The following is a 44,617-nucleotide window of genomic DNA, read 5'->3' as shown; positions in this document are numbered from 1 at the left end:
ACAAAAGATTCTAAAGAGAGATTTACCCAAACTCTCCAAATATTCCTAAATAACAGCACCCTTACAATATTAAACTACTCTCTTTTAGATTCTAGTCTTAATATCAAACTAGAATCTAAAAGCACAGAATCTAAAGAAATATTAGAGAGAGAAAAAGCACAAAAGCAAAAAGATTCTTCGCCTATGGCTCAGAATGACAATGTAATCGCTACCGCATTCTTGCACCCAATTCTAGAAGATAATGAGCTTAAATCTCCTCATAATGGAGTAGTCCAGCTAAAAAGCAATAAAGGCAAAAGCTTTAAATCTAAAGATATTCCTATGATTCTAGAATCTGATTTGCTTTACTCTCAAATTATAGGCTGCACAAACAATATAGCAGGTGTGCCTACACCTTGCACTATGGTAGCTACTATACTTCCAAATGCAAGAGGATTAAAAAAGTTTAATGATGATTATCCTATTATGCAAGATTTAGTCTCTAGTGGTGTAATGAGTGATAAAGGATTTCCTCTTATATGCACACCTAAAGAAAATACTTTTAAAGGTAAGTAAATGATTGCGTTGTATATATTTGTCGTTGTGCCTTTATGGGCATTCTTGCATATATTTATCGTATGTGTCCTTATTGTTTTTATCTTTAACTTCTTGCGTAAGAGGAAAAACAAAAAGACACTTCCTTATCTACTTTTTGCTTTTTTGCCTGCATTCTTTGGAGCTATTATCTATGTGGCTTTATGGTTTGCTGGAGGTATGGGCATTTCTGAAAGACAATCAAACTTTAATTTCTTTTCAATATTTAGCCCAGAATACCATAAATTTCGAGATTTATGTAAAGAAATAAGTGGCACTTATAAATACGCAACCCCCTTAATTGAATCATTCTCTAATGAGCAGTTAGATAATAATGAGAAATGGGAGTCGTATGAAACGAATGAATACATATTAAACAAACAAGGCAATATAGCACAAGTTGTTACAATGTATGGCAATCAGCTAAAAAACAAAGATGGCTATGTGATAAAAACAAGCACCAATGCAATTACAATAGACTTTATTTATGAAAAAAGCTATTTTTTAGCACCTATTAGCAGTAACTCACGATGTCTTGTTGCTAATGAGTTTATCTTAGAAAAGGGCGAACGATGGCTATATGGTGCATTTTTAGGACAACTACCATTAAGTTATCAAGTTGGCTACACACAGGGAAACAAAAATGTTTTATGGTTTCAAAAAGGCGTTAAAACAAGATTTACTGAAAAATTGACTAAGGATACACAATGAGTAAAAACATACAAACACATAATGCAAACATAAACTTGATTAAGAAATTCTTAGATTATGCTAATTGTGTGTTTATTGACAGGTTGTGAGATGAGCCGATTCATCTATCCAGATTCAAAGGAATTTGCAAGAATATGTGATGAAGCAAGAGAAAAAGGTTGGATTGGGCAATGGCTATATGATGAAAAACTTCAACCTGATAGCGACGGCGACTTTTTTTATTTATATCGCTTACGCGATAAGAATTACGATAAAAAAGACTATATCTTTGGTGAAGATAGAACAGAATCAAATGTATATAGAGCAATCATTCATGCAGATAAAGAACAAATCAATAAGATGAAAGAATATGTAAAAGAACTAAAAGGTAAAAAAGAAGAAATAATTACTAAAATATACTCTCCTGAATATACTGAAAAAATAAATAGAAAAACATTGATTAAGGATTTAGAGACAGAACTATTTCTTTTAGAAAATTACTATGGAGAAGTAATAGAGCAAAGGATAGATAAAACATCATTGATAACAAAAAAGGAATTTCTCATAAGAAATAAAAAAACAAAGGCAATAGCCTTTAAAACCATATCCTGTAATCTCTATGCGGATAGAGAAATGGCTATTTCAAGAAGGAAAGATCCAGCAAAGGTAGAATATAAACCAAAACCTGGCTATGATTCTTCTATTAAATATGAACAGCATGCAGTGGGGAGTTGCTATAAATCCTCAGTATTATTAGGACAATAAAATGAAACAAAATAATCAAAATACAAACACTCCTATAATGCTAGATTCTAAAAATCCTAGTAATTTGATTCGCTATGAAGCACATATCAAGCTTATGTATCAATATGCTATTGCAACTCTTATGCTTATGCTTATTGTGTGTTTATTGACAGGTTGTGAGATGCGCCAATTCATCTATCCAGATTCAAAGGAATTTGCAAGAATATGTAATGAAACAAGAGAAAAGGGGTTTGCAGGGATTTTGTATGATGAAAAACTTCAACCTAATAGTGAGCAAAATTTTGACTATTTGTATCGCTTATATGGTAATGTAGAAATGGGTAGGAAAGATTATATGCTTGGCAGAGATAGGGAAAGATTATCAAATATTTATGGGGCACTCATCGACATGGACCAAGCAGCAAAGAGCATTAAAAAAGACTATATTTTTGGTGAAGATAGAACAGAATCAAATATTATTAAAACAATCACCTATGCAGATAAAGAGAGAATTGATAATATCAAAAAAGAAATAAAGGACATAAAGAACAAAAAAGAAGATATGGTTTTTTCAATAAATCGTTATGTGTTGCCTGCAAAAATAGACAAAAAATTGTTGATAGGAGATTTAGAGAAAGAATTACTCCTTTTAGAAAACTACTATGGAGAAACGATAGAACAAAGGATAGATAAAACATCATTGATAACAAAAAAAGAATATTTTATAAGAAATAAAAAAACACAGGCAATAGCCTTTAAAGGTATATCCTATAATCTCTATGCGGATAGAGAAATGTCTATTTCAAGAAGGAAAGATCCAGCAAAAGTGGATTATAAGCCAAAACCAGGCTATGATTCTTCTATTGAATATGAACAGGAGCCAATATATTATTGTGTTGAAATGTCAATACTCAAGGAACCAAATGAAGCAAAATAACCACAACACCAACACTCCCATAATGTTAGATTATATGGATTCTAAGAATCTAAAGGGATTGTTGCAGTATGAAGCACATATAAGGCTTATGTATAAATATGCTATTGCAAGTTTTATGTTTATAGTTATGGTGTGTTTTTTGCCAGGTTGCGTAGGCATACAAACAATATATCCAGATTCAAGAGAATTTGCCAGAGTATGTAAAGAAGCTAGAGAAAAAGGAGATCTTGTAGGGATTCTCTATGATGAAGGACTTCAGCCTAATAGTGATCAAAATTTTGCTTATTTGTATCGCTTATATGGTAATATAGAAATGGGTAGAAAAGATTATATGTTTGGTAGGGATAGGAAAAGATTATCAAATATTTATGCAACACTCATAGAGGAAGAACAAAGATTCAAAGTTAGAAAAGACTATATTTTTGGCAAAGATAGAACAGAATCAAATATATTTAAAAAAATCATTAATGCAGATAAAAAAACAATACATAATATCAAAGAAGAGATAAAGACTATACACAATAAGAAAGAATATGTCGCTACTAAAGTAAATCATTATGGCGAGATTATAAAAAAGGATAAAAAAACATTGCTAAAAGATTTAGAACAAGAACTATTTCTTTTAGAAAACTACTATGGAGAAACAATAGAGCAAAGGATAGATAAGGAATCTTTGATAACACAAAAGGAATTTCTCATAAGAAATAAAAAAACACAGGCAATAGCATTTAAAAGCATATCCTATAATCTCTATGCAGATAGGGGTATGTATATTTCAAGCAATAAAGATCCAGCAAAGGTGGAATATAATGCAAAACCCGGCTATAATGAATTTATTGAAGTGCTACAATATCCATTATATTATTGTTTTGAAATGTCAATAATAAAGGAATTAAATGAAACAAAATAACCAAAGCATAAACACTCCCATAATGCTAGACTATATAGATTCTAGCAATCAAAGCAACTTATTGCAGTATGAAACACATATAAGGCTTGTGTATAAATATTCCATTGCGGCTTTTGCAGGAAATGTAAAACTTAAAGATTTTATGCAAGCTAGGAGGCATTTTTATAATACATATAGCACAGATATACCTAAAGATACATTAAAAAAATTTTTAGAAACAGAAAGATTATTATTGCAAGAAGCCCTTTTGCGCCCTACAAATGAGATTGGCGATAAAATTCCTGTGGGTGGATTTATAGGGCGAGAAAGTCTTGCCCTCAATTTTGCTAAAGACTATGAAGTGATTGATCATATCAATGAAAAAGATAGAGAATCTAGAGGTGGTTTTCGGGCTACACTCTTTAGACATATAAACAATAAGGAATATGTTTTAGCACTAGCAGGAACTGATTTTGTTTTGAATAGAGATTTTGGATTTACTGATATAGCCACAGATGGCTCCCTTTTATTCCGCAAGCTACCAAAATTTCAATATGATTCTATGATAAATTTTTATTTTAGACTAAAGCAAAATAGTTGCATCACAAAAGACACGCCATTGGTTGTAGTGGGGCATTCACTAGGGGGCTATTTAGCACAGCTTTTCGCACTTACCTATCCGCATATCATAAAAGGGCTTTATACCTATCAAGCACCAGGAAGCAAAAGATTATGGCGAGGTTTATTTACTTTGCTGCAAAGTCTGCACATTAAAGCAAAAGAGACAGAAACAAATAGCAAACAACATAGAAAACAAGCCTATATCAATCTATCAAAATCACACAGACAAGAAGCGATGAATATTTTAAAAGACAAAACCTTTCATATACATACTGATAATGATTCTAACCTCAATAATAACCAATGGATACTAGCAAATTTTGTCCAAGAGCTAGGCACAAAAACACCAGGCTATTTATATTATATCAATGACAAAAACAATGACTTTCATTACCCAGCTCATTGTGTGCGTGCATTAGAAAGGCTAGATAGATTGCTAGATAGAATCCATAATAATGCAAAAAAGCAAATGAATCTGCAAGATATGAATGTCTTTTTACGCAATCTTTATCATTATGCTTTGTTGCATAGGAGGGGTGAAACTCTAAGTGAGGCGATAGATTGTGTATTGAGTGATGTAGCATATTATCACAACCTCATAGAATCAAAGAGTATTGATTTTTTGCAAGATATGGGCTTGGAGGCTTTTATGGAAAATAAGCAAATATACATCATGCCACTTTCTACCAATGATTTCATAAATATCCCGCTAGATTCTCTCAATAAGCTTGATTTGGGCTACTTGCGTCCATTGGTAAAATCACAGGCTTATAGACTTATCGCAGAGAATCAAAATAGCCTTTTGAACTCAAAAAATATTGCATATTTCTTAGGTTACAATACAAGCACATATAAGATTTATCAAAATGGGCTAGATGATTTTAGTTTTAATGCTTATAGAGATAGATTTCATTTCTGCATAGAGCAAGGAGAGATACAGAAAGTCATATTTAAAGAAGATATGTATTTATAACACAAAAGGAATGTAATGAAACAAATAGTGAAGCCACAATATTCTAGTAATGAATTTTTTGTTTTGGAGAATAAGGCAATTTATTTCGCTAAGGAAAATGAAGTCCTTGATTGTATAAAAATAATAAAATATAGCAATGCAAGAGAGATTTATATTTCTTGGTTTGGTATTTTACTCACAGGCGGCAGTGAATCTACTAAACCCTATAACGAATGCTTCTTTGGCATATTAGATTCTAAAGATAGTAATCTAGGCTTAGATGAATCTAAACCCATCTATCACTTAATCGGTGAAACAGATTCTAACTCTATAGAATCTACAAGCAATAATAGAGATTCTAACAATTCCCTAAGCACCCTCCAAGTATTTTTAGGTAGCAATACCCTAACCCTCTTACATTACTCCCTCCTAGATTCTAGCCTTAATATCAAATTAGAATGTAACTCCAAAGAATCTAAAGAAATATTAGAAAAAGAACAAGCACAAAGGGAAAAACAAAAAGAGCAAGACTCTCAAACAAAAGATTCTACTACAAGCACAGCTATGCTTCACCCAATACTAGAAGATAATGAACTTAAATGTCCTCATAATGGAGTAGTAAAGCTAAAGAGTAATAAAGGCAAACCTTTTAAGTCTAAAGGCATACCTATGGTTTTAGAATCTGATTTATTACATAGCTCTATTGTAGGTTGTCCTAATCCTCCTACCAAAAGGCAAGTGGCTTGAAAATTCCTCTCTATTCAACACTCAAAGCAAAGCTAGAATCTAAAGGGCTAGATTCTATCACAAGCGGACAGATTGCGTGGCTAGGATTTAGTGGTGCAATAAGTGTAATATGTAGCTTTATTATTGCGTTATTATCTGCTATGGATTTTATTAGTATATTTCTTTTTATATTTTTGAGTTTCCTATTTTGGACTATACTTGCATTTTTACACAAACAATTTATATCTTTAGGTTTTTTATTTTTTATTTCATTCTTTGTTGCTGTCTTAACAGATAATAACATTTTGTTTATCATTGGAGCATTTGTAGGTTTATTGTTTTGGTTTTTAACCAATAAGTTACCTATAAGGATAAAGTTGTTACTCTCTTTCTTATTTCTAATTTTTGGATTAATTTGGTTTATCTTATTTTTTGTTTTTACAAATAAAATCATATTAGCGTAGTGTAAAAGGAGATTTTATGCAATATTATGTAACGATTTATATCGACATTCTTTTTGAGAAAGATTTATTAAAATTAGATGTTACTCATGCCTTTTTGGGACTTACCCATATTCACCCTGATGAGTTAGATTCACTCAAAGATATTGATATATACAAATACCAAGTAGGATATTATTCTGATAAGCCCACGCTTATACATGTAAAAGATAAGTGGTATAATAATATCTATCCTAGCATATTAGATTCTAACTTTAGGAAAATTGTGTGAAAAAAGAAAAGTTTAAGTGCTCTAAATTTATCCTAGATTGTTTTATTTGTTTGGGATTGATGATAGTGTCTGTTCCTGTATTTTTTTATCCTATGAGTTGGTTTTTGAATCTATCTTATCATTTTGTTAAAATTAGTATTTTTTTGGGAATTATTATGCCAAGTATTTTTTCAATCTTATTTTTCAATATTTTCTACAAATTTTGCAAAATAAGCTTAATTGCATCTTGTATAATTGTATTTGTTGTAGCGGTATATATCCAATATGTTGCTAATTATGCTTTTTATAAATAGATAAGGATTCCCTATGCAATACTTCGTAACAATCTATATCGATACTATGAAACCAAAACTAGATTTTATACCCTTTACCATTCCTCACGCATTTTTAGGTTTGACACATACTCATCCTGATGAGCTAGATTCACTCAAAGATATTGATATATACAAATATCAAGTAGGATATGATTCTGACAAGCCTACGCTTATACATGTAAAAGATATGTGGCATAATAATATTTATCCTAGCATATTAGATTCTAACTTCAAGGAAATCGTATGAAAAAAGAAAAGTTTGATTTTTCTAAATTTATCCTAGATTGCTTTGTGTGCGTGGCATTGATGATAGTCTCCATTGCTATATTTATAAAACCACTTTATTATCTTTATGGTTTTTTTATTAGAAATGGTCTTAACATTATTGGTTATGATGGTTTTTATTTCATAGCTTTGCAATTTAATATTCTCTCGCTTGTTCCTTTTGCCATTATATATTTTCTCTATAAGAAAAATAAGTTACAATACAGAATCTACAAGTCAAGCTTTTGGTTTGTTTTTATAAGCATAAATAGCTTTTGGTGGTTTGTGGCGTATTTATTAAGCATTAGTAGTAAATAAAGGATTCCCTATGCAATACTTCGTAACAATCTATATCCACCCAATGAGTCTTAATGCGACAACAAACTTTAGTGAGGTTCTAGGTATCCCTCACGCCTTTTTGGGACTTACCCATACACACCCTGATGAATTAGATTCACAAAGTAATATTGAGATAGAGAAATATTCTAATCCACGATATGATTCACTGATAGGCTATTATTTTAATACTATCAAAAAAGACAAAGGCAAATGGTATGAGAGAGTGTATCCTAGTATATTAAGCGATGAATTTGAAGGCGAAGGATTCTTTGGCTTTGGTCCCGTTACACACGATACAAATCATTGGGGCAAAGTGTATGAAAATAATCAATATGCACCAGAAGGCAATAATGTAGTCAATGAATATGTAGAGCCATATTATTATAAAACACGCTCACTCTCTACCTTTTGGCAACAAAACCGCTGTGTGTTTGAAGTCTCAAAGGAGCAGTATGAAAAACTCTTAGATTCTATTAAAACAGAGGTAGAGCAGACAAAGAAAAGGACACCGAATTTAGAGCAAGATAATACACAACTTGATAATCCTATCAAAAACTTATACTATAACTCAAATCCGATGAGTTCTAATCCTATCCACAACTGCGTTACTTGGGTTCTCAACAAACTCGATTCCATAGGTATAGAGATTATTGACAATGAGGAGTGGCTGCCTGATAATATTTCTACTAGAGATTCTCTGCTTAGAAAATTTCATTATTTACAATATCTTTATGCAGTATTCTTATCAAGTTCGTTATGGAGGATATAGTTATAAAAAAAGCACAAAATACCTTTTGCAACTTTTAGAAGATGATGAATATTTCTATATAGATTCTCAAGAAAAAGAATATATAATTAGCCATAACAAAGGATATAGGTATTACTATATAGGTTTAAATATTAGACTTCCATCGGATGCAGGACCCGGACACATAAAAACCATTTTTACAAAAACTTGTTATGGAGCTAAAAATACATTTGTAAGGGGTGTGAATGACAAATAGAGAAATGATTAATAAATTCAAAGACTATGCAGAGGTAGCTGATGCAAGCTATGCGATGCTAGACTTTGTGTATGAAAGTAGGAAATGATAATGCTAAAAGTTAAGCAAATATTTACACTAAAGAGAATCCTTATCTCCCTAATATCTTTGTGTGTGATGTTATTCTTTGTGGGCGGATGTTCATTTAGACTTATGGATTGGCAGTGGTATCAAGTTAAGAATTTGTGTAAAAATGAGAGTGGGATTTATATAGTCAATAAGGAATTATATGAAGATATGATTACACATAATCTACAAGATAACAAATACACACGCAAGATGGAGGAATTTAGTAAAACGGTGTATGAGCGTTATCAATCAATAAATAGTCGTATTTATAAACTTGATGACAGAAAATATTATTATTACGATATGACCAAAAATAAGAGTTATGTAGTTTCTTTTGAAAGAAACTTTGCATATAAGAATTATGGTATATTTTTGACAGGAGATGAAGGCAGAGGTTTTGAAATGAAAAGCTCTGAGATATTGGAATGCTTTAATAGAAACAATACATTCTTGGTGAAGGAGTAAAAATGGCAACAAATAGAGAACTAATAAAGAAATTTAGAGATATGGCTGATTGTGCTGATGCTTCATACGCGATGCTAGATTATGTGTTGGAGAATAAGAAATGATAATGCTAAAACTTAAACAAATATTTATACTAAAAAGAATCCTTATCTACCTAGTATCTCTATTTTTTATCTTATTCTTTGTAGGTGGGTGTTCGTTTAGGTATATGGATTGGCAGTGGTATAAGTTTAAAAAATTACTAGAAAATGAAAGTGGGTTATATATTTTTGAGCAGGAATTACATAAAGAGGCAATGCAAAGAGATATGCTTTCTAATGGGTATGGTTTGATACGAGAAAATGATGAACATAATTTTAGCAGTATTGATAGTAGAATACAAGAATACAGAGCTTTTGGCAAATACTTTATTGATAAAAATGGTGATAAGCATATTATATCTTATGCTAGAGGTTTTATATATACAGATTATGGCTTGTGGCTACATGGTGATGAGGGGGGAGGATTCCATTGGGACATTGAAAGAGAACTTGGTGGATTTTTGACAAAAAATAACTCATATATAAATACATTTTATTTAAAGGATAATGAATGGGTAAAAATAGGGAATTGATAAAAAAATTTAGAGACTATGCAGATATAGCTGATGCTAGTTATGCAATGTTGCATTGGGTATTTGAGAACGAAGAAAATGAGATATATGACAATTTGCTTGGTATGAATAGATGGCATTTTGCTGATAATATAGCACTAAGTGATAAGACTACAGAAAACGATAGGTATCTTTTAAATAATGAAAAAATAGGGGCTAATAAAAACACCGCCTACGCCCGCTGTATAGAAGCACGCTTTATGCAAGATGTCGTTTTTAAAAAAGGAACATTTTTTGATGACAAAATAGATAATGACCCTAAGAATATTCCACTTAATGCTACATTGTCTCTACGCACTATCACCTTTACCAATCGCTATGAGCTTCTCGCTCATCAGCCAAATACAAAGTATGGATTCTCTGCTACACTCTTTGAGGACAAAGGAGAGCTTATCGATAAAGCTACAAATACAAGAAAGGTAGTCCTTAAAGATTCTAAATATATCCTAGTCTTTCGTGGCACAGAAATAGGAGCAGATGATATATCTATCGATATAGTCTTGGCTACTAATGGTATCCCTATGCAATGCTATGAAGTAGCAAGATTCTATGAAAAGCAAGTAAAACCTAAGATAAAAAATTCTAAGCTCATTGTAGTAGGACATTCTTTGGGAGGGTATCTTGCTCAAAGCTTTTGCTTTATGTATCCAGAGAGGGTGGCAGAACTTTATACTTATAATGCACCGGGATTACTTGGTGCTTGGAATAAGACACTTGCACAAATCTTACGAGATGGTGCAGAGACAGCACTTATGGTGGGTGGAGTTAGTGCCATAATAAAAAATATTGCTAAGATAACAATCACAAAGTATGTAGGATATAGTTTTCTTATTTCTATCGGGGTAATATCATTAAAGGTTAAGATTACTTATGAAGACCTTATACCAAAAGAACTACAAGAATATAAAGGGATTATAAACTATCTTATTAAAAATATAAAAGATGCAGAGGATAGAGATGGTGTGTATATGCCATATCCATTAAACAAAAACAATCACTACCATATAGAAGCAACTGATAGACTTGACTTTAAAAGTCATATGAGTAATACCTCATATTATGTTAATCTCATTCAACACTTAGGCACAGATATAGCAGGGAATTATTATCCTATATATCTTGGATTTAATGGGCTAGATTCTCATTTTCTAGCTCCTATGCTCAAGACTCTCTACTTCTACTCCTATCTTTTAGAATTAGATTCTAATCTTACATTCTTTGAATCTAATCTTGACAAAACAATTCAATCACTTAACAGCGTTGTAACATCTATTGTAAAGATACTCTATCATACAGATAGTTATAATAAGAAAAGAGATGAGGCTATACGAACAGCTAATGATAATAGCTTTGATTTAGACCCACCTTCAAACCACATCTACGCCACCATTGATAAAACACTCTTTGAGGCTACACTTAAGACAACAAACAAAGATAAATTCTCTATCGATGAAAAGACATTAAGTAATATGATAGATGGTATATTATATCTCCAAGATAATAATATATTTCTCAAATTGCTATCTAAAGACAATATGCAACAAGCAGACAAAAATACAAATCTAGCAATTTTATTAGCCATACATGAAAATTTATTTTTTATAAGCGTTGATACAGCAAACAATAAAGAAGCAATACTTATAAAAGATAAAGATTCTATTGTCCAGCTCCTCAAACACAATGCGACAAGGACACAGATATTTTGTTACAATTTAGAGCATATAGATGATGGGGTGATAAAAGGGTATGCGAATGAAGCATTAAAATATTATCCACAATTTAAGGAAGCACAATGAAAAATAAATTTAAGATTCATAATTTTAGGATTTTAGAATCAAGTAACGACATAATAATCAGTATAGAAAAATCAAATCTTACCATTGACACACAAGAACTTCTCCCAATCATCAATAATCATACAAAGCAAGATAAGCAAAGCCTAGATGAATATAATATCTTTGTGGCATTTTATGGCATAATCCTCACAGGCTTTAAAGAAATGGAATCTAATCCTTTATTCTTTGGTGAGTTAGACAAAGAGGGCGTGTTGATAGAATCTAAACCCATCTATCACTTAATCAATGAAACAGATTCTAACTCTATAGAATCTACAAGCAATAATAGAGATTCTAATAATTCCCTAAGCACCCTCCAAGTATTTTTAGGTAGCAATACCCTAACCCTCTTAAACTACTCCCTCCTAGATTCTAGCCTTAATATCAAATTAGAATGCACTTCTAGCGAATCTAAAGAGATATTAGAAAAAGAACAAACACAAAGAGAGCAGACACAAAAAGAATCCACCCCCATAGATTCTATAACAAGCACAGCAATGCTTCACCCAATATTAGAAGATAATGAACTTAAATGTCCTCATAATGGAGTAGTAAAACTAAAGAGTAATAAAGGTAAACCTTTTAAGTCTAAAGGCATACCTATGATTCTAGAATCTGATTTAATCAACTCTAGCATAGTAGGCTGCACAAACAATATAGCAGGTGTGCCTACACCTTGCACTATGGTAGCTACTATACTTCCAACTGCAAGAGCTTTTAAAAAGTATAATGATGATTATCCTATAATGCAAGATTTAGTTAATGGCAATGTCTTTAATGATAAAGGATTCCCTATCACTTGCACACCTAAGAGCAATACTTTTAGGATTAACATTAATTTGGAGAATTTACAATGTGGTTTTTATTATTTTTTATTTTCATACCTTTTATTCTTTTCATTGGTTTTTTACTATTTGGTATTTTTATAATCTTTCTTATTAACAGAATCTTTCATAAAAAATACTCTCAATACTTTTCTTTGATTCTACCTTGCTTTTCTCTTATCTTTTATTTTATACTTATTATGGGTGGAATCTCTTTTAAGTATGTTGACCCGCAGTATTATGAGTTTAAGGGGTTGTGTAAAGAGGCTAAAGATACAATCTATGATGAGGAACTATATAGAATCTATAAGGCTTTGGATAGCCAAAGGACTTTTCAGCCGAGCTATTATGATGAGAAAACGCAAAAGAAGTATTTAATGAGCGATTTTGAGAAAAAAAGAGATAGCCAACAGCAAAAAATTTCTGGCAAAATAACTGAATATCAAAATATGTTATATTACAAGAAGAATGAGAATCCATTTTTACATGATAAAAATTATTATTATAGGCATTTTGGTATCTTTTTAAAAGGTGATGAAGGTGGGGGATTTTACATAGATTCTGGTGATATAATATTAGAATGTAAAGACTTAATGATACCAAAGGATTTTTAAATGGCTAAAAATATACAAACTCATAATGCTAAAGCAGAGTTAGTTAAGAAATTCTTAGATTATGCAAACATAGCTGATTCTTCCTATGCTTTATTGCACTACATTAAACAAAATGCAAAAGATGAAAAAGAGGTGAAAGCTGATAGTCTAACTTTCGGGGATAAATTAGAACACGATATTGAAGTGTTGGGTTTAGATAATAAGCCAACAATCAAACCCAAAGGCACAAACACAGCTTATGCCTGTGCTATCGAAGCACGATTTAATGCAGATAAAGTCATAAGACAAGAGAAAGATCGGTGCATTCCAGCTATAAATACTTGCTTTGGTAAAAAAGATATAACTTTGCATAATGATATTACTAAAGTAGGCTTACATGATACATTAAGCAAAAGAACCATAGCTTTTACTAATCGCTTTAGAATCTTAGCTCACCAAGAAAACACTTCAAGTGGCTTTTCTGCTACACTCTTTGAAGATACAGAGGATAATAATCAAAAGATATTTGCCATAAGAGGCACAGAGTTTCCCTCTGGATTCTTTGATGATGTGCTAGATTCTGATGCTAATCTAGTCCTTAGCTCACTCCCAAGTAATCAATACATAGATATGCTAAAGTTTTATTGTGCTTGTATAGACGAAAAGCATGTTACAGAATCTACTCCCTTAATCATCGTAGGGCATTCACTAGGTGGATGTCTAGCTCAACTCTTTACATTATCCCTTGCTACTGCAGAAAATGCAAACAATGTCAAAGAAGTCTATACATTTAATTCTCCGGGCGCTAAGAATCTAAGGATTGATAATGATAAATTAGGCAAGGTTTATAAAATAGTTTCTGCAATCCTTACTGCTAAGGATAAAGAAATGGCATTGTTTAAAAAGATACGAGGATATGAGTATGGAGAGAAAAGTGGTTTTTTAAGAGATACCACACTCATTGGATATGATAATGGTTTGCTTAATGAAATCCACAAATATTTTACTAATAACGAAAATCTTAAAGAGCATTCTATTCTTGTAAGGACATTCTCCATGCCAAACATGAGCTACATGGGAAATGGTGTCGCAATATCTAGTGTTACATATACCTATAAAATCTTTAGTGTTAATGAGATTTTTATCAAATGTCTAAATACCTTAAAAGCCAATAATCTCTTAAAACAGCCTTTAGCTTGTCAAGATTCTATCCACCACATAGAATCTGATGATGATTCTAATCCAGATAATAATCAATGGCAAGATGAGCTTATACAAAATCTAGGCACAGATATAGATGGGAAGCATTACTATATCAATCTGGGGGCTTTTAGTGGCTCCCACTTTATACTGCCAACCATTCACTCTTTACAAAAAGCCTTAATGCATATGAATAGCGGCAATGTAGATAATCTTTTAGAATACAACAAAATCAAAGATTTAAAAGATGAGAGTATGTTTTTAAGAATGAATCGAAATAGAAAAGATGAGCAAATATCTCAAATGCAAGCTAATGTCTTCAATAGTCTTCAGAATCTTCGCTATTAAGGATAAATAAATGCTAAAAAACACTAATCATTTTATTGAAAATTACCATAAGGACACACAAAGTATTTCTAAATACATACTCTTACAGCTACCAGATGATTACAAAGGGCAACTCTCAAGTTTTTATGAAATGATAGAAACTCTATACAATAATGATGCCTACTACACATATTTAAACCCTAGCGACTTAGAAAATCTAACATTCCAAGATTTACAAGATGAGACTCAACTAGGATATTTTTATTGCCTTTATCATTGTAATCCTTTGATTGTGCTGGATAGTAAAAATACAACAACACTAAACAATAAAGTAGCTATTGATAATTTTGGCTATAAAGATGAATTTTATCTTACCTTTATATCAAACAAAGATTCTATAACCGCTGAATACCTAGAAGCTCGAAAAGCTCTCTATCACTCTATATCTCAAATCAAACAAGAAAGCCAAGAACAAGAATCACAAGAACTGAAAAAGCAACAAGAAATATTAGAACAATCCTTACAAAACTTAGATTCTAAACAAAGAGAATTTACATTAAAAGATTCACAAAAACAACAAGAAAAACAAAGACAAGAGCAAAAACAAGCAAGTTTCAATACAAGTGATACCAGCAAATATTCCCATCTCATCTTAGATACTCAAGATAAAAACATTAAACTCATATTCTTAGATAAACTAGATTCTAAGGCTTTAAATAGAAACATTTCAATGTCTAATCTCATTCATATCCACAACAATAAAATAGATATATTCTTAAAAGATAAAAGCATACTAGATATACAAGAGCTAGAATCTCTTATAAAAGCATATAGCGATAGCTTAAGAGAATCTAATAATATAGAATCTCAACCTACTTTAGATTCCTTGCATTCTGCTAATACACAAGTCTTTTTCTACTCTACCTTACTCACAGGTGGCACTGAATCTAGCCTGCCTCATAAAGAATGCTATTTTGGTGAGTTAGATGCTAGTAATACTCAATCTACATTAGGATTAAATGAATCTAAGCCTATCTATCAACTCATTAACAAAGTAGATTCTAACTACATAGAATCTAAAATAGATAGCACAGATTCTAACAACACTCTAAGCACATTACATATCTTTTTAAACAACTCTATCCTTACAATCCTAAATTATTCTCTTTTAGATTCTAGCCTTAATATCAAGCTAGAATCTAAAAGCACAGAATCTAAAGAAATATTAGAGAGAGAAAAAGCACAAAAGCAAAAAGATTCTTCGCTTACAGCTCAGCATGACAATGTAATCGCTACCGCATTCTTGCACCCAATATTAGAAGATAATGAGATTAAATGTCCTCATAATGGTGTAGTAAAACTAAAGAGCAATAAAGGCAAACCTTTTAAGTCTAAAGGCATACCTATGATTCTAGAATCTGATTTAATCAACTCTAGCATAGTAGGTTGCACTAATAATATCGCAGGTATTCCTACTCCATGCACTCTTATTTCTGTAATACTCCCTAGTGCTAGAGCATTAAAGAAATATAATGATGATTATCCCATAATGCAGGATTTAGTTAGTGGCAATGTCTTTAGTGATAAAGGATTCCCTCTTATTGCTACACCTAAGCCTAATACATTTAGAATAAACTCCCCTAAGCCAATAGACTCTAACACTCAAAATAAACAAAAGCTAGAATCACAAATAAATCTTTACAGACCAACACTAAGGCTACATTATAAAATCACTCCATTACAAAAAGACAATCTCCCTATATATAGACTAAAGCTTAATGATAGTATTATAGAATCAAATAATGACACTCCACTAGATTCTATCACTATTGATATAGCTAAAGATACTAAAGATTTACATGATATACATAACTTAGATAAAGCATTGCAAGATATACTCTCTATATTGCATTCCAATCTTAAACAATCTTTTATGAAAGAATATATGTATAAATATGTATCTTTACAGCTAGATTCTAATATGCTTTTACTTATACTCCTTATCCCACAAAAGATTCCAAAAATCTATAAAGAAGCCTATAAAGAATACCATGATAAAGAATATGGAGTTGGTAGATATACATATGTATATGAGTATTGCTATCATAAAGATTTAGACATAAAAGACTATGCAAAAATAGGATTAGATTCTAATCCTAGCAATGCTACTATCCTTACGCTACACACAGCTTATAAAGCACAAAAGCTAGAAGTAACACTTGCTAATGGATTAGATTCTATACTAGAATCTAAAGATAAAGAACACAATACAGATACAATTCTCACACTTCAAGTTATCAATGGAGGGTATGAAGAGAAGCATTGGGGATTTAGAGAGGAGACAGAAAACAAAGATACACAAGCAAATCTCTTACATATAACAAATAAAGAAAGCAAAGATTCCAAAGCAACACAAGAAAACAAAGACAAACAAATACTAGAGGTGTATTTTAGTTATGGGGAGGAGTGTGAGAGATTACAAGAGGATTCAAGACATTCTAGTGATGTGAATCTGCATATAAAAACACAAGGTTATGACAATGGGGAGGAAGTGGAGGTAAGGCTAGAATCTTCTAATAATCAAGTCCTTATTGTGCGTGGCATAATACAAGATAATCAAGCAGTGATTACAAATATATTCAAGGATACATAATGGCAGTTGAATGGAAAGCGACTTGTGGCACTGTAAGTGCAAGTATAAAGTGTAAAAGACCAAATTTTGATGATGTGAAAAAAGCATACGACACAATCAATATGGCAAATCCGAATGATATGAATCTACAAGAAACCTTTAGACAAGCTATCATAGATAATGGCGTATGGCGTGGTATATCATCTAAAGCAGCAGAGCAGAAAGCCCAAGAGATACTCACACAAATTCAAAATGATAGCTATGATGATTCTGTATGGCAGAGATATGCCCTAGTGGGTGGCACACCTTTGAGCGAATACATTAATCATAAAAATTTCTTTGGCAGAAGTCCTGATTATGCAGATTATAGCAATACTTGTGCTTTGCAAGTGAGCTATGCACTAAATTATGGGGGTATGCCACTACATACTGAAATCAAGCCAAAAGAATATAAATCTATGTATGGTAAAGGCAAGCAATATCTTTATATCTTAGGTGCAGATTATATGGGGAGATTCTTAAATGATAAATGGGGTAAGGCAGAGATATCTATAACAGCAACAGATGAAGGTAAATATGCGGTATTAGAGCAAATTAAAAATAAGAAGGGCATTGTGGTAATGAAAGGATTTTATTCGCACACAACTTTATGGAATGAAAGTAATTTTGTTGATGTAGTAAATGGTGTGGCTAATAATTATTATTTAACTAATATAGGGACAGCTAAACTTGAATTTTGGGAGCTTATATAAAAAATGAAAAAAGTGATATGGTTTTGTTGTGTGTTTTTTATGTATCTAAATGCCGATGATATAGAATTTAACAGAGAGCTTGTAGGGAAAGTGGATAAAGTAGCCTATTCTTATGATAAAAAAATAAAAATTATAAAAAGAATAGGTATGGAGTATTGTATTAAGGGCAATAATTTTGATAAGACACAGCCTAATATTATGATTATGGGTTGGTATAGATATAAATTGGGCGTTCCGTATGGAGAGGATATAATAGCAGACCTTAAGCCATACATAGACAATAAGGCTACAATCACCGATAAAACATTATTGCATCATTATCAAAAATCAAACTTTAGTAGATTTTATACCTGCCTAAATCTCTATGACTCTAAAGAATACCAAGACGAAGTAGAACGCATAGTCAAAAAATACTGCAAGGATTGCAAGTGATTCTATGCAAAAAGTATTGTAGCAATGAGATTGCAAGGTAATAGAGTAAGACATACAACCCTTTGGAATGGAGGTAATTTTGTAGATGTGGAAATGAATAAGGAGGTTGATATATCTTTATACCTTTTTGGCTATGATTATCTCAATGACTCAAACAAATCTTATCCACATATAGCACAATTTTATTTTTGGGAGATTGCAAGATGAAATATATAGTTATATGTTTTTTGGGCATATCATTTGGTTTGGCTTTTTGCCTTGATGAAACAAAGGCGTATGCGGGAAAACAAATGTCAGCAGAAAATGAGTTTAGTAAAGAGCCTACTACATATTATGTAAGATGGGCATTGATGTATTGCTTAGGTTATGTTTCTAATGAAAATAAAATGTATCAAATGCCCAAATGCAAAGCAAGAAAAGAAACAAAAAACCCACACCATATAGACAATATGGTGCAACTTTTTGGTAATCAAGCTTTTAAAGAAATAAAAGCCTATATTGACAAAAATCTAGAATATGAAACTTTTGATAAGGGGAGAGTTAATACGTGCTTTGAAAAAATCTATTACAACAACGAGATTCAAGAGAAATTTAAAGCAATAGTAGAGAAACACCGAAATGAAAAGAAATAATGGTTTTTATGAGTTACCAATTTCATATGACACTTATAGAATCTCATAATGACACTCCACTAGATTCTATCACTATTGATATAGCTAAAGATACTAAAGATTTACATGATATACATAACTTAGATAAAGCATTGCAAGATATACTCTCTATATTGCATTCCAATCTTAAACAATCTTTTATGAAAGAATATATGTATAAATATGTATCTTTACAGCTGGATTCTAATATGCTTTTAGTTATACTTCTTATCCCACAAAAGATTCCAAAAATCTATAAAGAAGCCTATAAAGAATACCAAGATAAAGAATATGGAGTTGGTAGATATACATATGTATATGAATATTGCTATCATAAAGATTTAGACATAAAAGACTATGCAAAAATAGGATTAGATTCTAATCCTAGTAATGCTACTATCCTCACACTCCACACACCTTATAAAGCACAAAGACTAGAGATTGCATTAGCCAATGGATTAGATTCTCTCATAGAATCCAAAGATAGACAAAGACAAACTAGAGAATCTAAAGAATCTAGCACACAATCTAAGCAAAAAGATTCTCAAAATAATACAAAGCAACAAATCATAGATTCTCTACTCACACTTAAGATTATCAATGGAGGATATAAAGAGAAGTATTGGAGCTATGGGGAGGAAGTGGAGGAAAAGGAAATAGAGGAAAAAATAGATATATCACAAGGCATTCTTATAGCGAGTAATGATGATACTTTGGCTTATGAATTGGCGTTTGGGGAAAGAAATGATACAATCCAAATATTCAATAAAAAAGGAATCTATCTCTTTAGTATAGAGAGAAAAGGAATAACAGAAACTAGGCTTACTGTAAGACAGCTTTATAACAAAGGGATTCAATGGTTTGAAAGCAGTGCAGAGAATTATCATAAACTTTTAGATGTGAATCCTGATTTACAAGATAAAACAAAATGTAAGGGGCTAGGTGTATTATACTTCACTTGGAGGGATATTGTGGAGTTTGCGGAAGTGGATAGATTTAGCTCATCTTTTCAGAGTGGTGGCAGTGGCGATTGGAAGCAATCTCCCAAAGGTGCTAGAGGCTTTATTCTCGTCTCAATGGAGGGGATTCCATATTGGGCTGATGCAGTGGGGCAGATACCCTATGCTATTGGAGTGTATAGGAATCTCTTGTCTTATGCTGGACCCAAAGACGCAAAACGAGGAGTTATAGACAATAAATATTATTTTTATGACGGCGACCCCATTAAAGGAAAAATGAGACAAATAGGTATTTTATCAATTCCAAAAGATGAACTTGCCGATAATTATGATAATAAAATGGTAGATAGAGGCTTAAATTTTGCTATAAGAAAATATAAAATAAAAGAAAAAAGAGTGTATCCCACTCATAACGACTGGATTTTTATAGATTTAAAGCCCAATCCTTCTTTATTAGCATTAGATTCTGATGGAAGAGAAGTTTATGCTTGGTAGGCGTGTATATTTATTTGTATTTTTAATTTTTGTTAATTTTGTTGTGGGCTTATTGGTTGCGGATTATGGCATTAAACTGCTGAACTTTATAGCCCTTGAATTGTTTAACAAGAAAGATTTTTATGTGTTTGATACCAGATATGGTGGGTTTGGTATATTTATACAGTACTCAATCACAACAGCATTTTGTTTTCTTCTTGTATATAGCTTCTTTTGTTATTTGCTATACAGCAAATATCAAGGCATAAATTTTCTTTTGATTATTTTTACTATTTTTATAATCTATTTCTTTCTTTTTTGTTTATTTTTTCAGAGACATAGACTTTTCAGTTTTCTAATACATTTTACACCTTTTTGCTTGATGTATATTGAGATTATTTTGCTGTATCGAATTAAAAACAAATAAGGTAAGAGAATGATTGGGAAACATAAGGGCTATATAGGCAAGGTGTTGGATTTGGGGAGGAAATAGAGGAATACACAAGCAAATCTCTTACATACAAATACAGAAAGCAAAGAGTCTAAAGAAACACAAGAGAAACAAGACAAAGAGAAACAAGAGAAAGAAATATTAGAGATATATTTTAGTTATGGAGATGATACGACAAGATTGCAAGGAGATTCAAGACACACACAAGATGTGAATTTGCATATAAAAACACAAGGGTATAGCAATGGGGAGGAGATACATACAACATTGGAGATTCAAGGGAAAAAGCTTAGTGTAAGTGGCATAATACAAGATAATCAAGCTATAATTATGAATGTGTTAAGCTCAAAGGATAAGTGATGTTAGATACAAATGTGTGTAGAGTAAAATGTGGTGATAAAGAGATAACAATTAGGATTCAAAGACCAGATTTTGTAAGTGTAGAAAGTGCGTATAGGGAGATAAATATAGTTGGACGCATAGAAGCAGAAGAAGCGTATAAGAAACATTATGCTGAAACAGGTAATAAAGAGGAATCTGACGAAATATACTCTTTAACTTTAATTAAAAAGAAATATGAAACGGTAGGTGGAAATGCTTACGCACAATTCATAAGTGATATGGATAAATATTACAACACCTGTGCCTTGCGTATTAGCTATGCCTTGAATTATAACACCCACCCTATTAAAAATATGAAAAAGCAAGTTGTAGGCAGAGGCTACAAAGGTAAAGATAACCACACTTACTATTTGGGTGTATTTGACATTATCGAACTTCTAAAATTAAATTGGAAAGCGTTATCTTGGACTAAATCCACTTATAATCAAGTAAAAGACAAGATTCAATGTGGTTGCTCTGAGGATTTTTACCACAATATGACCTCAAAAGCTGAAAATCAAAAGTTTTTTAAAGAATTGCAATCCATTAAAAGAAAAGGCATTGTAGCAATGATTGGCACAGATGGGCTAAGACACACAACACTATGGAATGAAAGTAATTTTGTCGATGTAGAATTTAATTATTATAATTTCTTAGATGGAACAAATTACATTATCAAAGAATTATATTTTTGGGATTTGTTATGAAAAAAGTTCTTGTTGCATTGTGCTTCTGTCTTTCTTGTGTGTATAGCAGTAGCGATAGGTATAATATGTCGCTTCAGTTGCATTTACTGAAAGCAAGGGAATACATAGATGCTCTAAGGTCATTGGGAGTAGGGTATTGCTTGGGATACGATATAGAAAAGCTTTATGATGAAGCAATATTGTGGTTTGGTTTTGATGATTCTAAACGCAATGATGTAATCAATGAAATAAAAATGCTTATCAATACTCAAAAAATAGAATTTGTAAAGCCTAAAAGAAAATATGATGAAAAGGCACAATTATTTCATAATTGTTTTTTAATGTACAATTCTAGCGTGTATCAAGATGAGATAGAGAATATAGCAAAGAAATATTGTAAAAATGCTGAAGTTTGCGAAAATATAAAACGACTTACAGAGCGGAAAATATGGAAAGATTGCAAGATATTACGTTAAGGGCTACCGTCCAAGCACAAAAGCGGTATGAGAAAGTAGGAGGACAAGCCTTGCGTGAATTTAATAGAGATTCTGAATCTTATATAAATACTTGTGCTTTTAAATTAAGCTATGCACTTAACTATGGTGGAATGCCACTTAAGAACTATATGTCAAGACAGCAAATAACGAGCAGACCGATTGCTTTTCAAAATGCTTTAATTCTTGGGGATAAGGCTAATAATAATTACTTTATGAGAGTAAAAGAAATACGACAATTCCTCCAATTAAAAAATGTTTGGGGCAATGCTGATAAGCCATATAATCCTAAAACTATGACAACCAAGCAAGAAAATATCGATTTCTATAATAATGAATTATCAAGGTTTAACAAAAATGGAGTAGTAGCAATGATAATTAGTGGGTGGAGTAATGCGGGAGGACATATTACATTGTGGAACGGGGAAGATAAAAAGTTTTTGGATTATGATGAAAATTTATACAATAATTATTTATTATACGGAAATGCTATTGTAACAGAGCTTTATTTTTGGGAGCTAAAATAAGGGGTATTCTATGAGATATTTCGTGATATTGATGGTTGTCGGCTGCTCTTTGCTTGTAGGTAATGAATCTAGCGATGCAGAATGGGATAAACATAGATTTATAAGTAGGAAAAATCTTGGATTCACTCTTTGCTTAAAAGAATTTTACAAAGATTTGCCAAGTGAGATAGCAGATGCTGATAAGCTTTTTGGTGTGATTAAACTAGCTGACCCTGATGATAAGGAAAGATTTGCTGATTTTGTTAGAGTGCGTATTCAGAGCTATATACCACAATTTAAATATCCTGAACTTTATCCTAAGAATTGGTATTTTGTAGCCTGTCTGAATATGTATAATTCTAAAGAATATGAGGATATGATACAAAGAAAGGGTAAGTATGCGAAGTGAAAGAGGACATACGACTTTGTGGAATGGAAAAGATAAACACTTTGAGGACTTTGAGATTAGCGAAAATTATTTAATTGGTAACCATAATGTGGTGGATTTTCAGTTTTGGGAATTATTATAGGGGGAATCGACATGAAAAAGATTCTATTTATTTTATTGTGTGTATCTTATTTAAATGCCAATGCCTATGATGGATTTGATAGAGCAGTAAAAGAGCTTAAGGATTATGGCTTTGCTTTTTGTTTGGAGGAAAGTTATGTAGATAAAAAAGAGAAAGCCTTTCCGCCAACGAAACTCTCATATGATTTATATATATTTCAACGAGGTTCTATGAAATTTGCTATAATGGGCGGACTTAGAAATGAAGAACAAGTTGCTAAAAGCATACAAAATTTTGTCTCTCAATATCGCTCAAATCCTAAAAATCAAATAACAAATAATAAACAAGGGATCCAAATATATATTATGGAATGTATGAATATGTTTCAAAACTCCAAAGAATACCAAGACGAAGTAGAACGCATAGTTAAGAAATATTGCAAGGATTGTAAATGAAAACCAAGTTAGAGATGAAGTTGCAAAGTTTTATAACAACGAATTTTCCAAATTCGATAGAAGTGGTATTGTAGTAATGAGAATTAAAGGCTTTGTAGATGCAGGGGGACATACGACTTTGTGGAATGGAAAAGATAAACACTTTGAGGACTTTGAGATTAGCGAAAATTATTTAATTGGTAACCATAATGTGGTGGATTTTCAGTTTTGGGAATTAAAAGGGTGAGTAATGAAAAAGATAGCCTTATTTTGTATTACACCATTTTTTTGTTTTTGCATTGCAAATGCAGAGGAGTTTTTGGATTCTTACAGAAAAGTCGCAGAGCTGGGTTGGTTAGGATTGGCATATTGTATGGGTATAGATGATGAAAGCGAGATTAAAAAAGAACTTGATAATTTATCGCTTGACCCCACTAGGCATAAGATAAAGATAATGGATTCAAAAACCGCTTTTAATGAGCTAAAGCAATATATTGATACAGAAAAAGAATTTTATGGTGTTAATGATAAGAATCCAGAGTTAAGTTATAAAAATTTTAAAGGTTGCATAAAAATGTTTTATTATGGCACAGGATATGGTTCGGGCTATCAGTTTGAAGTAGAACGCATAGTGAAGAAATACTGCAAAGAATGTAAGTGAATAGTAGCTATAAAGAGAAGTATTTAAGTTGTGTGGAGAGAACAAAAAAATATAAAAGCATTTCTTACAAACAATGGATACAAGAAAACAAAGAAAAGAAGATGCTAGAGATATGTTTTAGCTATGGTAATGATATGATAAGACTGCAAGGAGTTTCAAGGCATTCTAGTGATGTAAATCTACATATCATTACACAAGGGTATAGCAATGGGGAGGAAGTGGAGGTAAGATTAGAATCTTCTTTAGATAAGGTCTTTAGTGTAAGTGGTATAATACAAGATAATCAAGCTATAATTATGAATATCTTTAAGGCTTAAGGGGCGAGTGATGTTAGATGTAAATGTGTGCAGAGTAAAATGTGGTGATAAAGAGATAACAATTAGGATTCAAAGACCGAGTTTTGAGAATGTGGAAAAGGCGTATCGGGAGATAACAAGAGAAGGTGCTAGTGAGTTTATAAAAGCCTATCAATTAACTCACCCCGAAACACAAGAAGAAGTTGAACAATTATCTTATGCTATGGCAGAAGCAAGATATAAAAAAATCAGTCAAGTTTTATTGAATTTTTATAATGGGGATAGGACAAATAGATATAATACTTGTGCGACACGAGTAAGCTATGCACTCAATAACAGCACAATACCTCTAAATGTAATAGCTAACAAAAAAGATTTACCTAGCGGACTTTGGGATATTAATGGGAAATATTATTACATATCCGTTGATGGTATTATTAATGCCCTAAGTATTGCTTGGCATAAGCCCAAAAAGCTCGATAATAAGCTCAAGCAATCCATATTGTGTGGCTGCTCGGAAGATTTTTATAAAGAAATGACAAGCAAGGAGCAAAATGTCGCTTTTTTCAAGGAATTGGTGTCTTTCAATAGAAAAGGTATAGTTGCTATGAGAATGCAGCACAATAGACTGAGACATACGACTCTATGGATTGGAAGTAATTTTGTGGATGTAGAAATGAATAAAGAAGTTGGGATGCCTCTTTTTGGTTATGATTATCTCAATGACTCAAACAAATCTTATCCACATATAGCACAATTTTATTTTTGGGAGTTGAAATGATGAAAGTGATATATATAGGGGTATTTCTTTTGATACACATTAGCCAAGCATCTGATGCATTAACTATGACAACAATATGGATAAAAAAACACTATACGCAAGAGGTTAAAGAGCGATATTATCAGCAAGATGCTAGGAAATATTACAAAGTTTGGGGATTTGACTATTGTTTAGGTTATACAAAAGGGTTGCCTAACAATCACGCCCATAGGTCTGATGCATACGCTAGGGATCTTGTGTTAGAAGTCGGTGGGAAGCAAGCATTGGCTGAACTTAAACAATTTGTTGAGCGCAGAAAAAAAAATTCTAGTCTAACTAACTGCCTTGAACTCTACGACTCCAAAGAATACCAAGCAGAAGTAGAACGCATAGTCAAAAAATACTGCAAGGATTGTGAATAAATATCTAAACCCTTTAAAATACTATAAAGACTTTGGTATATCTTTATGGGCAGATTTATGATAGAATACGAACCTAGATGCAAAAGAGGTGGCTCAAATGATAATTTCAAGCAAAGAAGAATTATTACAAGAAATTGATAATATGTTAGGCTTAAAGACACATAAAACAATACATCAGATTATATTTCTTTGTCCAAATATGAATGCAAATCTCATTACGCATAATAACCAATCACCACAGAATCTAGGGCAAGAAATCCTAAATAAATTACAGCAAACGCACGTTGATGCAACTATACACAGCTTTGAGACATTAAGTCAAGAACAAATCTTGGGAACAAAACAATCCTACAGCCTACCCAAACATATTACCATAGAGACATATCATAATGATAACATCATCAAAACCCTATTAGATTCTATTAAAGAATCTGCAAAGATTAATACAGCTAACCAATATGAAAACTTAGAGGCTATGCTTGATGACATCAAGTCTGAAAATATAAATAAGATTTCTCTAATAAAACCTAAAAATGAAGCAATAAAACAGATTAAGGAATTCATAGAATCTAACTTGTTTGCAGATATGATAAAAGCAGATGCTAAGGCAAATATTGAGCAGCTTTTTAACAAACTAGAGCAGTATATCAAACAAGCCCTAAAGGATAAAAATAACGATGATTATAAAAATATCATAAAAACAATCTTTGGCGTGATTCTTACTATTGCCACAGGTGGAGGTGCAGCAATCATATTGCTAGGTATATCTGCAGTATTGCTTTCATCACTTATGGACTATCAAGATGCTAAAAATAACAAATATAGCTATATCAAAAATCCAATCATAGAGTTTCTTGCCACCGAGTTAGCAATGTATATACAGCTTGCAAACACACAACTACTCTCTTGTATGCTGATTGTGGAAAGCACACAAGAGACAGACAAGAAAAAAATAGAATTTCTTGACTTATCAGGTTTTAATCTTTATTTGAAAGATACATTATTGTCGTGTTCTCAATCTATCGCTTTTAAGGGTGAATTTAAGAAGCCCTTAGATATTTCAAATTTATTGCAAAAAAATGCTATTAATCTACCTACAATACAACACAACAATATAATGGCTAAAATATTGCATACATATAAGCCCACACCAAAAGAATCAAACGACACCAATAGCAAACAACAAGATATAAAAAACACACCACTTCTTACAAGCATACAACAAGAAACACAACGCTTTAATCACCTTGTCTATATAGAATCTCCATATTTTAATTCCGCTCTATTAGCTGAAATTTGTGCTGACAAAAACGCACAATACCCCAATAATCACACTACAAATATGGCAAAAAATTATCTTATTATCACCAATGCCCCAAGCAAATATAATGCAAAGCTTACAGAGACGATTACCCAACACATCATTGGTAATACAATTAAAGACGATATAAACAATCGCACCAAACAAGAGCTTACTCTCTCAAGAGAGGGCGAAAAGAAAAGCTATAACACCACAAGAGATTACAGCACATATAGGATAGAAATCAATAAAAAAGATGATGAGCCTTATATGGTGCAGCTTTCACCATTTGTAAGAGCAGAGCTTGATACAATCAAACAAGCTTATGAGAATAATTCAAGATACAAAGATCTAAATACTTCTTTAAGCGACGCACCCATAATGGATACTTATGGTTGGCAATTTGGTAGCCCATATTCTCAAGATGCTGCATCATTTAAACAAGCAATACAAGAGGACATAGATGCTCTAGTGCGAACCTATGGCATAGAATATATACAGAAATCCTTTTTTAAAACTCCTAAAGAAATCGAGGATATTATCAAAAAAGAAGAGCAAACAGCTAAAGATTTTCTTACTCAATTACAATATTTTCATAATGGCAATACAAACTTAGATAATTCTTTATTAGCGATTTTTACACTTTTTTATGGACTCTATGTGTTTAAGATACATTTTCCAAGCTTTGAGTTTAAAAGTGAAGTCAAGGGTTATCACCCCTATTTGCAAATCTCTTGTTTAGGGGAAAAGTGGAGTTTCACTGCAATTAAAATAGTTAGCAACTTCAGACAATATACACCAACACAACAAAGAAATATTACAATAATGCAAAAACTGCAAGAACAATTATTATTGCAAACTACACACCCAAAAAAGACAGATCCTAGCAAAGATTTTTTAGACGATCTTAGAAAGTTTATAAATACTGATAGTGATAATAATGATGTAGAAACATTGAATGATGAGATTCAAAAAATTGTAGGGATTGATTTGGATAAGGAGCAAGAGCAAGAGTTAGCACAAATCAAAAATTATGGAGAAAAATATGCAAAGATTGTAGAGCAAGAACGCACACAAGAAGTATTTTATAACTCACTCTATAAGATATTAGGCATAATATGCCCCTTTATGAATTTTGCTCATGAAAATATGGTTGATGCGACAAAGCACTGCTTTGTGATTTTTATCAACGCCATTGAACATCTAAACAAAACTCAAAGCTTAAAATTTGCTTTGTATGAGACATTGCTTACAGAAATAGGAGGGGTGTTATTCTTATCATATCCTACAACTATACGTGTGCATATTGAGATTAATGGAGGTGCTCAAGACATATCAAAAGAATTGAATAACAAAGTAGATATTACAGATAAGATAAAAGCAAAACTCACAAAGTTATTAGGACAAAAAGACAAAGAGCAAATACAAAATTTCCTCAAAGATTTTGCCCAAATGGAGCTAAGACGCACAAAAGCACAAATAGCACATTTTGAGGCAAAAACTGCTTTCATCCTTGATAGTATTGATAAAGACGCGAAAACACTCAAATTAACAGCTATCAAAGAAAAGCTAAAGCAAACTATGAGCTCACCCAAAGATAAAGCATTGATTGACAAAATTTGCTTTACCTATGGCAGTGGCAAGGCACAATCACACCTTATAGGCGAACTTCAAGCGCGAGAGATATTCTCTCAAGCCAAGCAGTTTTATCGCAATAAGGTTTTCTATACATTAAAAATTAATTCTAGTGTAGCTTTAGTAGGGATAGCATTGGATATTGTGCTAGAATATTATTTTAGCACCAATTATGAGGCATATGCAAGAGAGTATGATAGCATTATGCACAAACGCTATATGTTTTATTATGATTTACCCTATGCGTTAAAAAGAAAAGAGAGTGTCTTAGAGTTTTATGATAATAAAACAATAAAAAAAGAAAGAGAGCTAACCTACTATCCCATGATAGTAGCTGCTAAATTTATGTCTTTTGATTTGCAATCAATGATATATGGCACAGAGCTTTGCACAGGTGGGCTGACACATCATATCGGACTAGCTTATCTATTACGACAAAACAAAAGTGATGATTTGCAAGAATTCTTGCTTACAAAACTCCTATCCTATCTTATCATCGATGAGAAGCGAACAGCAAAAGATAAGCAAGATTATGAGACACACTATAATAAACAAGTGCCAGATTATACATTCTTTAATCACAAAGCCCTAGATAGCAAAGGTAATATCATAGATAAAACAACCCATATATCCCTAGATAATATACTTACATACCAAGTGCCAAAAGATAGTGATTTGTATAAGGAGTTTAAGAATTTAGAGAATGAGAAAGATGATGTATCAGCCATTGATGCCTATAATGAAGCCTTAGTAATCTTAGCAGATTATAAAGACTACTTTTTTACCAGCACTCCAAAGAAAAATGACCAAGGCAAGATATTAAGCTACAAAGATGATAAAAATAAAGCAAGGAGATTATTGCAATGCCTTAATACCATAGGGCAGAATAATATTAGGGCGTTGTATGTAGGGGTGAATCCACAGAAAAAATATCTAATAGAACGCCCTAAATTCATAGGGCGTCTAGCTACGACTATTATTATAGAAGATGGATTGTGGTTAGGATAAAGATATAAACATAAAGGATTAAAATGTGGTTATTTAGTAACGATAAAGGAAATAAAAAGGCAGTAAGGATTGTCAAAGATGTCTTTGGTAATGATATAGAGTTGGATTCTAATGGAAATGTGATATTAAAAAAAGAGAGAGTAGCTATTCTAAAAGATATAGCAACCAATACGGCATATAAAGAAACAATCCAAATGGATACTTCAGAAGAAACAAGTATATATGCAACAAGTGTATTAAATGAAACAAATGCCATCCTAGAATCCTCTCCCTACAAACCCTACAAACCCATCTACTTTGATCCAACACTCCAAACTAATCCAGCACATCAAAAAGAATTCCAAAGCTTTCGTGATCTCTATCTTAAAGACCCTATAAAAAAAGCCATAGCCCCTTGGACTAAAGCTGAAAAAGCCTATTATGAATCTTTACAAACCAAAAGAGAAAGATATCAATACCTAGTTATTAGAAGTGGATTAAGAAGTGCAGTCATAGATATACCCTTTGATGCTATTGGTGGCGTAGATGAACATGGCAGAGTAATCAATGAAGAATATGAAGAGATTTTTTATCAAGTAGATAGAAATAAAGATACATTAAAATCCTATCTACACATACAAGAATGGGGTATAGCCGCAGGGATATTAGGGAATCCAAGTTATCTTTCAAGGGATAATATGGGTTTTCACGCACGACATATACAGGCTCTTATCTTAAGAATGCAGCTTGATGCGACTAGCACTAATTTTTTGGAACAAAGAAATTATGAAAGTTATGTAGAAAATTTTGACTATATATCCGGTATACGCAAAAACCCCTTACGCCAACAACAGCTTAGAGCCATAGCCAAAAAAATAAAGCCAGATAGATTTGGTATGCTCCCATATATAGATGAGATAATGGGAGTGGATTGGGTGATGGATTTGAATCGCAATAATATGGCATTAGACTATGATGGCAGCTTGATTGAATATCTGTATGATCAAATACGAATAGGTAGAACAAAAGACCCTAGAGGCACAGATTCCACCAAAGAGAGTAGAGAGGAATTTAGAAAAGCTATCATAGATTCTATGCCATTTCTTAGGACCAATATGAGTGAATTTATAGATAAAGATGTATCAGAGGATAAAAACAAAGAATGGTTAAGGGAAGAATATATCCTAGCGGCAAAAGTTGCAGCAGTAACTCCCCCACAAGGCTATCCTAATGCTCCCACTTACTATATCCCAGAGTATTTAGATGAACTCTATGAAGCAGGCAAACTAGATAAAAAGCTAAATCCTACAATCCCAGCCATATATAGAGAATCTTTCCCACAAGAATTGCGTGATAAAATAGAATGGTATGCTAAAAAGCATCATATTAAGTAGAGGTATAGACAAATAAGAAAGCAATACCCATAAATCATATCAAAGGACATTCATGCCAAAGAATAACCCCAAAAACACAAACATATTATCAAAAAATGCTCACATAGATTCTAAAAGACGCGAAGCTATTAAAGATTTAAGAGACTTAAGCTTACTTGGTGCAGGTAGCATACTAGGATTGCAAATATATAAAGATTCTAAGACTCATAGCATAGAATCTCATTTCTTAGATTCTTACACAAATACATTAGATTCTACTTCTCTCTTAGAATCTAATGCCCTAGATTCTTTGCATTCTCTCTTTCATTCTAATATCCCTAATGAAATCCTCTCACTCCCTCTCAAATACTTTAATGTGCCACAAACATACACTATGCTTTTAGAATCTAAACTTCCAAGAAATCAAAGAGAAAATCTACTCTGTATCGTGCCATTACTTACAAGTAAAGACTTTAAGCATACAATGCCTAGTCTCTATCATCACTATAATGTAGAAAATAATACACATTATAGAATCTATAATGAGACAAGCCAATTCTTACAATATCATTATGACACTTTAGGCTCTTTACTCAAAGACTTGCAATCTCATCATTTTATAGCAAGAGATTATAGAGCATTGAGCCAAGATTCCAATAACCTTTTAGAAAACCTCATACAAGAGATAATGCAAAATCTCATCATCACAAACACAACAAGCCATATATCCCTCAATGATATACGCAGATACCAAGTGCCAAAAGATAGTAGTTTGTATAAGGAGTTTAAGAATTTAGAGAATGAGAAAGACGATGTATCAGCCATTGATGCCTATAATGAAGCCCTAGAAATCTTAGCAGATTATAAAGATTATTATTTCACAAATACAAGAAGTGGTAAGCCAGATAAAAATAAAGCAAGAAGACTTTTAGAATGCCTTGATATCATAGGGCGAAATAATATTAAGGCATTATATGTAGGCACAAGCGATGCAAGTAAAAACATGAAGCGACCTAAATTCATAGGCAGACTTGCTACCACTATTATCATAGAAGATGGATTGTGGTTAGGATAAATTTATAGAAAAAGGATAGCTATGTGGTTATTTGGCAATAAAGACTCACAAGAGCAAAAAGTAGCTAAGATAGAAAAAGATATGTTTGGCAATGATATAAGGCTAGATTCTAATGGGAATGTGATATTAAGGGCAGAGAGAATAGTTTATAGCACGATTTTTAACGATGAGATTAAAAAGATTCCCATAACAGATAAAGAGTTTTTAAAACAAGATTCACTCAGGGCTACAAGACTTCTACATGAAACAAATGCAATCTTGCAATCTTCTCCTTTTAAATCTTATAAACCTATATATTTTGACCCAACCCTTAAAACAAATCCAGCACATAAAAAAGAGTTTGAAAGCTTTCGTAATCTCTATACAAAAGCGCCCATAAAAAAGGCAATAGCCCCTTGGACTAAGAAAGAAAAAGCCTATTATGAATCTTTACAAACAAAAAGAGAGAGATACCAATACCTAGTTATTAGGAGTGGATTAAGGAGTGCAGTCATAGACATACCCTTTGATGCCATAGGTGGTGTAGATGAGAATGGGAGAGTAATAAATCCAGAATATGAAGAAATCTTTTATGAAGTAGATAGAAATAAAAATACTCTAAGATCCTATCTACATGGGCAAGAATGGGGCATAGCAGCAGGGATACTAGGGGATCCAGAAAATCTTTCAAGCAACAACATGGGCTTTCAAGCACGACATATACAAGCTATGATATTAGATATGCAAATTGATGGGGCGACTAGGAATTTTTTAAGAGTGAACAATCAGGAGAACTATGTAAAAAATGTTATAGCCAATCAGTATGCAGGACTACACAAAAACCTTTTACGCAAGAAACAGCTAGAGGCTCTCGTTAAAAGGATAAAGCCAGATAGATTTGGTATGCTCCCCTATATAGATGAGATACTAGGAGTGGATTGGATTATGGATTTTAGCCAATATGATATCTATGGGGATATAATAGCAGAACTCTTTGAAGAAGGAATTCCAATAGAACAAGGGTTAGTTACTAAAGGACTATTAAAAGATCCTAGAGATGCAGATTCTACAAAAGAGAGCAGAGAGAAATTTAGACAAAAAGCTATGTTTTTAAGTCAAAGAAGAGCTGATGGGTCAGCACTGGATTATCCATATTCACCAGATTTTGGTCCTGCTCAATCAAATTTAGAAGATGATATAACAACGCTTTATGCAAAAATTAGAGCAGTAACTCCCCCTCAAGGCTATCCTAATGCTCCCTATTACTATATCCCAGAGTATTTGGACGAACTCTACAATGCAGGTAAGCTAGATAAAAAGCTAGATCCTAGAATCCCAGCCATATATAGAGAAACTTTCCCACAAGAGTTGCGAGATAAAATAGAATGGTATGCTAAAAAGCATAATATAAAAGAATAGACTATAAGATAAAAGAATGATTGTGGAGTTATATGTCAAAAACTTAGCATAAAGATTTTGTTTCAAAAAGGTAAAATATAGCCTTAAGCCTTAATTGATAAACCATATCACAGCAAAGAGATAATTTAAATAGTATTTAAGTAATTCAGAGTATTAGTTTTGTTTCTCTATACACATTTTTCTTATAGCTTTTCACATTATTAAAATCATGCCACAATAAATCATTCTCTATTAACTCTGTTTGTTTAAATAAGAATGCAAGGCTTGTATTAAGAGATACTGCAATGTTTTTTCATCTCCTTGTCTTTGTTCCTGTATAGCATAGCTTAGTGTTACTTCCAATATATCATTATCTAAAACTTCAAATAATGGAGTATGCAATTCTTTAAAAATAATGCCTAACACAAGCGTATTAATGAGTAATGGAGAATCTATAAGTGGAATATCTTGTAAAATATCTTGTATATCCTGCATAGTTAAATGTGAATTTTTATGTAAGGGGATTTTTGTATCAGTAGATAGATTTTTTAGTGTGTTATCTAGGAGTGCTAGAATATCTTGTCTATTAAGCGGCTGGTTATTTTCAATCATTGTCTCTTTGGTGATGGATTGATTATGTGTGGCTATATCATTATTTGCTATGTCTAATTTATTATTTTTTTGTTTAGCTTTTATGCTATCTTGCATAAAAGCTATCTCATTGCTAATATGCTGGTTTTCTTTCATATTACCAAAAGCATGAGTTGGAATATTTATAATATCATCTAGCATCTCATTTTCATGCAAGATATTTTCAATCGGTACTTCATGGATATTCATTCCATCTACTTGTCCCCTAGGTCTTATTTGCAATGTATCGAGTTTGTCATAGGCAGCAACTTCTTTGATAATGTTTTTTGTATTTAGAATCTCTTCGTTTAAATCTTTTGGATCTATAATGCTACATTGATAATTGCCTATTCTAAATGTATCACCAAATTCAATAGTTGTTTCATAGCCTGCAAGAAGCTTGGAGAATGAATTGTTATAAAAAATATCTGAATCTGCAATACTTGTAATTGTAAAAAAACCCTCTTCATATTGAATATGAACATGTTGTGATTTTATTTGTTGGTCTTGCAAACAAAGATTATTGCCCGAATCACTCCCTATTGTGCCACCATTTTCATCAATAACACAATATAGTGATGTTGTGGATAAATCATTTATATGTTGTGCAGTAATAGCAATCTTTTGCATACAATTTCCTTACATAATAGAGTCTGGCATATTAAAATGTGTCAAAGTATCAAGAATTTTTAAAAGCTCTGTTTTATTTGTAATATTAAAATCAAAATATAGCTTCTTATTATTTTCAAAATAAATTGAATTACGCATATTTTGATTTGGGACCATATCCTTTATAAATGCAAACCATGCCCATTCTCCAATATACACTTTTTTATATTGTGGATATTGGTAATAATCATTTGCAGTAAGTCTCAACTCGGTATTTTTATTAAAGTGCTCAATAATAATGTGGAGTTTTGGATGCAGCGTATGATCATAGTGGATGCTTGTATCATTATATCCCATGTCAAGAGAACTAAAGTCTGATGATAAATCAAGACATTGTATAAAAAAATTGAGTGTCAAATTGTTGTTTGCATCAAACATTGCACTTAAACTAGAGGTTTTGTTAAAAAAAGTTAAAAATTGTTCTTTTAGCTTAATTTTTGACATATAGGTTGGATTAGGAATGTAAGCACCACCCTTTTTTTGTATAATCTTACTTAGATACTGTTTATAAAAGGTTTGTAATGTGCCAGCATTGCCAAAGAATCCTTTAAAAGTTTCTATCGACACAGATTCCCTAGAATATGTGTTAAAAGGATAAAGTGGAGATATATTATTCACAAAGTCTGTATAAACTTCATTTTTCCACACACTATTCAGAAGAACTCCAGCATTACTCTCTATGATTTTCCAAGACATTCGTGCCAAATGATTATAATATGCTTTTAGTTCTTGAGGTAAAACCTTACTATCTATATCAAGCTTTTTAAATGGGTCATTTTCATCATCGCTTCCATCAAGAATATAAACAATTTTTTCTTTAGCATCTTTTGTTATATCTTGCGTAAAATATTCAATTTTTGCGGAGACATTTTGCACATCTTGTGCAATAACTGCCAACATGTTATTTTCATCTTTTGTTGCATTCTGTGAATTTGCTAATTCCTTATTTTTTGATTGACTAAGAGAATTGGCTTTAGAATCTATTAATGATTCTTCATTGGTTAAATCATAGTATGCTTTGAAATGATTGCTAAGAGCTGTAAATTGTGTTTTTATTTCTTTGCTGGAGAATCCAAGCCCATAAACATAACCAAGCAATAATGTATCGTTCAAATGGGTATTATCGTTTATTACCCCAATCAAATTATTGATAGGATTGCTAGGTTGAGACAAGATTTGTAGTTCATTAAGCAAAGCATTTCTTTCATGGTGTCTCTTGGGTTTGATAGCTTGTAATATATCTTCCCATTTTTTTTTATAGTCAGCAAGATAAACTTCTATAATTTTTGTATCCAACATCTTTTCATCATTATCTTGTTCCACTCCTTCGAGATACCACAAGTCAATATCAAGAGCATTATGCATATTCTTTTCAAGATGGCTTAAAAACACCATTAAGCCTTCTTTGGTATATCTCTTGTCAATATGACTTAGTTTTTCTGGAGCTTCAAATACAGCATCAATAGATCTGCCAATTTTATTTTTTATATTATAAGTTGCTTGTTTCTCAAGACTATTTTTAAAAGCTATAAGAATATATATTCTTTGTGCTTTAGCAATTTGCATAATTTCTTCTTGTGCTTTAGTAACACTACCAATATTCATTGGATGAGCATTAAGAATTCTATCTGAGGCTAAATCCTCAGTACTAGCTATAAAATCATCTTTTGGAATATTGTACTTTTTAAAATACTGCCAATTCTTACCAATCCAAACTGCAAGAAGCGACTTATCAAGATAATGTGTGTCAAATAAAGACATATACATATATAATGTTTCAACAAGTGTCTCTGGAGTTTTATTGTGTGCTAATATATACTCCATTTCATTAATAAGTGTTTTGCTCACAACATCTTCACTAATTGCATAATAGAGATCTTTGGCCGGTAAAAAAGCTTGATATGATGTATCAAGGAAAAAGTATTGGCTACCAACTGATGTATCAAACAATAATGGATATTCTTTTAAAATTGCTTTAAGATTTAACATGAGATTGACTTTTTCATAAAGGCTTAATGTGTTATAATTATTGGCATCTGCAAGGAGTGCATTAATGCTGTTTAAAGAAGTATTGCTTTGTTCAATTGCTTTATATGCCTTATTGATATAATAAGCACATACGCTATATGTCAGTATACACAGACAAACAGCCATAACACCTAATCTTAATGTCACCCATGAGTTTTTAAGAATCATACTATTAAGATGAGAATCTTTTAAAACAATTTGTTCTAACATTGAATGTACAAAATAGCTTCGCTTATGTTGCTTTGTAGCAGCCTTTGCTGCTGGCTTTTTAATAGCATATTTTTCACATACAGCATCAACTAAGTAATTTCTTGGAACATTTTCTTGATAAGCTGAAGTGAAATAAATTCCACGAACATAAGACTTATTTTTTAGCACATTTTTTTCATTCACCTGTATTACAAAATCTACTACCAAAGCAAAGAGTGTATCAAGTTGCTTTAAAAACAAAAATGCCCCATTTTTCTCATCAAGAGAATGCAGAGATTTGTTTTTGTGCATGAAAGAGTACAATAATGATTTGCTAATAGCTTGAAAATAAGACAGCAATGTTTGCTTATTTGCCTGTTGTTCTAAAGTGATACCCAATATTTTATTTGCGACATTTTCGTTAAAAACATTCCAATAGATATCCATACCTTCCATAAGATCAAGCTTACTAAAAACTACATAAATAGGTAATTTTAGATTCAAATTTTGTTCACATTCATGAACTCTTTTAACAAGAAAGTGTATTAAATTGTCACTATATTGTTTTGGGTTATTAAGAAAGGAATGAACATCAATAACAAGCACAATGCCATTGAGTTTGCTGTGAAAAATGCTGGAATTAAGGAAAGAAAGAAACTTATTCCATACCGCTTTTTTTATTAGAAAATCTTTGTTTTTTTCCAAATCATCTTCAGCAATTTCATCTGTTGTATCTGGATTAAAAAAATCTTCCTGCGTAAAATAATTACCTTCGGTATCGAGTAAAGCCCCTTTTTTAGAAACATAAAGATTAAAATTCTTGGTGCTTTTATGAATTTTTTTATATGATTCTAATTTATCGCTTAATGGATATTCAATGTTCGCATAATTGATTAAAGAGCTTTTTCCTGCTCCCTCATTACCAATAATAATTACTAAAGGAATATCTTTAAAACGAATTGTTCTTTTCCAAGTACTTTTGGCTTCATTTAAAGCAAGGGAATAATTGCGTTTTGCTTTGTGCAAAATTCTTGCAACCTCTTTTTTTAACTCCCTGCGTTGAACACCTTTTTCACTTTTTAATGTTTGTAAAAAATCCAGAAGGGGTCTAAACATAAAATAAAAAGCTACAATAAGCCATACAAGAACAAGAATACCCAGTCGAACAAAAGCATTGCTAAATATGTAAATATCATTGAAAGCCAGTAGGGGTGCATAAATAAAAAATATTATGCTGAAAAATATGAACAAGCATATAAGAAATATGTATAGAAATGGTTTTGATTTGCAAAAGCTTGTTATTTTTTTCAGCATTATTGATCCTCATTGTTCTCTTGTTTGAATTTTTTAATATTTTGCATAAGAGTGTTTTTTGTTATGGTGTTATTAGATTCTATCTTAAGCATAGAAAAGAAAAAAGAAACAACTACAGTGCACATAACAACAATAAGTAAAAATGGCTTTAGGTATCTTTTTTTAAACAATTCTAAAACATTGTTGCGGACAATATTTTTGTGAGCAACATTAAACGCTATATCTTCATTTGAATCTAATGCTGGTGTAATAGCCGCTGCAATATCATTGCAAAGATGGTTAATTTTTTCATCGCCCTGTTGATCAACAGTATATTTTCCCTTATAACCAAGAATAAGACAGGCGTAGATGAATTCTAACATGTCTTTATATTTGCTTGGATTTAGCAAATACTGCCCAGCTATACCATAAAATTTATCGCCACCTAACATTTCATTAAACAAACGATTAGTAAGCGTATGGTTTGTAAAATCACTATTCATAATGCTTTCATTACGTAACAACATCTCATCAATAAATACACATAAACAATAGCGAAACTTGATTAAGTCTTTTTCATCATGGCAATGCATGGCACTTAGGCTGCCACTGATGGCAAGCACCTGATTTGCAAAAGTGTCCCTTATTTCAACAATGAATTCATCATCTAGCGCATGTATTTTTGAAAGTCTTGTGGCAAAAAGAAGAAGAGGTAGACTTAAGTCAAGAATTTTATTATTCTGCATACCTGCAAAATTAGATTCAAGCAATAATGAACATTGTGTGTCATTTATTTGTGCGTTCATAAATACCCTTAGAATAATGCCCACAATTTAATATCAGGGCTAACTATATTATTTGTCATATAGATGCTTATTGTATTTTGATTGGCAAAATGTGAAAAAAGCGAATCTTTTTTATCAAGTTTAAAATATATATATCCACTTAAATGCGGTAATGCGGGTGGAATGCTTTGTATGGGTTCTAAATGCAATCCTTTCAGCTGGGATGCAACAATATTTTTTATTGCTGATTGTGTATGAATTTTTGTTTGTGTGGTAAATATTTCAAGCAATGTATTTGTTGGCAATGATGAACTGATTGCTAAAAATATCTCACCATTTTGAATAATTGATGCATTCTCAAAAATACAATCAAAAAATCCATTACCATTATCAACAACACTTGCTATAGCATATTTTGGTGAAGTAACATTTGCAAACAGCAAACGCAAATGATTGCTTAAGGGAATAAAAACTGATGAAAGATTATTGTGTTTATAAGCAATAAACTCAAATGATTCCTCGATTTCATGATGCAACACAAGTAAATCAGCTTGAAATTCTATCAATTTTTCATAGAGAAATTCAGGGTGCAATCTTTCTTTGTTAATAAGATATGAAAAAATGCAATCATACTTTTTTAAAAGATTAAGAGATAGGTAGGTGCTAAAATCAAGTGTATTTTTTGTTTGATTAATGCCTCTAAAAATTTTTGTAAAAGTCTCTTTGTGTTGTTGAATAGAAAAAAGCATCTCTTCTAGGAAGGTTTTGATAAAAAGATTGTTGCTGATATCCATAGAGGTTGGAATAAATTTGTCATCAAGTTCTATTCTTTTATTGTGGTGTATATTTTTGATTTTTGCAATAGGGATTTCTAATTCATTAGGAGACTTATCTCCAAGCAAACCAAGCTTTAAACGTAAACTTCCCAACACAAGAGATGATGTTTGGTGTGTGTAAGATATTTCCGAATCTGTTTGTTGTGTGTATTCATTTACATCGTCGTGGATTTTAGAGACCACTGGCACATTTGTTGCAACATATTTAGAGTTTGAAAAGGTGTTGTTCAGAGAAATATCAGCAATAGAATCTGAAGATACAGGAATTTTTAATGTAATAATTGGCGACCCAACATTAGAATTAATCTCTAAGGCTTGTGGCAATAAATCATCGCTCGGAGCATTAAATACACTGCCATCTTGTGCAATACCACTAATCCTAGAGAGAGCTATTTTACCTAGATTTAATAATTCATTTGAAAATTCTACTTCAAAAAGGCCATAGAAATTGCATAAGGACTTTGTTGTCTTGATATAAACAAGTTGCTCAAAATATCTTTCTTGCTGTTCAAAATGGATCTTATCTACATTCATCCCATTGTACCAAACAACTTTTAATCTGCTATTCACCGCTTCTCCTTATTGTTTGTTCCTCTGTTGTTTTTACTATTTGTAATGCCTTCTTGTGTAATATCAATTTTTATTGTATTTTTAAACACTTTATTCAATTTTTTGTAAAATTTTTGCTTCTTGCCCTGAGAATTTGCAAAAAGAGCCAGTATACCAATGTATTTACCTTCTTTTTTTGCAAATTCTGCCACAAGCATATCTTTTTCATTAGGTGGAACTTGGATTCTAATCGAGTCTACATTGTCTCGACCAAGAACTACGCTCTCACGCATTGTTAGATCTTGAATACTTGCATATTCGAACTTATTAACATCTTTGAGTTGATAAATAACAAGCGTGATGGGAACATTATCGTTACGATTGTTGAGATTAGAATTATCATGGTTAGATGCTTGTATCCGTATAGGTGTGTTACACCCAATAAGAATCAACATCATAGCAAAAATTAAAGCCGTGCAAATATTTTTCATTATCTCTACTTTTTAGTTATGCCTTAAGAAATTATGAGATGTATATTCTTGAGAATTTTATAATAATTTTTATGAAATTTGGTTATAAAATGGTAGAATCTCAAAGTAAAATGGTAGAATCTAAAGTAAAATAAGGATTTTGTTATGGCAGAAAAAAATTCAACTCCACCGAAAGAGCGCATCAATATCACTTACAAATCAAAAACTGGTGGACAAACTCCAGAGATTGAGCTCCCATTAAAACTAATGGTTATGGCTAATTTTACAGGTGGCAATAAAGTACCATTGGAAGAACGAGGGTTAACATCCATTAATAAACACAATTTCAATCAGGTTATGCAAAAGATGCAAATAGAGTCTCATTTTAGTGTCAAAAACACTCTGAGCCAAGATGCTGATGAATTGAATGTAAAGTTGAAGATTGAAAACATGAAAGATTTTACTCCAGATAGTATTGCAAACCAAGTTCCAGAGCTCAATAAACTTCTTAAATTACGCGAAGCTCTTATTGCATTGAAAGGTCCAATGGGCAATATCCCAGATTTTAGAAAAGCTGTTTTGGAGGCTTTAAAGAATAAAGATATAAAAGAAAAGCTTTTGTTGGAGATACAAGAAAGCCGAGAAAACAATGAACAATTAGACTGAAGGATAATTATGAGCGAAAAATTAGAACAAGAGGTAGAAACACAGAATGTCTCAATTATTGAGGGCATTATGCAAAAAAGTAAATATTCTAAAAATGATGAAAGTTATAGTATTGCTAAACTTGGTGTTGCAGAGTTTATTACAGAAATTGTAAAATCTGATAATGCAGAGAGCAAAATCAATCGATTCACACTTGATGAAATGATTGCGCATATAGATGATTTAATTTCGCAGCAAATGGATGAAATTTTACACAATGAGCAGTTTCAACAATTAGAATCTACATGGAGAGGTTTACATTTCTTAGTAGAACGCACGAATTTTCAAGAAAATATAAAAATTAACATTCTTGATGTTACAAAACAAGAGGCATTAGAGGATTTTGATTCAAATCCAGATATTACGACGAGTACGCTCTATAAATATATTTATTCTGCCGAATATGGACAATTTGGAGGAGAACCCATAGGAGCAATAATCGGTGATTATGCGCTAAATGCATCAAGTCCCGATATGAATTTTTTATCCAAAATGTCATCAATTGCTGCTATGAGTCATTCTCCATTTGTAACATCTGTAGATGCAAGCTTTTTTGGGCTTGATAATTATGCAGAACTTCCAACAATACAAGATCTAAAAAGTTTATTAGAGGGTCCACAATATACAAAGTGGCGCACTTTTAGAGAGAACGAGGATTCTAAATATGCTGGACTTATGGTGACAAGATTCTTAACTCGTTCTCCATATGACCCACAAGAAAATCCCATAAAAAGTTTTAATTATAAAGAAAATGTGCATAATTCACACAATCATCTCTTATGGGGCAATACTGCTTATGCTTTTGCAACAAGATTGACTGATAGTTTTGCACAATATCGATGGTGTGGCAATATTATAGGTCCTAGAGCTGGTGGCACCGTCACAGATTTGCCGGTATATCTTTATGAAAACTTCGGTACATTAGAATCTAAGATACCAACTGAAGTGTTAATTACAGATAGACGTGAGTATGAACTTTCAGAATCTGGTTTTATAGCTTTTACATTGCGAAGGGATAGTAACAATGCAGTCTTTTTCTCAGCGAATGCAGTATTGAAACCAAAAATTTTTCCAAATACTCCTGAAGGCAAAGAAGCAGAAACAAATTATAGGCTTGGAACACAATTGCCATATATTTTTTTGGTTTCTCGTCTTGCGCACTATATCAAGGTTTTACAAAGAGAGGAAATTGGGAGCTGGAAAGAACGTAGCGATGTTGAAAATGGCTTGAATGAATGGATTAGACAATATGTTTCAGATCAAGAAAATCCTCCAGCAGAAGTGCGGAGCAGAAGACCTTTTAGAGGGGCTAGAATTACAGTAAGCGATATAGAAGGTGAAACTGGATGGTATAAAATAGATTTGAATGTGCGTCCGCACTTTAAGTTTATGGGGGCTAATTTTGAACTCTCGTTGGTAGGAAAGCTTGATAAAGAATAACTATGTCTTTTGTTGATAGGGTTATTCATGCGCTTGATGAATATGTAGATTCTGAGTATTTTGAGAGTCCCATTCAAGCAATCAGGGAGCATATTGAAACCCTCATAAACACAAAAGAGGATGCACAGGAATTATTATCTTATAATGATTTGGATTTAAACATCAAAAATCTAGCCATCGTAATGTCAGAAAGAATTTATGATATAGTTTCTATGTACGAATATAGAGCAAAGATTGTAAGCATTGAATATGATGAGACATTAGCGCCTTGGCAACTCAAATTTTTCTTAACATTACAATATAATAAAGATTTAACAAATTTTAATATACAAATTATTTTTAATAGTAACCGTTATTATGAAGTTTTATAATAAGCTAAATAAGATAGAAGGGTATAAGGTTAGATGAAAAATATCTTTTATTTTAGAAAGGAAATTGATTATCTGCAAAAAACAAGGGAATTGTTTATTAATAAATATCCTAAACTTGCCCCATTTTTAGCATGTAATAGCAATGATCCAGATGTTGAGCGCATTATCGAATCATTAGCGATTTTGACCGCTAAGATTAATGAAGAGCTTGATGGCAATATTCCATCTCTTGCAGAATCTCTTATTAATATCCTTATGCCAAACTATACAAACTCTTTGCCTTCATTTTGTATACAAAATTTTAACTTAAAACCAGATTCTAAAGACAATAATGTGTTTATTCCTAGACATACAAGCGTAGTATCTTCTCCTGTTCAGTCGGTTAGATGTGAGTTTAGAACAATTTATGATGTTATGTTGTATCCCTTGAAGATTTATAATGTTGATGTGGGTAGTGAGGGAAAATACACTACATTTGTGATCGACATAGAAACCACGCAAGATCATCTAACTATTGCAGATATTAACATAAAATATCTGAATTTATATCTTGGCAATGAGGTTTATACGGCAAATACCCTGCTTTTATGGCTTTTACAATATGTAAAAGACATTAT

The 44,617-nt window shown here is 31.9% G+C and carries 48 protein-coding genes and 1 pseudogene; 43 read left to right on the top strand and 6 right to left on the bottom strand.

Annotation, left to right across the window (positions count from 1 at the left end; all coding sequences use genetic code 11):
* The 7 genes and pseudogenes from C6H17_RS11010 to C6H17_RS10980 form a co-directional block, all read left to right on the top strand.
* Positions 1-546, top strand: a pseudogene (locus tag C6H17_RS11010) (lipase); the annotation flags it as partial.
* Positions 547-555: 9 nt separating this feature from the next.
* Positions 556-1,284 (top strand): hypothetical protein, encoded by a 729-nt coding sequence (locus C6H17_RS11005; protein WP_005219865.1) that lies wholly within the window; start codon positions 556-558, stop codon positions 1,282-1,284.
* A gap of 66 nt (positions 1,285-1,350) precedes the next feature.
* On the top strand, positions 1,351-2,028 hold the full coding sequence (locus C6H17_RS11000; protein ID WP_396279282.1) for a hypothetical protein: 678 nt from the start codon (positions 1,351-1,353) through the stop codon (positions 2,026-2,028).
* A 136-nt stretch (positions 2,029-2,164) separates the two neighbouring features.
* Positions 2,165-2,944, top strand: a complete 780-nt coding sequence (locus tag C6H17_RS10995; RefSeq protein WP_223808363.1) for a hypothetical protein — start codon at positions 2,165-2,167, stop codon at positions 2,942-2,944.
* Positions 2,931-3,854 (top strand): hypothetical protein, encoded by a 924-nt coding sequence (locus C6H17_RS10990; RefSeq protein WP_005219862.1) that lies wholly within the window; start codon positions 2,931-2,933, stop codon positions 3,852-3,854. Before C6H17_RS10995 ends, C6H17_RS10990 begins: the two co-directional genes overlap by 14 nt.
* The gene (locus C6H17_RS10985; protein WP_005219861.1) at positions 3,841-5,427 is read left to right on the top strand and encodes a S28 family serine protease; all 1,587 of its coding nucleotides are present in this window, start codon (positions 3,841-3,843) and stop codon (positions 5,425-5,427) included. Before C6H17_RS10990 ends, C6H17_RS10985 begins: the two co-directional genes overlap by 14 nt.
* 15 nt (positions 5,428-5,442) lie before the next feature.
* Positions 5,443-6,153, top strand: a complete 711-nt coding sequence (locus tag C6H17_RS10980; protein ID WP_005219860.1) for a hypothetical protein — start codon at positions 5,443-5,445, stop codon at positions 6,151-6,153.
* A gap of 10 nt (positions 6,154-6,163) precedes the next feature.
* On the opposite strand, the gene C6H17_RS12605 is transcribed toward C6H17_RS10980, so the two are convergent.
* Positions 6,164-6,436, bottom strand: coding sequence for a hypothetical protein (locus C6H17_RS12605; RefSeq protein WP_190318782.1), 273 nt, complete (start codon positions 6,434-6,436; stop codon positions 6,164-6,166).
* A gap of 176 nt (positions 6,437-6,612) precedes the next feature.
* Here C6H17_RS12605 and C6H17_RS10970 point away from each other — a divergent pair, with 176 nt between their 5' ends.
* From C6H17_RS10970 to C6H17_RS10795, 32 genes are all read left to right on the top strand, one after another.
* Entirely contained in the window at positions 6,613-6,864 is a 252-nt protein-coding gene (locus tag C6H17_RS10970; RefSeq protein ID WP_005219858.1) for a hypothetical protein, read from the top strand.
* Between the two features lie 306 nt (positions 6,865-7,170).
* Positions 7,171-7,425 (top strand): hypothetical protein, encoded by a 255-nt coding sequence (locus C6H17_RS10960; RefSeq protein ID WP_005219857.1) that lies wholly within the window; start codon positions 7,171-7,173, stop codon positions 7,423-7,425.
* Positions 7,422-7,760: a hypothetical protein gene (locus C6H17_RS10955; RefSeq protein ID WP_005219856.1), complete on the top strand. Its 339-nt coding sequence runs from the start codon at positions 7,422-7,424 to the stop codon at positions 7,758-7,760. The genes C6H17_RS10960 and C6H17_RS10955 overlap by 4 nt, the downstream gene beginning before the upstream one ends.
* A 10-nt stretch (positions 7,761-7,770) precedes the next feature.
* Positions 7,771-8,550 (top strand): hypothetical protein, encoded by a 780-nt coding sequence (locus C6H17_RS10950; RefSeq protein WP_005219855.1) that lies wholly within the window; start codon positions 7,771-7,773, stop codon positions 8,548-8,550.
* A 25-nt stretch (positions 8,551-8,575) separates the two neighbouring features.
* The gene (locus C6H17_RS10945) at positions 8,576-8,785 is read left to right on the top strand and encodes a hypothetical protein (protein ID WP_040463064.1); all 210 of its coding nucleotides are present in this window, start codon (positions 8,576-8,578) and stop codon (positions 8,783-8,785) included.
* 90 nt (positions 8,786-8,875) lie between these two features.
* Positions 8,876-9,358, top strand: coding sequence for a hypothetical protein (locus tag C6H17_RS10935; protein WP_005219853.1), 483 nt, complete (start codon positions 8,876-8,878; stop codon positions 9,356-9,358).
* Positions 9,359-9,464: 106 nt separating this feature from the next.
* Positions 9,465-9,971, top strand: a complete 507-nt coding sequence (locus tag C6H17_RS10930) for a hypothetical protein (RefSeq protein WP_148374297.1) — start codon at positions 9,465-9,467, stop codon at positions 9,969-9,971.
* A complete protein-coding gene (locus C6H17_RS12345; RefSeq protein WP_005219851.1) occupies positions 9,950-11,806 on the top strand; it encodes an alpha/beta hydrolase in 1,857 nt (618 codons plus the stop codon). The genes C6H17_RS10930 and C6H17_RS12345 overlap by 22 nt, the downstream gene beginning before the upstream one ends.
* Positions 11,803-12,774 carry a hypothetical protein gene (locus C6H17_RS10920; protein WP_223808361.1) on the top strand — a complete coding sequence of 324 codons (972 nt, stop codon included), beginning with the start codon at positions 11,803-11,805 and terminating at the stop codon, positions 12,772-12,774. The genes C6H17_RS12345 and C6H17_RS10920 overlap by 4 nt, the downstream gene beginning before the upstream one ends.
* Positions 12,699-13,283 carry a hypothetical protein gene (locus tag C6H17_RS10915; RefSeq protein WP_005219850.1) on the top strand — a complete coding sequence of 195 codons (585 nt, stop codon included), beginning with the start codon at positions 12,699-12,701 and terminating at the stop codon, positions 13,281-13,283. The genes C6H17_RS10920 and C6H17_RS10915 overlap by 76 nt, the downstream gene beginning before the upstream one ends.
* Positions 13,284-14,810 (top strand): lipase family protein, encoded by a 1,527-nt coding sequence (locus tag C6H17_RS10910; RefSeq protein ID WP_005219849.1) that lies wholly within the window; start codon positions 13,284-13,286, stop codon positions 14,808-14,810.
* Positions 14,811-14,820: 10 nt separating this feature from the next.
* Positions 14,821-17,442 (top strand): hypothetical protein, encoded by a 2,622-nt coding sequence (locus tag C6H17_RS13130; RefSeq protein ID WP_020995721.1) that lies wholly within the window; start codon positions 14,821-14,823, stop codon positions 17,440-17,442.
* Complete coding sequence (locus C6H17_RS10895; RefSeq protein WP_005219847.1) at positions 17,442-18,173, top strand: type VI secretion system amidase effector protein Tae4; 732 nt, start codon at positions 17,442-17,444, stop codon at positions 18,171-18,173. Before C6H17_RS13130 ends, C6H17_RS10895 begins: the two co-directional genes overlap by 1 nt.
* A 3-nt stretch (positions 18,174-18,176) precedes the next feature.
* Entirely contained in the window at positions 18,177-18,605 is a 429-nt protein-coding gene (locus C6H17_RS10890; protein WP_005023007.1) for a hypothetical protein, read from the top strand.
* A 203-nt stretch (positions 18,606-18,808) separates the two neighbouring features.
* Positions 18,809-19,237: a hypothetical protein gene (locus C6H17_RS10880; RefSeq protein ID WP_005219845.1), complete on the top strand. Its 429-nt coding sequence runs from the start codon at positions 18,809-18,811 to the stop codon at positions 19,235-19,237.
* A gap of 8 nt (positions 19,238-19,245) precedes the next feature.
* The gene (locus tag C6H17_RS10875) at positions 19,246-20,709 is read left to right on the top strand and encodes a hypothetical protein (RefSeq protein WP_223808360.1); all 1,464 of its coding nucleotides are present in this window, start codon (positions 19,246-19,248) and stop codon (positions 20,707-20,709) included.
* Positions 20,710-21,319: 610 nt separating this feature from the next.
* Positions 21,320-21,499 carry a hypothetical protein gene (locus C6H17_RS10865; protein ID WP_005219843.1) on the top strand — a complete coding sequence of 60 codons (180 nt, stop codon included), beginning with the start codon at positions 21,320-21,322 and terminating at the stop codon, positions 21,497-21,499.
* Positions 21,499-22,227, top strand: coding sequence for a T6SS effector amidase Tae4 family protein (locus C6H17_RS10860; RefSeq protein ID WP_020995719.1), 729 nt, complete (start codon positions 21,499-21,501; stop codon positions 22,225-22,227). The genes C6H17_RS10865 and C6H17_RS10860 overlap by 1 nt, the downstream gene beginning before the upstream one ends.
* A complete protein-coding gene (locus C6H17_RS10855) occupies positions 22,224-22,682 on the top strand; it encodes a hypothetical protein (protein WP_004085368.1) in 459 nt (152 codons plus the stop codon). The genes C6H17_RS10860 and C6H17_RS10855 overlap by 4 nt, the downstream gene beginning before the upstream one ends.
* Entirely contained in the window at positions 22,655-23,227 is a 573-nt protein-coding gene (locus tag C6H17_RS10850; protein WP_005219840.1) for a type VI secretion system amidase effector protein Tae4, read from the top strand. The genes C6H17_RS10855 and C6H17_RS10850 overlap by 28 nt, the downstream gene beginning before the upstream one ends.
* 10 nt (positions 23,228-23,237) lie before the next feature.
* Entirely contained in the window at positions 23,238-23,615 is a 378-nt protein-coding gene (locus C6H17_RS10845; RefSeq protein ID WP_005219839.1) for a hypothetical protein, read from the top strand.
* On the top strand, positions 23,605-23,736 hold the full coding sequence (locus C6H17_RS13350) for a hypothetical protein (protein ID WP_020995718.1): 132 nt from the start codon (positions 23,605-23,607) through the stop codon (positions 23,734-23,736). Before C6H17_RS10845 ends, C6H17_RS13350 begins: the two co-directional genes overlap by 11 nt.
* An 11-nt stretch (positions 23,737-23,747) precedes the next feature.
* Positions 23,748-24,170 (top strand): hypothetical protein, encoded by a 423-nt coding sequence (locus C6H17_RS10840; protein ID WP_020995717.1) that lies wholly within the window; start codon positions 23,748-23,750, stop codon positions 24,168-24,170.
* Complete coding sequence (locus C6H17_RS13125; RefSeq protein WP_080663002.1) at positions 24,151-24,396, top strand: T6SS effector amidase Tae4 family protein; 246 nt, start codon at positions 24,151-24,153, stop codon at positions 24,394-24,396. The genes C6H17_RS10840 and C6H17_RS13125 overlap by 20 nt, the downstream gene beginning before the upstream one ends.
* 3 nt (positions 24,397-24,399) lie before the next feature.
* On the top strand, positions 24,400-24,810 hold the full coding sequence (locus tag C6H17_RS10830; RefSeq protein ID WP_005219836.1) for a hypothetical protein: 411 nt from the start codon (positions 24,400-24,402) through the stop codon (positions 24,808-24,810).
* Positions 24,807-25,127, top strand: a complete 321-nt coding sequence (locus tag C6H17_RS10825; protein ID WP_005219835.1) for a hypothetical protein — start codon at positions 24,807-24,809, stop codon at positions 25,125-25,127. The genes C6H17_RS10830 and C6H17_RS10825 overlap by 4 nt, the downstream gene beginning before the upstream one ends.
* Positions 25,128-25,137: 10 nt before the next feature.
* Complete coding sequence (locus C6H17_RS10820) at positions 25,138-25,887, top strand: T6SS effector amidase Tae4 family protein (RefSeq protein WP_005219834.1); 750 nt, start codon at positions 25,138-25,140, stop codon at positions 25,885-25,887.
* A 65-nt stretch (positions 25,888-25,952) separates the two neighbouring features.
* Positions 25,953-26,288, top strand: a complete 336-nt coding sequence (locus C6H17_RS10815; protein ID WP_158655022.1) for a hypothetical protein — start codon at positions 25,953-25,955, stop codon at positions 26,286-26,288.
* A 97-nt stretch (positions 26,289-26,385) separates the two neighbouring features.
* Positions 26,386-30,231 (top strand): hypothetical protein, encoded by a 3,846-nt coding sequence (locus tag C6H17_RS10810; RefSeq protein ID WP_020995716.1) that lies wholly within the window; start codon positions 26,386-26,388, stop codon positions 30,229-30,231.
* Between the two features lie 23 nt (positions 30,232-30,254).
* The gene (locus tag C6H17_RS10805) at positions 30,255-31,604 is read left to right on the top strand and encodes a hypothetical protein (protein ID WP_005219831.1); all 1,350 of its coding nucleotides are present in this window, start codon (positions 30,255-30,257) and stop codon (positions 31,602-31,604) included.
* Between the two features lie 52 nt (positions 31,605-31,656).
* Positions 31,657-32,658, top strand: coding sequence for a hypothetical protein (locus C6H17_RS10800; protein WP_005219830.1), 1,002 nt, complete (start codon positions 31,657-31,659; stop codon positions 32,656-32,658).
* Between the two features lie 21 nt (positions 32,659-32,679).
* On the top strand, positions 32,680-34,056 hold the full coding sequence (locus C6H17_RS10795) for a hypothetical protein (RefSeq protein WP_005219829.1): 1,377 nt from the start codon (positions 32,680-32,682) through the stop codon (positions 34,054-34,056).
* Between the two features lie 231 nt (positions 34,057-34,287).
* Here the strand turns inward: C6H17_RS10795 and C6H17_RS10790 are convergent, their stop codons facing one another.
* From C6H17_RS10790 to tssJ, 5 genes are read right to left on the bottom strand one after another with little or no spacing between them, the layout of a single operon-like run.
* On the bottom strand, positions 34,288-35,295 hold the full coding sequence (locus tag C6H17_RS10790; RefSeq protein ID WP_005219828.1) for an FHA domain-containing protein: 1,008 nt from the start codon (positions 35,293-35,295) through the stop codon (positions 34,288-34,290).
* 9 nt (positions 35,296-35,304) lie between these two features.
* Entirely contained in the window at positions 35,305-38,865 is a 3,561-nt protein-coding gene (gene tssM, locus C6H17_RS10785; protein ID WP_005219827.1) for a type VI secretion system membrane subunit TssM, read from the bottom strand.
* A complete protein-coding gene (gene icmH, locus C6H17_RS10780) occupies positions 38,865-39,650 on the bottom strand; it encodes a type IVB secretion system protein IcmH/DotU (protein WP_005219826.1) in 786 nt (261 codons plus the stop codon). Before icmH ends, tssM begins: the two co-directional genes overlap by 1 nt.
* Positions 39,651-39,658: 8 nt before the next feature.
* A complete protein-coding gene (gene tssK / locus C6H17_RS10775) occupies positions 39,659-41,035 on the bottom strand; it encodes a type VI secretion system baseplate subunit TssK (RefSeq protein ID WP_005219825.1) in 1,377 nt (458 codons plus the stop codon).
* Positions 41,032-41,505, bottom strand: coding sequence for a type VI secretion system lipoprotein TssJ (gene tssJ / locus C6H17_RS10770; RefSeq protein ID WP_005219824.1), 474 nt, complete (start codon positions 41,503-41,505; stop codon positions 41,032-41,034). The genes tssK and tssJ overlap by 4 nt, the downstream gene beginning before the upstream one ends.
* 144 nt (positions 41,506-41,649) lie before the next feature.
* Here tssJ and tssB point away from each other — a divergent pair, with 144 nt between their 5' ends.
* The 4 genes from tssB to C6H17_RS10750 form a co-directional block, all read left to right on the top strand.
* Positions 41,650-42,150, top strand: a complete 501-nt coding sequence (gene tssB, locus C6H17_RS10765; RefSeq protein WP_005219823.1) for a type VI secretion system contractile sheath small subunit — start codon at positions 41,650-41,652, stop codon at positions 42,148-42,150.
* Positions 42,151-42,159: 9 nt separating this feature from the next.
* Positions 42,160-43,629 carry a type VI secretion system contractile sheath large subunit gene (gene tssC, locus C6H17_RS10760; protein ID WP_104731442.1) on the top strand — a complete coding sequence of 490 codons (1,470 nt, stop codon included), beginning with the start codon at positions 42,160-42,162 and terminating at the stop codon, positions 43,627-43,629.
* Positions 43,630-43,631: 2 nt separating this feature from the next.
* Positions 43,632-44,000, top strand: coding sequence for a hypothetical protein (locus tag C6H17_RS10755; protein WP_005220091.1), 369 nt, complete (start codon positions 43,632-43,634; stop codon positions 43,998-44,000).
* A 33-nt stretch (positions 44,001-44,033) separates the two neighbouring features.
* Positions 44,034-44,617: type VI secretion system baseplate subunit TssF (locus C6H17_RS10750; RefSeq protein WP_199768873.1), on the top strand; the 584-nt coding region annotated here is incomplete at its 3' end.

Origin of the sequence: Helicobacter rappini (assembly GCF_900198625.1) — a bacterium.
Classification (GTDB): Bacteria; Campylobacterota; Campylobacteria; order Campylobacterales; family Helicobacteraceae; genus Helicobacter_A; species Helicobacter_A rappini.
This window is presented reverse-complemented; position numbering and strand designations above follow the sequence as displayed.

Excerpts from the sequence above, each read along its gene's own strand:
- C6H17_RS11005 (WP_005219865.1), top strand. The coding sequence starts at position 556 with ATGATTGCGTTGTATATATTTGTCGTTGTGCCTTTATGGGCATTCTTG.
- C6H17_RS10990 (WP_005219862.1), top strand. The coding sequence starts at position 2,931 with ATGAAGCAAAATAACCACAACACCAACACTCCCATAATGTTAGATTAT.
- C6H17_RS10985 (WP_005219861.1), top strand. The coding sequence starts at position 3,841 with ATGAAACAAAATAACCAAAGCATAAACACTCCCATAATGCTAGACTAT.
- C6H17_RS10980 (WP_005219860.1), top strand. The coding sequence starts at position 5,443 with ATGAAACAAATAGTGAAGCCACAATATTCTAGTAATGAATTTTTTGTT.
- C6H17_RS12605 (WP_190318782.1), bottom strand. The coding sequence starts at position 6,436 with ATGTTATTATCTGTTAAGACAGCAACAAAGAATGAAATAAAAAATAAA.
- C6H17_RS10970 (WP_005219858.1), top strand. The coding sequence starts at position 6,613 with ATGCAATATTATGTAACGATTTATATCGACATTCTTTTTGAGAAAGAT.
- C6H17_RS10960 (WP_005219857.1), top strand. The coding sequence starts at position 7,171 with ATGCAATACTTCGTAACAATCTATATCGATACTATGAAACCAAAACTA.
- C6H17_RS10955 (WP_005219856.1), top strand. The coding sequence starts at position 7,422 with ATGAAAAAAGAAAAGTTTGATTTTTCTAAATTTATCCTAGATTGCTTT.
- C6H17_RS10950 (WP_005219855.1), top strand. The coding sequence starts at position 7,771 with ATGCAATACTTCGTAACAATCTATATCCACCCAATGAGTCTTAATGCG.
- C6H17_RS10935 (WP_005219853.1), top strand. The coding sequence starts at position 8,876 with ATGCTAAAAGTTAAGCAAATATTTACACTAAAGAGAATCCTTATCTCC.
- C6H17_RS10930 (WP_148374297.1), top strand. The coding sequence starts at position 9,465 with ATGCTAAAACTTAAACAAATATTTATACTAAAAAGAATCCTTATCTAC.
- C6H17_RS12345 (WP_005219851.1), top strand. The coding sequence starts at position 9,950 with ATGGGTAAAAATAGGGAATTGATAAAAAAATTTAGAGACTATGCAGAT.
- C6H17_RS10920 (WP_223808361.1), top strand. The coding sequence starts at position 11,803 with ATGAAAAATAAATTTAAGATTCATAATTTTAGGATTTTAGAATCAAGT.
- C6H17_RS10915 (WP_005219850.1), top strand. The coding sequence starts at position 12,699 with ATGTGGTTTTTATTATTTTTTATTTTCATACCTTTTATTCTTTTCATT.
- C6H17_RS10910 (WP_005219849.1), top strand. The coding sequence starts at position 13,284 with ATGGCTAAAAATATACAAACTCATAATGCTAAAGCAGAGTTAGTTAAG.
- C6H17_RS13130 (WP_020995721.1), top strand. The coding sequence starts at position 14,821 with ATGCTAAAAAACACTAATCATTTTATTGAAAATTACCATAAGGACACA.
- C6H17_RS10895 (WP_005219847.1), top strand. The coding sequence starts at position 17,442 with ATGGCAGTTGAATGGAAAGCGACTTGTGGCACTGTAAGTGCAAGTATA.
- C6H17_RS10890 (WP_005023007.1), top strand. The coding sequence starts at position 18,177 with ATGAAAAAAGTGATATGGTTTTGTTGTGTGTTTTTTATGTATCTAAAT.
- C6H17_RS10880 (WP_005219845.1), top strand. The coding sequence starts at position 18,809 with ATGAAATATATAGTTATATGTTTTTTGGGCATATCATTTGGTTTGGCT.
- C6H17_RS10875 (WP_223808360.1), top strand. The coding sequence starts at position 19,246 with ATGAGTTACCAATTTCATATGACACTTATAGAATCTCATAATGACACT.
- C6H17_RS10860 (WP_020995719.1), top strand. The coding sequence starts at position 21,499 with ATGTTAGATACAAATGTGTGTAGAGTAAAATGTGGTGATAAAGAGATA.
- C6H17_RS10855 (WP_004085368.1), top strand. The coding sequence starts at position 22,224 with ATGAAAAAAGTTCTTGTTGCATTGTGCTTCTGTCTTTCTTGTGTGTAT.
- C6H17_RS10850 (WP_005219840.1), top strand. The coding sequence starts at position 22,655 with ATGGAAAGATTGCAAGATATTACGTTAAGGGCTACCGTCCAAGCACAA.
- C6H17_RS10845 (WP_005219839.1), top strand. The coding sequence starts at position 23,238 with ATGAGATATTTCGTGATATTGATGGTTGTCGGCTGCTCTTTGCTTGTA.
- C6H17_RS13350 (WP_020995718.1), top strand. The coding sequence starts at position 23,605 with ATGCGAAGTGAAAGAGGACATACGACTTTGTGGAATGGAAAAGATAAA.
- C6H17_RS10840 (WP_020995717.1), top strand. The coding sequence starts at position 23,748 with ATGAAAAAGATTCTATTTATTTTATTGTGTGTATCTTATTTAAATGCC.
- C6H17_RS10830 (WP_005219836.1), top strand. The coding sequence starts at position 24,400 with ATGAAAAAGATAGCCTTATTTTGTATTACACCATTTTTTTGTTTTTGC.
- C6H17_RS10820 (WP_005219834.1), top strand. The coding sequence starts at position 25,138 with ATGTTAGATGTAAATGTGTGCAGAGTAAAATGTGGTGATAAAGAGATA.
- C6H17_RS10815 (WP_158655022.1), top strand. The coding sequence starts at position 25,953 with ATGACAACAATATGGATAAAAAAACACTATACGCAAGAGGTTAAAGAG.
- C6H17_RS10810 (WP_020995716.1), top strand. The coding sequence starts at position 26,386 with ATGATAATTTCAAGCAAAGAAGAATTATTACAAGAAATTGATAATATG.
- C6H17_RS10805 (WP_005219831.1), top strand. The coding sequence starts at position 30,255 with ATGTGGTTATTTAGTAACGATAAAGGAAATAAAAAGGCAGTAAGGATT.
- C6H17_RS10800 (WP_005219830.1), top strand. The coding sequence starts at position 31,657 with ATGCCAAAGAATAACCCCAAAAACACAAACATATTATCAAAAAATGCT.
- C6H17_RS10795 (WP_005219829.1), top strand. The coding sequence starts at position 32,680 with ATGTGGTTATTTGGCAATAAAGACTCACAAGAGCAAAAAGTAGCTAAG.
- C6H17_RS10790 (WP_005219828.1), bottom strand. The coding sequence starts at position 35,295 with ATGCAAAAGATTGCTATTACTGCACAACATATAAATGATTTATCCACA.
- tssM (WP_005219827.1), bottom strand. The coding sequence starts at position 38,865 with ATGCTGAAAAAAATAACAAGCTTTTGCAAATCAAAACCATTTCTATAC.
- icmH (WP_005219826.1), bottom strand. The coding sequence starts at position 39,650 with ATGAACGCACAAATAAATGACACACAATGTTCATTATTGCTTGAATCT.
- tssJ (WP_005219824.1), bottom strand. The coding sequence starts at position 41,505 with ATGAAAAATATTTGCACGGCTTTAATTTTTGCTATGATGTTGATTCTT.
- tssB (WP_005219823.1), top strand. The coding sequence starts at position 41,650 with ATGGCAGAAAAAAATTCAACTCCACCGAAAGAGCGCATCAATATCACT.
- tssC (WP_104731442.1), top strand. The coding sequence starts at position 42,160 with ATGAGCGAAAAATTAGAACAAGAGGTAGAAACACAGAATGTCTCAATT.
- C6H17_RS10755 (WP_005220091.1), top strand. The coding sequence starts at position 43,632 with ATGTCTTTTGTTGATAGGGTTATTCATGCGCTTGATGAATATGTAGAT.